Below are 44077 nucleotides of genomic sequence, written 5' to 3'. Positions count from 1 at the left end.
CAGTGTATCTGCTTGTCTTCATTCGAATTCTCCTCGTTCATCTTGCCGAGAAAATTCTACTTTTGAAGCCCCTTAATTTCGGGGGGGATTACCCCCGCAGGTCAAGCTGCCGAAGCGGCTGGACCTCGCACGGGATGCGGACCGGGCATTGGACGGTGTGCCGGGGCTGATCGTGGCGAACTGGGTGGAGGAGCGGTGATGATTCAAGATTGCCGATCAGGATGTTAGTTCCGCATCACCCAAATTCCGCCATGGGTCAATGAACTAGAGCCTCCGATGCATTTCTTAGGAGGCGGCCAAGAATGGTCGCCCGCGAGTCCCCGTTGTTTGGTCGAGCCTTAAGGTAGTGTCCGGCTTGCTGGATGAGATTAACGTTCCGCTTGAGCCCCGTCGGAAAGAGGGCGCCTGCGTCGAACGCAACATTCAGCCTGTCGAGAGAGGATTTACTCCGATGTGCGAGATTGTTTCTCGCTGCTATCGCGGCATTTATGACCGCCCGCTGTTGGGCGTTCAAATTTGCAAATCGCTGTGCATGTGCCGCCGCAAGCCATTGCTGTGCTCGATCTTCGATTGCTGCAAAGTCCGGAAAGGAGGTGTTTCTACCTTCGGGATCAAGGATCTCCTTAAGTTCAGCTTTCGTTAGATGATCTCTATGTTTGAAATCCCCAAACTTATTGAATGCAGCTTCTGCCTTGGGGGCCGCCTGCAAACAGGCCCGAAGGCTATTCTCGAGGTGCTGCATAACCCTTGAGCAGTCTCTGTTGGCATACGCAAAAATCAGATCGTTAACATATCCCTCAAACATCACGCCGATGGTTAGCACATAGTTTTCGGTTGCAATCTTTCTGTCTTCCGCCCCTGCAAGAGCGTTCCACGAGTTCTGATAATACGCGAACTGCTCGTCAAGTTGGGCAGCAAAATCGTTCCATACTCCATTTGGACTAATCTTCCGCATGTGATTCCGGCTCCCGCGACTTCCGCACTTGGCAAGGTAGTCGGAACTAACCCACTGCGCCACATACAGAAGAAGACGGCTGAAGATGCCCACCTCTCGCGAAACCATCCTCGCTGCGCTGCATGCGCGGCTCTCGGCGCTGCCCGCCACCGCCCTGCGCGGTGAGGTGCTGCCTGAGCGTATCCCCACTGAGGGGCTGCTGATCCTGCGGGACGGCGAGCCCGGAGAACCGGATGTCACGCTGTCGCCGCTGGCCTACCACTACCAGCACCGCGCCGAGATCGAGGCGGTCGTCCAGGGCGCGGCGCGTGACGCTGCCTTCGACACGTTGACCGCCAGCATCGGCGCGGCACTCGCCGCCGACCGCACGTTGAGCGGGCTCTGCGACTGGGTCGAGGCGGAAGCGCCGCGCCCTGTGGACCTGCCGGTGGAGGGCGCTGGCAGCCTGAAGGCAGCCATCATCCCGGTTGTGCTGCACTATTCCACGGCCGATCCACTCGGCTGATCCCGACAACCCGAGGAGAACACCATGGCACGAGCCCAGGGGGCGCGGGCGCTGATGGCGCTTGCGTTCGAGACGACCTATGGCACGCCGCCCGCGAGCGGCTTCACCCGCATGCCCTTCGCCAGCACCTCGCTCGGCGCCGAGCAGCCGCTGCTGAACTCGGAGCTTCTCGGCTACGGCCGCGATCCGCTGGCGCCGATCAAGGACGCGGTGACGGCCGATGGCGATGTCGTCGTGCCGATCGATGCGGCCGGTTTCGGGTTCTGGCTGAAGGCGGCGTTCGGCGATCCCGCGACCACCGGTGCTGAGGCACCCTATACCCACGAGTTCCAGTCGGGGTCCTGGACGCTGCCCAGCATGTCGATCGAGACCAGCATGCCGGAGGTCCCGCGCTATGCGATGTATTCCGGCTGCGTGCTCGACCAGATCACCTGGCAGATGCAGCGGTCTGGCCTGCTGACCGCCACGGCGCGGCTGGTGGCGCAGGGCGAGACGGTGGGCACGACCACCAGCGCCGGGACACCCGCAGCGCTGGAGCTGAAGCGCTTCGGCCATTTCAACGGGGCGATCACCCGCAATGGCACCGCCCTCGGCAACGTGGTCTCGGCCGAGATCACCTACGCCAACAACCTCGACCGGATCGAGACTATCCGCTCGGACGGTCGCATCGATGGCGCGGACCCCTCCATCGCCGCACTGACCGGCCGGATCGAGGTGCGCTTCGCCGACCAGACGCTGGTGACGCAGGCGATCAATGGCGAGGCCTGCGAGATGGAGTTCGCCTACGTGCTGCCCTCGGGCGAAAGCTTCACCTTCACCGTGCACGCCGTCTACCTGCCGCGCCCGCGCATCGAGATCTCCGGACCGCAGGGCGTCCAGGCGACATTCGACTGGCAGGCCGCGCGCGGCAGCACCGTCGGGCGGATGTGCACCGCAACCCTCGTGAACGACGTGGAGACCTACTGAGATGCTGACGCTCGACCTGACCAACGCGCCTCGCTGGCACGACCTCGCCCCCGGCGTCCGGGTGCAGCTGCGCCCGCTGACCACCGCGCTGATGGTGGCGACGCGCAACGACCCGGCCGTCGAGGCGGTGCCGAAGGACGCCTCCGACGAGGAGCGCGCTGTCGCCTTCGCCAAGGCGCTGGCGCGACGGGCGATGCTCGCCTGGGAGGGCATCGGCGACGCCGACGGCAACGCCATCGACCCGAGCCCAGAGGCCATCGACGCGCTGCTCGACATCTGGCCGATCTTCGAGGCTTTCCAGCTGACCTACGTCTCCAAGGGTCTGCTGCTGGAACAGGAAAAAAACGCCTCCGCGCTCTCGCCGAATGGTCCTTCGGCGGGGGCGAGCGCTACTGCGAAGCCTGCGGGCAAGCGTGCCCGGACTGCCCGGCGCGGCTGAACCGTCCGGAAACGCCGGAGGGTTGGCAGGTCTGGGACCTCGTCGGCCGCCTCGGAGGCCAGCTGCGCGTACTGCCCGGCGCGGTGATCGGCTGGGACATGTCGGCGGCGCTGGCGCTTGGGAACGCGCTCGGCGTGCCGCCGCTCGCCATGGCCGAACTGCTCCCCGTCATCGAAGCGGTGATGGTCGCCAAACTCAACGAACAGATGGATCATTCCCATGGCGGAAAAACGGGTTAGCGTCCGCCTCGCGGCCGTGGGCGGACGGCAGGTGCGCGCCGAACTGGAAGGCGTTGGCGAGGCCGGGTCGCGCGGTTTCGGGCGGCTCAGCCGCGAGATGGAGGCGGCGAACACCCGGCTGGCGGCCTTCTCGCGGCGTGTTGCTGTGGCTGCTGCAGCTGCAGTGGCCGCCGCAGCCGCCGCCGGTGTGGCCATGGTGCGCTCGGGCCTGCAGACGGTCGATGCGCAGGCCAAGCTCGCGCAATCGCTTGGCACGACCGTCGCCTCGATCCAGACGCTGGAGCGCGCGGGCGAACTGGCTGGCGTTTCCATGTCTGGCATCGAGCAAGCGACGAAGGATCTGACGCGGCGTCTCAGCCAGGCGGCCGCCGGAACCGGCCCTGCCGCTGATGCGCTGGACCGGCTCGGGCTATCGGCCACCGAGCTGATCTCTCTGCCGCTGGACCAGCGCGTCGGCGCGATTAACGCCGCCATCGAAAGCTTCGTGCCTGCCGCCGAGCGCGCGGCCGTCGCGGGGCAGCTCTTCGGCGAGGAAGGCTCGATCGCCATGTCGCGGATCGACACCGCGACGCTGCGCCAGGCGACCGAGGATGTGCTTGCCTTCGGCGTTGTCGTCTCCGAGCAGGATGCCGACCAGATCGAGCGGACGAACGACGCGATCTCCCGGCTGGGGCTGATCTGGCGCGGCCTGTCGAACCAGCTGGCCGTCGCTGCAGCCCCCGCGCTGGAAGCGGTCGCCAACGCGATGGCTGCGGTCGCCAGCCGCACCGGCCCGCTCGGCGTGGCGATCCGCGGTCTCTTCGAGAACATCGGCCGGCTGACCACCTACGCGGCCACTTTCGCCGCCTTCCTCGCGGGACGTTGGGTCACCGGAATGGCCGCTGCGGCGCTCTCCGTGCGCGGCCTCGCCACGGCGCTGGTCGTCCTGCGCGGCGCGCTGATCCGGACCGGCATCGGTGCGCTGATCGTTGGCGCTGGCGAGCTCGTCTATCAGTTCACCCGTCTCGTCTCCGGCGCGGGCGGTTTCGGAGAAGCGATGTCGCTCCTGAAGGACCTCGCGATCGAGGTCTGGGAGCGGATCAGGATGGGCGCGGCGGCTGCGGGTGCTGCGGCCACGGCGATGTTCTTCGACCTGAAGGCCGATGCCGCCTCCGGAATGCAGAGCGCAATCGAGAGCGTCGTCGGTTTCGGCAACACCGCTGCAAACACGTTCGAGGGCGCCTACGAGGCGATCAAGGCGATCTGGGGCTTGCTGCCCGCTGCCATCGGCGATCTGGCGTTTCAGGCGGCCAACAGCCTGGTCGACGGCGTCGAGGCGATGCTGAACGGCGTGGTCTCGCGCATCAACGGCTTCATCGGCGGGATCAACCAGGGGCTGGAAGCGCTCGGGTCGGAGCGCCGCATCTCGCTGGTGCCCGACCTCGACCTCGGCGAGATCGAGAACCGCTTCGAGGGCGCGGCCAGCGCTGCGACCACCGCCGCGCAGGCGGCGTTCGACCGGGCCTTCGAGGACAACCCGCTCACCGCACCCGACCTCGGTCTGACCGAGACGGCAGATCGGGCGCTCGAGTCCGCGAACCTCTATCGCGGCGCGGCACGCGATCTGGCGGAAGGTGCCCGCGCGCCCCTCGAAAGCTGGCAAGCGCTGCGCGATGCCGTGCGCGGCACCGACGGGGCCAGTGCCGATGCGCTGACCGAGGCGACGGGTGCTGCCGAGCGGCTGGAGACGGCGCTTGGTGAAGCCGGGCGCGCCGCTACGGGTGCTGGTGCGGCCGCCGGGGCTGCCGCCGCTGCAGCGGAGCCCGACACCGAGGCCGCCGTCACCGGCTGGCAGGCGGTCACGGCGGCGCTGTCGGACTACGCCAGCAAGGCGCGCGAGATCGGCGGCGATATCGGCCAGAGCCTCGTCGGGGCTTTCCAATCGGCCGAGAACGCGGTGGGCCAGTTCGTGAAGACCGGCAAGCTGAACTTCCGCGACCTCGTCACCTCGCTGCTCGCCGATCTCGCCCAGCTGGCGGCGCGGCGTTTCATCCTTGGGCCGATCGCCAATGCACTCTCGGGTGTCTTCGCTGGTGCGGGCGGCATTTTCGCGAACGTCCTGCATGCGGGCGGGATGGTAGGCTCCGCTGGCCCCTCGCGCATGGTCCCGGCCATGGCCTTCGCTGCCGCGCCGCGCATGCATGGCGGCGGCATGGCCGGCCTCCGCCACGACGAGGTGCCTGCGATCCTGCAGCGGGGCGAGCGCGTGTTGTCGCGGCGCGAGGCACAGAGCTACGGCGCAGGCGGCGGCGTCAACGTCACGATCATGGCCCGCGACGCGGAAAGCTTCCGGCAGTCAAGGACACAGGTGGCTGCCGACATCGCCCGCGCCGTGTCGCTCGGGCGGAGGGGCATGTGATGGCGTTCCACGAGGTGCGGTTTCCCGACAACATCAGCCGAGGCGCGCGGGGTGGGCCGGAGCGGCGCACGCAGATCGTCGAGCTCGCCTCGGGCGACGAGGAGCGCAATGCGAGCTGGGCCAATTCGCGCCGCCGCTACGATGTCGCTTACGGCATCCGCCGCGCGGACGATCTGGCGGCGGTCGTCGCCTTCTTCGAGGCGCGCAACGGGCGGCTCCACGGCTTCCGCTTCAAGGACTGGGGCGACCACAAGTCTTGCCTGCCCTCGGGCACGCCATCGCCTACCGACCAGGCGATCGGCACTGGCGACGGCGCGACGACCGCCTTCCAGCTGGTGAAGCACTACGCCTCGGGCGCGCAATCCTGGACGCGCGCCATCGCCAAGCCGGTGGCGGGCAGCGTTCGCATCGCGCTGTCGGGCGTCGAGCAGGCCTCCGGCTGGTCGGTCGACCCCACGACCGGTGTCGTCACCTTGAGCGCCGCGCCGGGCGCCGGCGTCGAGATCACCGGGGGCTTCGAGTTCGACGTGCCCGTCCGCTTCGACACCGATGTGCTCGACGTGACGCTCGACCTCGAACGGCTCGGCTCGATCACCTCCATTCCGCTCCTGGAGATCCGGCGATGAAGTCTCTCGATCCCGCCCTACAGGCCCATCTGGACGACGGCACGACAACGCTCGCCTTTTGCTGGCGGATCACGCGTGCCGATGGCGAGACACTCGGCTTCACCGACCACGACCGGACGCTGAGCCTCATTGGCACCGACTTCGAGCCCGAGAGCGGTCTGACCGCCTCCGAGGTGCGCTCGGGTTTGGACCTGTCCGTCGATGCGCAGGATGCCGAAGGGGTGCTGACCTCGGATCGGATCACCGAGACCGACATCCTCGACGGCCGCTGGGACAACGCGGCGGTCGAGGTCTGGCGGGTGAACTGGACCAACACCGGCCAGCGCGTGTTGATGCGACGCGGGGCCATCGGTCAGATCCGGCGCGGACGGCTGGCCTTCGTCGCCGAGGTGCGCTCGCTCGCCCATGTGCTCGGCCAGACGGTCGGTCGGACCTTCCAGGCGACCTGCGACGCGGCGCTTGGGGACGCGCGCTGCGGCGTCGATCTGGAGGACCCCGCCTACAAGGGGACGGGCGCCGTCATTGATCTGCTGCGTGACCGGGCCTTCACGGCCTCGGGGCTCGGCGGTTTCGTCTCCGGCTGGTTCATCTTCGGCACGGTCGAATGGACCAGCGGCGCGAATGCCGGGCGGCGCACCGAAGTGCTGGGCCATGACGTGACGGACGGCGTGGCTATCCTGACCCTGCTCGAAGCGCCGGTGCGGTCCATCGGCGAAGGTGATGCCTTCACCATCCGCGCGGGCTGCGACAAGCGGATCGAGACCTGCGGCGTGAAGTTCGCCAACACCGCCAACTTCCGCGGCTTCCCGCACATCCCCGGCCAGGATGCCGTGCTGCGCTACGCCACGAAGGACGGCGGCCACGCCGGATCAGTCTTGTGACGCATCTTCTCCAGTAATGTACCAAAAACGTGCGAGCAATGAGCCGCGACCCGCAACATGCCAGCTCATTGAGCTGTCACATAGGGCGCCCAAACGTTCTCGAAACTTTTCAAATGCAACTTGATTGGAGATCAACTCCCAATCAGTATATGCATTTGCGCAAATCGAACGAATATCTCGGTGATCATCTCCAATGTTTCTAAACTGAGAGCCTGCCGTGTAAGAAATTATCAGAGCGAGAGAAAGTGCTGCCGCGCCAAAGGAGGCGATCAATCCCTTTGTGCGGTCAATGCCGAAAAGATATATTGAAAGTCCGCCTAGTAGTCCCAAGAATGCAGGGATAATGCTGCCGACAGCACCAACGCGACTCATTCCCCCTGCAAGGCCAGTGCATGCGCCGACAATGGACAAGACGACCAGGATTACGCCGATCTCAAAGCTGCGATCTCTTTGCACGAAGAGCGACAGGATGAACGGTACAATGGAGCCGACAGCCACGGAGGCGGTAAAGATCAGTAGGATGTCAACAACATGGTTCATTCAATGCGCACGCCGTTAAAAATGATGTAGTCGCCTTCAATATCGACGCTTGATGAACCGCTAGGAAGTACGTAAAGTCTATCAGGATCCATGGATATTCCATAACTTTCAACTAGTTCTCTTAGGCCATCTGGAGGCGTGCCTTCATGAATTTCGAGGTGCGTTCCTCGTCCGTTGCCAATAAATCCGTTGAATCTTTCTGGTTGGATAAATCTCGGCTCAACCTCGAAGAACGGTGGAGGTGGAGGCGCGGGGTTTCCACCGCCGCCACGCGGGTTCCACGGAACGCAATCAAATGGTCCGGGCGGGCACTCGAGAACAGGTTGAGCGCCCGCCACCGTGCCCCAAAGGGTCAGCAAAGCTATGAATGTAGTTCGCACGGCTTACTCCTTCAAAACTGATGGAGGAACGCTACCAGCACCGCACATATTTGAGAATACTCGATTGTTGACGCATGACCAAGTCGCTAGCCGAGTAGTCACCGTCGCACGCTCCTGGCTCGGCACGCCCTATCACGACCAAGCGAGCCTTCGGGGCGTCGGATGCGACTGCCTCGGGCTCGCCCGAGGCGTCTGGCGCGAGGTCGTCGGCCCCGAGCCGTTCCCGATCCCGCCCTACAGCCGCGACTGGGGCGAGACCGGCCCGCGCGAGGTGCTGGCCGAGGGCGCGCGACGCATGATGATCGAGGTGTCGCCCGCCGACGCCGGACCCGGTGCGCTGGTCCTTTTCCGCATGAAGCCCCACGCGATCGCCAAACATGTCGCGATCCTGACGGGCCCCGACTCCTTCCTCCACGCCTACGAGCGGCTCGGCGTGATCGAGGAATCGCTCACCCAATCCTGGCGGCGGCGCATCGCCTTCGCCTTTCGAATACCTGGACAACGAACGTGTCGCCATCACGCCTTTACGGGCCCGGCCAACAGGAGTTCAGGCAGCCTGCCGAATTGTGAATCGAGCGCGGATGATGCCGTGGTCGCTGGCGCCTTCGATTTCTCGCAATTCCTCGCGATTAAGATGATCGTTGAAGACGTCTAGCCCGTCGAACTTCCACACGCGCTTGCGGCTTTGATCGTAGAGTTCCTGGCTAACCAGAATGTGGTCGAGCGATCCGTGCTGCTTCTTGAAAATGTAGGTGTAGTAGACATCGCGGAGCGAGCGCAGCTGTTGTAGCGCCTGCCCGGAGTAAAGCGCCGTATCGCTGCCTCCAGTTGAAAGAGGCTGTAGAAAATTTGGTTGCTCCGACAGGATGTCGAGGGTGTTGGACTCCTGCCCGTCGTTCAGATCGCCCAGAACAACGACTGGCGTATCGCTTCCCTTTGTAAGATCCGTCACGATCTGACGAACTGCCAGCGCCTCAGCGGTGCGGCGAACTGTAGAAATGGCGGCGCCGATCGCATTTCGATGCGCGCTGTAGAGCGCCCGCTCAGCGCGATACCAGGGCTCCGCGTCGATCCTCGTCGGACCCTTGGATTTGAAATGGCAAACCAGAATGTCGATCGCCGGACGCTGGGCATGCGGGCGTATGGTGAAGCGCAGTACCGGACGCGAGAAGCTGCTGATCGCCACGGATATTGACGGTGTCTGTGGGTCCCCACCACGACTTTCAAGCCGAAACGACGGTGGAAAGGCAGTTATCCATTCTGGCTCTCCTTCCAGCATCCCCTTGCGCACGGCTCCTGCACAGGTGATCCGCTGGCCCGAATGTCCTTGCGGCACAATGAGATCGTACTCGTCTTCAAGCCCCGCTTCGGCGAACATCCGCTCGAGCGGCCCTGTGTGCCAGAGTTCCTGAAACCCAAAGGCATCCGCCCGCGCTCGCCTCAGCATGGCCGCCGACCAACTGACCTTCCGCGCCACCAACTCCTCTGAATGTCCGGCCGCATTTGAATATATCGGCAGACCGGGTTCGTTCAGATTGTAAAGATTGAACGTTGTAAATGAAACAGTTCTGGCTTCCATCAAACGCGCGCCCCTTACAGCCGTGAGTCAATGGTGCAGGAGCGAGCGATTCTGATCAAGAAGTTCGCGGCTGCCTAAACCCAATCCTGTTCTTCTGGCCCTGAGAGCACGCGAGCCGCAGCCCCTCGTCTGAACGTCAACGCATGCCTCAACCTCTCACTTTCGGAAAATAAAGCATGGCCACCCTCGTTCTCGGCGCGGCCGGCGCCGCCATTGGCGGCAGCATCGGCGGCGCGATCCTCGGCGTGAGCGCCGCCACCATCGGCGGCTTCATCGGCTCCAGCATCGGCTCCGTCGTCGACAGCTGGATCATCTCGTCGCTGGCGCCCACCCAGCGCATCGAGGGCGCGCGGCTCGACAGTCTCCGTATCACGTCGTCCACCGAGGGCGCGGTCATCCCGCGGCTCTACGGCCGGATGCGGATGGGCGGCAACATCATCTGGGCGACGGATTTCCGCGAGGAGACGAAGACCACCACGCAGGGCGGCGGCAAGGGCGGCGGGGGCGGCAAGGTCAAGACCACCGAGTATCTCTACTACGCCTCCTTCGCCGTGGCGCTCTGCGAAGGCCCGATCACCGGCATCGGTCGCATCTGGGCCGACGGCAAGCCGATGGACCTCTCCGGCGTCACCTGGCGCTGGTATCCGGGCGACGAGGCGCAAGCCGCCGATCCGTTCATTGCCGCGAGGATGGGCGGCGCCAACACCCCCGCCTATCGCGGCACGGCCTATGTGGTTTTCGAGGAACTGGCGCTCTCCACCTATGGCAACCGGCTGCCGCAGCTCTCCTTCGAAGTCTTCCGACCGCTCGCCGATCCCGACACCGCCGAGGGGCTGGTGCAGGCGGTCACGATGATCCCGGCCTCGGGCGAGTTCACTTACGCCACGCAGGCCATCCGCAAGACCGATGGCGGCGCGACGGTGCCGGAGAACCTGAACGCGCTGGCCGACTCCACCGACATGGTCGAAGCGCTCGACCGGCTGCAGGCCATGGCCCCGGCGGTCGAGAGCGTCAGCCTCGTCGTGGCGTGGTTCGGCGACGACCTGCGCGCGGGGTCCTGCAAGGTGCGGCCGGGCGTCGAGGTGTCGGCCAAGTCGACCACGCCCACCAGCTGGTCAGTCAACGGCGTCAGCCGCGCCAGCGCCTTCCTCGTCAGCCGCGACGATCAGGATCGCCCCGTCTATGGCGGCACCCCGGCCGACTTCGCGGTGGTGCAGGCCATCCAGGAGATGAAGGCGCGCGGACTGCGGGTGACCTTCTATCCCTTCATCCTGATGGACGTGCCGCCCGGCAACACCCTGCCGAACCCGTATTCCGACAACGCCGCCGGGACGGGCCAGCCCGCTTTCCCCTGGCGGGGGCGGATCACTTGTTCCCCGGCTGCGGGGTTCGCCGGAACGGTGGACAAGACCGCCACGGCGGCAAGCCAGGTCGCGGCGCTGTTCGGCTCGGCCACACCGGCCAACTTCAGCGTCTCGGGTCAGTCGGTTTCCTGGACCGGGCCATCCGGCGACTGGGGCCTGCGGCGCATGGTGCTGCACTATGCCCATCTCTGCGCGGCGGCGGGCGGCGTGGACGCCTTCCTGATCGGTACCGAGATGCCGGGGCTGACGACGATCCGCTCGGGGGCCAGCAGCTATCCGGCGGTGCAGGCCTATCGGGACCTGCTCGCGGATGTGCGCTCGATCCTCGGCTCCGGGACCAAGATCGGCTATGCGGCCGACTGGTCGGAGTATTTCGGGCATCAGCCGGGCGATGGCAGCGGTGACGTGTTCTTTCACCTCGATCCGCTCTGGGCCGATCCGGAGATCGATTTTGTCGGGATCGACAACTACATGCCGCTGTCGGACTGGCGGGACGGGTTCGAGCATGCCGATGCGGCCGAGGGCTGGCCCGCGATCTACGACCGCGCCTACCTGCAGGTGAACATCGCGGGCGGCGAAGGCTTCGACTGGTTCTATGCCTCGGCCGCGGATCGGTCGGCACAGGTCCGCACCCCGATCACTGACGGCGCCGCCAGCAAGCCTTGGGTCTTCCGTTACAAGGATCTGCGCGCCTGGTGGTCGAACGCGCATTACGACCGCCCGAGCGGGGTGGAGAGCGGGACGCCGACGGCATGGGCGCCGCAGTCGAAGCCGATCTGGTTCACCGAGCTCGGCTGTCCCGCCATCGACCGGGGCACCAACCAGCCGAACGTCTTCTTCGACCCGAAGTCGTCGGAAAGCTTCACGCCGCATTTCTCGCGCGGCTGGCGCGACGACGCCATCCAGCGGGCCTATCTCGAGGCGACCTGGCTCTGGTGGGGCGCCCCGGCGAACAACCCGCTGTCCTCGGTCTACGGCGGGCCGATGGTGCATGTGCCGGAATGCGCCGCCTGGACCTGGGACGCGCGGCCCTATCCCTTCTTTCCGGCGCTGACCGACGTCTGGACGGATGGGGCGAACTGGCGGCTCGGCCACTGGCTGACGGGGCGGCTGGGCGCGGTGTCGCTCGCGGCGCTCGTCCGGCACCTCTGCCTGCGCGCAGGGCTGCCCGAAGATCGCATCGACGTCACCGGCCTCTGGGGCGCGGTCGAAGGCTACGCCATCACCGCGCTTGAAAGCCCGCGCGCCTCGATCACCACGCTGTCGCGCCACTTCGGCTTCGACGCGGTCGAGACCGAAGGAGTGATCCGCTTCATCATGCGCGGCCGGGCCTCCGTCGCCACCCTCACGCCCGACGATCTGGTGGCCCCGAACGCGGGGAGCGGCCCCCGCGAGGGCGACGTGCTGGAACTGACCCGCGGCCAGGAGACAGAACTGCCCCAGGCGCTGAAGTGGCAGGTCGCCCGCGCCGACGAGGATTACGACGCGGCCCTCGTCGAGGCGCGACGCATCACCGTGGACACGACGCGCATCGCCTCGGAGTCCTTCCCGATGGCGGTGCCGCCCGAAGAAGCCGAGAGGCGCTGCCGCCGCGCGCTGATGGAGGCGTGGGTGGGGCGCGAGACGGCGGCGTTCCGTCTGCCGCCCTCGCGCCTCGCGTTCGATCCGGCCGACGCGATCCGGCTCGCCCATGACGGGCGGCTGGTCGATCTTCGGCTCGTCTCCATCGCCGACGCGGAGGCGCGCGGCATCGAGGCGGTGCGCCAGGATCGGGCGACCTACGACCTGCCGCCCGGCGATCCGCGCGCGGCGTCGCTGACGCGGGCCGTCGTGTTCGGCGCGCCGGATGCGGTGCTGATGGACCTGCCGCAGCTGACTGAGGACCAGCCTGCGCACCGGCCGCTGGTCGCGGCGCATGCCGTGCCGTGGCCCGGCGAGATGGCGGTCTTCCGCAGCCCGTCGACGGACGGGTTTGAGTTGCTGACCACGTTCGGCAGCCGCGCCCGGATCGGGGTGCTGGTCTCCAACCTCTACGCCGGTCCCACCTCGCGCTTCGATCTCGGCAATGCGCTGGTGGTCGATCTGCTGACCGGGACGCTCGAGAGCGTAACAGACCTGACGCTCTTCGGCGGGGCGAACGCGCTGGCGATCGAGAGCGCGCCCGGCGCCTGGGAGATCGTGCAGGCGGGCGCGGCCGACCTGCTGGCGCCGGGCCGGTATCGGCTGACCCGGCTGCTGCGCGGCCAGCGCGGCACCGAGGGCGCGATGGGGAACCCTGCGCCCGCAGGCGCCCGCGTGGTGGTGCTCGACGACAGCCTCGCCTCGCTGCCCATCTCCGAGGCCGATCTCGGCATCCCTTGGAACTGGCGCATCGGGCCGGCCAGCCGCCCGGTCGGCGACGAGACCTATGTCGCGCAGATTTTCACGCCCGCAGGCGTGGGGCTGCGACCCTTCTCTGTCGCCCATGTCGAGCAGCCATGGCGCAGGCCGCGCACACCGGGCGATCTGACGATCCGCTGGACTCGGCGATCCCGCGCGCTCGCGGCCGACAGCTGGGGCGGGCTTGAGGTGCCGCTCGGAGAAGAGCTCGAAGCCTACGAGATCGAGATCCTCGACGGCGCCACCGTGAAGCGGGTGCTGAGCACCGCCACCACCAGCGCGCTCTACACCGCCGCCGCCCAGCAAACCGCCGACTGGGGCGCGCCGCTCGGCCTTGGCGACACCCTCACCGTCCGCATTTTCCAGCTCTCCGCTCTTGTCGGGCGGGGCGCGCCCAAGACCGTCACGCTCTTGTTCTGAAGGCTTCTCCCATGTCCGACGCCACGACCCATCTCCTGCTGCCCTACATCCTGGTGGCGCAGGCCCAGAAGCATGTCACCCACAACGAGGCGCTGCGGATCCTCGACGGGCTCGTCCAGCTCTCCGTCCTCGACCGGGACCTGACCGCGCCGCCTGGCAGCCCTACGGATGGCGACCGCTACATCGTCGCCTCGGGCGCGACGGGCGACTGGGCGGGCTGGGATCTGAACGTGGCGCTCTGGACCGATGGCGCCTGGCTCCGGCTGCCACCCCGGACCGGCTGGCGCGCGTGGGTCGAGGATGAGGGCCTGCTGCTGGTCTATGACGGCGCGGGCTGGGTCGGGACCACGCCCGCCGCGCTGCAGAACCTCGCGCTTCTGGGTCTGGGCACGACGGCGGACGCCTCGAACCCGTTCTCGGCCAAGCTGAACGCTGCGCTCTGGACGGCAAAGACCGTGGCCGAGGGCGGCACGGGCGATCTGTTCTACACCATGAACAAGGAGACCGCGGCCGACGACCTCGGGCTGACCCTGCAGACCGGCTTTGTGACCAAGGCGCTGGTCGGGCTCTTTGGCTCCGACCGCTTCCGGCTGGCGGTCTCGGCCGACGGCGGCACCTTCTTCGACGGGCTCAGCGTCGACAACGCCAACGGCATCGTCGACCAGCCCCGGCTCCCGCGGTTCAAGGCATGGACCAACTACGACAACTATGTCGGCGTCGGCACCTGGACGAAAATCGGCCTGAACAACACCGACTACAACGACCAGGGCGCCTTCGATGCCGCGAACAATCACTTCGTGGCCCCGGTCGACGGCACCTACCTTTTCGGCGCGACGCTGCTCTACAAGATCAACGCCAGCACGACCGCGCGCATGCGGGGGCGGCTGGTGCTGAACGGCACGACCGAAATCCGGGGCTCCTTCGGCGAAATCTCTGCCACCCATGTTTCGCTCGCCACCGCGATCTGGCTGCAGACCATGGTGCCGCTGACCGCGGGCGATACCGTCGAGCTGCAGGGGTATTTCCGGGTCGCGGACGGCTACTTCGCCGCCGATCACACGTCCTTCTGGGGCTGCAAGGTCGGCTGAGCAGCGGAAGGAGGACCCGATGACACCACCCAGATCCGAGGGCTTCGTGCGCATGCCCGACGCCGAGTTCGAGGCGATCCTGACGCGAGCGGCCGAGGAAGGCGCGAAGCGCGCACTCGCCGATGTCGGGCTCGACGGCGACGAGGCCGCGCTCGACATCCGCGATCTGCGCTCGCTCGTCGACTGCATCCGGCTGGTGCGGCGCACCGCGATGCAGACGGCCGTCCGCATGATCACCACCGGCATCATGCTGGCGCTGCTCGCGGGCATCGCCATCAAGCTCAAGATCTTCGGCGGCAGTCCTTAGCCGCGCCCCATCCCCATTCATCGGCCCGCAATGACCCGCCCTTGAGGCGGGTTTTTCGTTTTCGGAGGACCCCCATGACGACGACCTTCTACAGCCATTGGCGCGACGTGCCTGAGAGCGCCTGGCGCTGGCCGAATTTCAGCCCGGCCGAAATCGCCTGCCGGGGCACCGGCAAGCTGCTGGTCAACGAACCCGCCCTCGACAAGCTGCAGGCGCTGCGCGATCGGCTGGGCAAACCGCTGATCGTCCGCTCGGCCTATCGCAGCCCCGAGCACAATCGAGCGGTCGGCGGGGCCATGGCGTCGAAGCACATGGACGGCACGGCGTTCGATATCGCCATGTCGAACCACGACCCAGTGGCCTTCGAGGCGGCGGCGCGGGAGGTCGGGTTTCTCGGCTTCGGCTTCTACCCGCGCTCCGGCTTCATGCACGTTGACCTCGGCCCCGCGCGCCAGTGGGGCGAGCGGTTCCCGATTCGGGCGACGGCATTTGCAGCGGAGACGCCGCCCGCGCGCGAGGTGCTGGCCGACAGCCGCACCATGAAGGGTGGTGGCGCGGCCGGTGTCGCCACGCTGGGCGCGGCCGGGGTCGATGTCGCGCAGAGCGTCCTCGCCGAGACCCAGACCGCGATCCTGCCGCTGGTGCCGTATCTCGATACGCTTCGATGGGTGTTCATCGCCGTGGCACTCGGGGGGATCGCGGTCACCATCTATGCCCGCCTCGACGACTGGAAGCGGGGGCGGCGGTGATCGCCGCACTTCTCACCGGGATCGCCGCCAGCCCTTGGGGGCGGGCGGCGCTGCGCTGCGGAGCCATCGCGCTGGCAGTGCTCCTGTTCCTGTTTTCGCTTCGGCGCTCCGGGGAGCGAGCAGGACGCCTCGCCGAACGCCTTGAAACCACGGAGAAGGCCAATGATGTCCAACGCCAGATGCTGGAGGCCGCGGCGCGTCGCCCTCGCAATCGCAGCGATCTCGCTGACCGGCTGCGCAAAGGTCGTTTCTGACCCCCGCGTCGCGACCGTCTGCCGACCGGTGGTCGAGTATAGCCGCGAGTTCCAGGCACAGGCGGCCGAGGAACTGGCTCTGCTGCCGGAGCGATCGGTGATCGCGGAAATGCTGGCCGACTACGCCGTGATGCGCGAGCAGGCGCGAAGCTGCTGATGTTCCATCATTTGTCATGTCCTGCGCATCGTGTCTCGTGCGATGGTGTTCGCAGGTTCTGTCGGCAACCTGAGGGAAGCCTGAAAACCGGAAGACGACCCCGGACGCGGCGACTCCAGAATGAGTTGGCTTCCGATCCGGTCCGCGATGGCAACGACGATGGCAAGGCCGAGTCCGCTGCCATCGGTGCCTGGGTTTGCCCGCTCAAAACGGACCGTCAGGCGGTCGAGGGTGTCGCGCGGCAGGACGGGACCGTCGTTCGACACGATCAATTGCGCATCTCCCGTCAGGGTCACATCGACTGGCGCAGTCTCCGCCCCATGACGAAGCGCATTCTCCACGAGATTCCGGCAGAGGATGCCGAAGGCGTCAGGGTCGATATCCGACATGACGGCCGTGTCCGGTAGGGTCAGCGCGATGCGGCCCGGCGCGCTCGCGCGCGCCAGATCGTCCACCACAACACGCGCAACGGCTCTCAGGTCTGCGCTTCGGTCCATCCGCAGGCGCCCACCTTCCGCCCGCGCAAGCTGCATCAGGCGTTCGGAAAGCCGCGTCAGGCGCTTCAGCGTCGCCTCGATCTCTGCAGCGCGCGCGTCGGTGGCCGGGTCACTCGTCTCCGACCGAAGCCGCTGCGCCTGAGCGATGGCCCCTGCTAGCGGGGTTCGCAGTTCGTGCGCTGCATTGGCGGCAAAGCTGCGCTCCGCCTCGAACGCTGCGCGCAACCTGGCCAAAAGGCTGTTCAGGGTCGCGGCCAGCGGGCCGATCTCTGTCGGCAGATCGTGGGCGGTAACCTCCGAGAGGTCGCGGGCGCCGCGCGCCTCGAGCTGCGCGCGGAACCGGCGCAGGGGGGCAAGGCTGAAGCGAACGGCCATCACGATCGCCGCAAGCGCGAGGGGCAGCACAATCAGGAGCGGCAGGCCGAGGCCCATCTGGATTTCCCGCGCGACGGACGCGCGATGCGCCAACGGTTCGGCAACCGTGATGCGGATCGTCCCCCGGAGCGCCGCGTCGCTGTAGAGCCGGTGAGTTGCGGTCTGGCGGAACCCCGGCCCATCGTAGGGCGGGAAAACTGCGGGGTCTGCCGCATGGGACTGCAGCAGGATCAGACCCTCGGCGTCCCGCACGAGATAGGTGAACAACTCGTCGTGCTCGCGAATGGGCGCGAGCCGTTGGGTCACTCCCTGGTCCTCGCGTCCGACGATGTCGGTCACCGCCAGCGGCAGGATGCGTTCCGCAGTTTCGCGCAAGGCGCTGTCGAAGACCTCGTCCATCTCGCCCCGCACGATCACGGCCGTCACCGAAGCGGCCAGCAGCCACAGGACCGTCAGCACGAGGCCCAGCGACAGGCCGAGCCGCGCCTGAAGGCTGGCGGGCCACTTCATGCTTTGCCCAGTCTGTAGCCCATTCCGCGCTCGGTCTCGATAACCGCGCTCCCCAGCTTCTTGCGAAGACGGCTGACATGAACCTCGATGGTGTTGCTCTCCACCTCCACGTCGAAGGCATAGAGCTTCTCCTCCAACTGCGCCTTCGACAGAAGCTGACCCGGGCGGGACAGAAACGCCTCGAAGAGCGCCCATTCCCGCGCCGTCAGCTGGACGGACTTGCCGTCGCGATAGATGCTGTGCGCGGCCAGGTCGATCTCAAGCGGCCCGTGCGTGATGATCGGGTTCGGGTTGCCGCTGTAGCGCCGGGCGACGGAGCCGATGCGCGCTGACAGTTCGGCGAGATCGAAAGGCTTCACGAGATAGTCGTCGGCCCCCGCGTTCAGCCCCTCGATCCGGTCCGACACCTGGTCCATCGCCGTCAGGATGATGACCGGCGTCGCTTCGCCCCGCGCGCGCAAGCCCTTGAGGAACCCGATGCCACGGCCGTCCGGCAACATGAGATCGAGCAGGATCAGATCAAAGGACGTGGCGCGCACGGCGTCGCCGGCAACGTCGAGCCGCGTGACCCAGTCCACCGACTGGCCATCCGCGGCTATCTGGTCGCGCACCGCGGCGCCCAGCACCGTATCGTCCTCGATCAGCAGGATGCGCATGTTGGTCCCGTTCCTTTCCCGATGACCCTCCATGACTTGTCTGGCTGACGCAAAGCTGACGCCGCCGGGCTCCGAACTTCAGGCTCCCGTCAGCTTCGCCGCGCATGTGTTGCATCAAGAGGCGTGCCACGAGGAGTTTGCCCCATGAAGAAGACATTGACAATTCTCGGCTTTCTCGCGGTCTTCCCGGCTGGGGTTGCGCTTGCCGATGACGACTGCTTCGTGCCCATGGCGGACTGGCAGCCGAGGGATGCCGTTCAGCGCCTCGCCGAAGACAACGGGTGGACTGTGCGCCGCATCAAGATCGACGACGGCTGCTACGAGATCGACGGCCGGGATGCCGAGGGGCGCCGGATCGAGGTGACAGTTCATCCCGCCACGCTGGAAGTTATCGAGTTCGAATACGAAGACGATGAGGACGAAGACGATCGCTCTCGCAGGGATCGGGAGCAGCGAAGCGATGACTGATCTGGCGCAGCCCGCAAAGAACGTCAACTTGGGGCCGGTCTGGTCGTCCATTTCCTGGACGACAGCTGTTGGCAATGTTCTGAATCTGTCCGGCCCCTTGCTGGTCGCCCTGCTGTGCGTTCTGGCGGGGCTGCTCGGCTTCACCACGTATGCGTCCTACGGTTCGGAGGCAGCCATCGGTATTGCCGTCGGGGCCGCGGCGGTGGTCGCCATGAGCCAGACCCTGATCCTTGCCGCACGACCGCGTCTGCTGGAGCCGTTGTTCGGTGGGCTCGACCGCATGTACCGGGTCCATAAGTGGCTGGGTATCTCCGCGATGGTCCTGATGATCCTGCACCAGCAAATCGAACCGGATTTCGAGCGGACTGTGCGCGAGACCGGTTTGGGGGAGCTGGCCGAGGAGGCAGGGGAATTCGCCTTCAATTCGCTGCTCGTGCTGATCGCGATCAGCTGGTTCCGGCGCCTGCCGTTTATCGGGCTGGAGATTCCCTATCAGTTATGGCGTTTCAGCCATCGGTTCATGGGCGTTCTTTTCGCCGTCATCGTGTTCCACCAGGTCTTCGTCGACATGCCGACCGGGGTCGATCCGTCGCTGTCGGTGATGCTGAACACGTTCGGGCTCGGTGGCGTGATCGCCTGGGTGCATACCGAATTCGTCGCGCCGCGCCTGCGGCGGCGGGAGTACACGGTCAGCGACATCAGCCGACATGGCGACACCACCGCGTTGACGCTCAGCCCCAAAGGGCGGGCCTTGCGCTGGCGGCCTGGGCAGTTCGCCTTCTTCCGCGCGCCGGAAGCGGGTTTTTCCGAACCGCACCCGTTCACGATCGCCAGCGCACCACGCCCTGACGGCGCGCTGTCCCTGTCAATCAAGGGGTTGGGTGGCTGGACCCGGCGCTTGCCTGACGCCCTTCGAACCGGGATGAACGTGCAGGTCGAGGGGCCCTATGGCCGGTTCGACTTCCGCAAGGGTGGCGCGCGCCAGATCTGGCTTGCGGGCGGCATCGGCATCACGCCGTTCCTTGCGTGGGCGGAAAGCCTGACCGAGGCGGAGCGGCGAAACATTCACCTCGTTCATTGTGTCAGCACACCCGAAGAGGCGATCGGGTTGGAGATCCTTGAAGCGGCGGCGGCGCGCAACCCGCGGTTCAGCTTTCATGTGGTCGCAACCGCGCGTGATGGGCGCCTGACGGCCGAACGTCTGATCGGTATGGCGCCATTCGCGGTCCGGGATGCCGATCTGTGGTTCTGTGGCCCGAAGGGCCTGAAAGACGGAATCCTGAAGGGTTTGAAGGCGCTGGACCAGACGCCGCGACGCGTCCGCTTCGAGTATTTCGAGTTCGCCTGACAAGCAGAACATCCGTTCGGCGCACTTACCAGGCTCCGCTCGCGCCCCAGCTTCCCGCCCCGCCAGATCGGCGGGGCGTTTTTTTCCTGACGGCAAGCTGAAGCGGGAATCGCAAGGCCGTCAGGAAGGCCTCAGGTCAGGTCTGCATATCGGTCTCAGAAAACGAAAAGGAGACCCTCCGATGCGAAAGACCCTCACCCTTCTTGTCGCCTCCACAGCGCTGACCGCCGTGATCGGCAGCACCGCCTGGAGTGCGATGAGCACCGCCCCCGATGGGAGCCCTCGGCACTTCGCGGCGATCTGGCAGGACGCGGCGCAGTCCTTGCCCCTCATCCTCGCCAGTGACGACGATGACGACGATGACGACGATGAGGAAAACCGCGGCTCGCTGCGTGATCACGACGACGATGATGACGAAGAAGACTGCGACGACGACGATGATGACGACGACGACTGCGGCACCGGCGCTCCCAATCCTGCGCCCGCCGGCACCGTCGCCCCACCGCAGAACGGGCTTTTCGGGAACGGCGCTCCGCCGCAGGTCCAGGTGAACTGAGCCACTCCGCCGCAACTCTCCGAACAAGGACCGATCCGATGAAACTGAAATCTCTTCTCGCAACGCTCGCGCTCACCACTGCGCTGACGCTTCCCGGCCTCGCCATGGCAAGGCCGGTGACGCTCACCACGACCCTAAACACCTACGGCGGCGACGGCGCCTACCTCGCGCTCTATGTCACCGACGCCTCGGGCGCCTATGTCGGCAGCCTCTGGATGGCCGGCGACAAGTCGAAGTACTACGAGCATCTGAGCGATTGGTACCGCGCCACCGGCGGCGACACTGCTCAGGTCAACGGCATCACCGGCGCCAGCGTCGGCGCGGGCCGCACGCTCGAGATCACGCTCGATCTGGCCGACGCGCTGTTCGATGCGGGCTACACGCTCCACATCGACGCGGCGGTCGAGGACATGCGCGACAGCCCGAACGAGGTGGCCGTCCCGCTGACGACCGCTGGCGCCGGCACGCCGGTGACCGGCAGGCGCTACATCGCCACCTTCGCCTACGACATGTGAGGGGTGATGGCCATGATCCGTGCACTCCATCGCTGGCCGGGTCTCTTGGCCCTCGCTCTCGTCACCGTCCTATCCCTGAGCGGCGCGGCACTGTCGGTCTTCCCTGCTGCCGAGCGCATTGCCGCGCCGCAGGCCGAGGCGGGCATGACGGTGGCCACCCTCGCGGATCGTATCCAGGGCACCTATCCGGGCGTCGAGCAGATCCGCCGCGCGCCCTCGGGCCGGATCACGGCCTACTGGTTCGATCAGGGCACGCCCGGCGCCGCTGTGGTCGACCCCGCCACGGGTCAGGGTGCGGCCTCCGCCGACCCCAACCAGACGCAACGCTGGCTTACCAACCTGCACCGCTCGCTGTTCCTCGGCGATGGCGGGCGCATCGCCACGGCCGTGGGTGCCGCAGCCATGTTGGTGCTCGCGCTTTCAGGTGTCCTGCTGGTCACCCGACGTGCGGGCGGCTGGCGGCACTGGTTCGCACGGCTGCGCGGCCCGCTCGCTGGCCGACTGCATGTCGAGATCGCCCGCATCGCGGTGGTCGGCCTTGTCCTGTCGTCGACCACCGCCCTGTGGATGACGGCGTCCACCTTCGATCTGCTTCCCGGTGGCGGCGTGCCAGCCATGCCGGTTGAGGTGAGCGGCGAGACGGGGTTCGCGCCTGGTCAGATGCTCCTCCTGGTGGAGACGCCTGTCGACGAACTGCGGGAATTGAGCTTTCCCTATCCCGGCGATGCGACGGACGTCTTCACGCTGAAGACCGACCAGGGGACCGGGTATCTCGATCAGGGCACCGGTGCGCTGCTGGCCTGGACCGACCTGACCGGGTGGGAACGCCTATCAGAGACCATCTACATGCTGCACACCGGACAGGGCGCGGCGACGCTTGGCCTCGTTCTGGGGCTGATGGCGCTCGGCGTTCCGGCGATGGGCGTGACTGGCGTTGTCGTCTGGCGCGCGGGACGGAGGGGGCGGCCGCGCATCCGGGGCAATCAGCCCGCGGGCGGGGCCCAGACGATCCTGCTCGTCGGCAGCGAGGGCGGCAGCACCTGGGGCTTTGCCGCCACGCTCCACGCCGCACTGACGCAAGCCGGCCAGAGGGTGCACACAGCACCGATGTCGGCCTTCGCGCCAAAACGCTATGCTGCGGCCAACCGGATCATCGTGCTGGCCGCGACATATGGCGACGGCGCGGCGCCTGCCTCGGCCAAGGGCTTTCTCGACCGGCTGGCAGCAGCCGACAACGCACCCGGCGCGCCCCTGGCTGTTCTCGGCTTCGGCGACCGCAGCTTTCCGGCCTACTGCGCCTTCGCCAAGGCTGTCGCGGCTGCCGCCGAGGCGAAGGGCTGGCGGCAGCTCATGGCCATCGACACCATCGACCGTCAGTCGCCGCAGGACTTCGCCCGCTGGGGCCGCGCCGTCGGAGACGCTATGGGGGTCGATCTCGAGCTGTCCCACGAGCCCGTTCGCCCGGCAACCGAGACGCTGACCCTCGTCTCGCGTCGGGACTACGGCGCAGAGGTGCAGGCCCCAACCGCGATCCTTCGCTTCGCCCTGCCGCGCGTCAGCCTGTGGCAGCGGTTCGTCGGGGCGGGCTTCGCCCGGTTCGACGCGGGCGATCTGATCGGCATCATGCCCGAGGGGAGCCCCGTGCCGCGTCTCTACTCGCTCGCCTCTGCGCGCCGCGACGGTTTCATCGAGATTGTGGTCAAGAAGCATCCCGGAGGCCTCGCCTCTGGCCAGTTGACCGCTCTCGAACCCGGCGACACAGTCACCGCCTTCCTCCGCCGCAATCCTGGCTTCCGCACGGGGCGGGGCCGCGCCCCGCTGATCCTGATCGGCGCAGGCACAGGGATCGGACCTCTGGCGGGCTTCGTGCGCGGCAATGCCGGGCAGCGGCCCGTCCACCTGTTCTTCGGCATGCGTCATCCCGCCAGCGACTTCTTCTACGGCGAGGAGCTGCGCGCCTGGCAGAAAGAGGGCCGTCTGACCCGTCTGGTCACGGCCGTCTCGCGCGGGACACGACCGCACTACGTCCAGGACGCGCTTCGCGGGGACGCGGCGCAGGTCGCTCAGCTCATCCGCGACGGGGCCCGTGTGATGGTCTGCGGTGGACGCGATATGGCGGCGGGTGTGGCGGATGCGCTGGCAGAGATCCTTGCACCGACCGGGCTCACCCCAGCGGCTCTGAAGACGGAGGGGCGGTATGTCGAAGATGTCTACTGAAAGTGTGCGCTTTGCCCTGAACGGCCCGACCATGGGCACGCGCTGGTCGGCGCTCTTCTTCGCGCCGGATGGCTTCGATCCGGCGCCGGTCGAGGCAGCGCTCCAGGCGGCCACGGGCGAGGTCGACGCGCAGATGTCCACATGGAACGCGGGCAGCGATCTGATGCGCCTGAACGGAGCGCCTGTTGGCGCTGGGGTCATGGTACCGGATCGGCTGAGCGAGGTTCTCCGACTTGGTCTGGAGATCGGTCTTGCCTCTGGCGGGGCCTTCGACATCGGCATGGGCGACGCGGTGACGGCCTGGGGGTTCGGGTCCGAAGCAGCGGCGCCCGAGCGCATCCGCGGCGCCATGACGGCCAGACGTGTGCCCACCCATCAGGCGCTCGAGATCGACAGGACGACAGGTCTCGTCCGCAAGACTTCGCCGCTGGCGCTGGACCTCAATGGCATCGCCAAGGGGTATGGCGTCGACCGGCTGGCCGAGACGCTGGCGGTGCATGGGATCGGTAACGCGCTTGTCGGCATCGACGGGGAGATGCGTGCGCTCGGGCTCCGGCCTGACGGGGAAGCATGGACCATCGCTGTAGAAGCGCCTGACCCCGCCCGCCGCGCGCCCCATACCATCCTCGCGCTGCAGGACGCCGCCGTGGCGACCTCGGGGGACTACCGGCACTGGGTCGAGGTGCAGGGCCGCCGCCTGTCGCACACCATGGACCCCGCGCGCGGCGCCCCACTGCTCGCGTCGCCCGCCTCGGTGACGGTCGTCGCCCGGACCTGCGCCGAGGCGGATGCGTGGGCGACGGCGCTGATGGTAAAAGGAAGCTTGGAGGGCGCGATGTTGGCGCGTAGATGTAACTTGAACGCTCTCTTCATTGATCGTGAGGGCGATCATCTTCGCGAAACGAGAGTGGGACGGCTGTTCGAGACCCGTCCGGATCCCGAGCGCGTGAACTGACGCCGGGACATGCACCAGATGACACCCTTGTTTCATGATCGCCTGAACGTCGCCCTGCTGAGCATGGCATTGCTCGGCTTGGTATCCGGCCTCGTCCTATGGCTGGTGGGGCAGCCGGACCTTGCCGGGATTGCGTGGGCGGCCGGTGTCATCCCGGTTCTCTTGGCGCTCTGCGTCGAGATCGTGCGCAGCCTGGCACAAGGCGAGGTCGGGCTGGACATCGTCGCGGCGCTGTCGATGTCGGCAGCACTGCTGTTCGGGGAAACCCTTGCGGCGGCAGTCGTGGCGCTGATGTATTCGGGCGGCACCTTCCTCGAAAGCTTCGCACAGGGTCGTGCCCGGCGCGAGATGAGTGACCTTCTGTCCCGCGTGCCCCGGACCGCCACCCGTCACCGCAAAGGCGCGCTCGACGAGGTGCCGCTGGACGACATCGCCCCGGGCGATCTTCTGCTGATCCGCCAGGGTGACGTTGCCCCCGTGGACGGGACAGTCGAGAGCGCGGGCGCGATGTTGGACCAGTCCGCGCTGACCGGCGAGTCGATGCCCGTCCGTCTGGCACAGGGGCAGGACGTGATGAGCGGCTCGACCAATGCGGGCGAGGCCTTTGACCTGCGTGTCACACGGCGCGCGGCGGACAGCACCTATGCCGGGATCGTCCGGCTGGTCGAGGCGGCGCAGAAATCCAAGGCGCCAATGGCGCGGTTGGCCGACCGCTACTCGCTGCTGTTCCTCGCCGTGACCGTCGCGTTGGCAACCGCCGCCTGGTGGTTCACGGGCGATCCGATCCGGGCAGTTGCGGTATTGGTGGTGGCGACGCCGTGCCCGCTGATCCTCGCCGTTCCGGTGGCATTGGTAGCCGGGCTTTCGCGCGCGGCCCACTTCGGGGTGCTGATCAAGGGCGCGAAACCGCTCGAGGCGCTGGCCCGGATTACGACGCTGATCCTCGACAAGACCGGCACGCTGACCGACGGACGCCCGCAGATCGTGTCGATCGACAGGCATGGCGATTTGTCCGAGGACGACATTCTCTACTTCGCCGCAGCCCTCGATCAGGCATCGAAACACCCGATCGCACAGGCAATCGTCGGGGCGGCCCAGGCGCGCGGGATCGCCTTGCCGATCCCCGCGAGCGTGGTCGAGACGCCCGGCGAAGGCGTTGCCGGGACAATCGACGGACGCAGGGTCGTGGTGGGTGGCGCGGGTTTCGTCGCAACGCAGCTTGGCGTCGCCGACCCCGAAAGCACGGTGGTCGAGGCGGGATCGGTCGTGGTTTCGCTTGGCGTCGACGGAAAACTGGCCGGCCACATCGTGATGGCCGACGCATTGCGCGCCGGCACGGCCGACCTGCTTTCAGGGCTTCGACGTCTGGGCGTCGGCCGTATCCTGCTTGCGACAGGCGATCGCCGCGCCGTTGCCGAGGCCGTGACGGCGGGCCTTGGCCTCGATGCCGTGCGCGCCGATCTGACCCCCGACCAGAAGGTTCTGCTGGTCCTGACCGAGCGCAAGAACGGTCCGGTCATGATGGTGGGCGACGGTGTCAACGACGCACCCGCGCTGGCGGCCGCCGACATCGGTGTCGCGATGGGCGCGCGTGGGGCGGCGGCTTCGGCCGAAGCGGCCGATGTCGTGCTGCTGGTCGATCACCTGGATCGCCTTCTGCCAGGAATCGAGATCGCGCAACGATCCCGCCGCATCGCCGTTGAGAGCGTCGCGGCAGGGATTGGTCTCTCGGTCGTGGGCATGGTCGCCGCGGCCTTCGGCTACCTGTCCCCGGTGCAGGGCGCGCTCCTGCAGGAGTTGATCGACGTGGCGGTCATCCTCAACGCATTGCGAGCTCTCAGGATCGTGCCGGGTCACGCAGGTCAGATAGAGGGCAGCCCTGGCGATACAGCGGCTCATCGCCCGCCCACGCCGACAATCACCGCAACATGACCCGGAAGGCCCTCTTGAGATGAGCAGACTCTCCCATTCCGAATTCCACATGGTTCATCGCATCGGCTGGTTGCGCGCCGCTGTGCTCGGTGCGAACGACGGCCTCGTTTCCACAGCGAGCCTCGTCGTCGGGGTCGCCGCGGCAGGTTCCGGGCGTCCCGAGATCCTGATTGCGGGTCTTGCCGGGCTCGTCGCCGGGGCGATGTCGATGGCTGCTGGCGAATACGTCTCCGTCAGTTCACAGACCGATGCAGAGCAGGCCGACATCGCGCGCGAAACCCGCGAACTGAGGGAAACACCCGAGGCCGAGCTCGACGAGCTCACACGCATCTACGTTGCGCGCGGGCTTGACGAAGGCCTCGCGCGCCAGGTCGCGATCCAGCTGACCGAGAAGGACGCGCTTGGCGCGCATTCGCGTGACGAGCTTGGCATCTCAGAGACGGTGACCGCGCATCCGATCCAGGCGGCCTTGGTGTCTGCGGCGACCTTTGCGGTCGGCGCTGTCATACCGCTCATCATTGCTGCGCTGGTTCCTGCGGCCCAGATCGCGCTCGTCGTCGCGGTCACCACTCTGATCGCGCTTTCAGTGCTCGGCGGACTTGGGGCATCGGTCGGCGGCGCGGGCATCGTCAAGGGCGCCGTTCGCGTCACGTTCTGGGGCGCGCTTGCCATGGCCGCGACCGCAGCGGTGGGTATGATCTTTGGTGTGGCGGTCGGCTAGGCGAGGTCGCGCGGAGTCAGCGGTGCAGTCGCTCGACGGTATCAACAAAATCAATAGCTTAAAGTGGAGAAGGTTGGATATCAGGCCCATCCCCTCCGCCACTTGCCCCCGCGAAAGCGTTCTCCCGACCCGTCTGCGGCCGGATTTTTCCGTTGTTTTCGAGGGTTATGCAGGGAGAACTGTCAACCGGCCCAAGTGTCAACAGAGCTGAAGGCCGTCTCTCAGGGCAGTTATTCTCTGGACCCGTCAACCAAACCCCTATGGTGCAGAGGGTTAGCGCTATGATTTCATTCACATAATTTTCATCTTGCGCGGCAACCGTTCGCGAATTCCATCCGCATGCAAAAGGGACCGTGATCCAACCCCGCTTCATCCATTCGACCCAGGTTCGCCTTGGGGCAGCGTGCCCTCTGCTTCCCAGTCTGCGTAGCATCGCCCATCGGCTAGCTTCCACAGTATGCGTCCGTTCGCGCTGGCTCCGATGACCGTTGCTGCTGCTGCAGACGCTGATGTGAAACTGTAGTCGCTGGCGAAGACCAACGTGCTGGCGTCTGCGCGAAGGACGCCCGATTTCAGAAGCGTCTCCCGAAGCGCGAGAGTGCCCTTAGGGATAGTGGGCGTAGTGCGTGCGCGGGCCTTTGAACCTGCCTTCACGACAAAGTCGCCCGATTGAGAGATCACCATTTCCGCGGAGAAGCCTTCCCCCCTGAAAAAGAAAACCGGGCTCGGATCGTCAGCGGTAGTAGTCAGTTGCTCCAGCGGTTCAGCGGCCCTGCCGCGCATCTCGCGGAACAGATCCCATCCGAGAGCACCTACAAGCGTCTTGGTCTGGTCGACGAACTCCTCCATGGCCGCCCTGTCGGGCAGCGGGAGCTTGCCAGCATCTTCGGAAGGACGTTTGCTGTTTGGGACGTGCCACCGTGGATTGCCTCCAACCGCACGGATTAGGCAAGCTTCCACATATCGCGCGTGGCTCTTTGTCAGATTTTCATCTTTGCTGATGAGTACAACGGTGTCGGTCCAGTAAGCCTTCGGGTCACGACCTGCGTCATTTGAATTGTGGGTGTAGAGCCGCGAACCAATGCCTTCAGACTCGCCGATATAGGCGATCAGCCTGTCGGGTTCATTTTCGTCTGAGCCAATGAGCAGGTAAACACCAGGACGTTCAATTTCGGGAAACGCCTCCCTTACTGTAAGCGTTTCCTGGACCGCACCTTCCCGATTTTCGCCTGACCTGCGATGCCGCTCCTGTTTAGAGATTGGGTGGGAGTATCGCGATGGCGACTACGGTGGAGTTTCTCAGGGACTACGGGGTGGACATACGGACCAACGGGCAGCGACGCTGGCCGGATGAGATCAAGGCGCGGATTGTGGCCGAGAGCCTGAAGCCGGGGGCGACGGTAAACTCGGTTGCTGCGCGGTATGGGCTTCGGGCGAACCATCTGTCGGAATGGCGCAGTCGGGCGCGTGATGGAAGGTTGGTTTTGCCTGCGGACGCGGATGGGTTTTGTTTCGCACCGATCATGCTGTCGGACGGGGGCGCTGCTGCCCCTGTGCCAGTTCTTTCAGAGCAGCCGGGCAAGTCCAAAGCGCCGCCCTCTGCATCCATCGAGATTGCCCTGGGCCAAGTGACAATCCGGCTGGACGGTGCCACGACAGCCACAAGAATTGCCGAGATCGTGCGGGCGATTGGGTCGTCGTCATGATGTTCCCGTCGAACCGTGTGCGGGTTCTGGTCTCGACGCAGCCTGTCGACTTCAGGAAGGGTCACGATGGCCTGGCGGCAATCGTGTCATCTGTGCTGCGCAAGGATCCGTTCACTGGCACGGTGTTTGTGTTCCGCTCGCGCCGGGCGGATCGGCTGAAGCTTTTGTATTGGGATGGCTCCGGTCTGGTGATGGCCTACAAGCGGCTGGAGGACGCGACATTCACCTGGCCCGCCATCAAGGACGGGGTGATGGCGCTGAACCATGCCCAGTTCGAGGCGCTGTTTGCCGGGCTTGACTGGCGCCGCGTGAAGGCGCTGGAGACACGCCCACCGGCTGCGGCAGAGTGAAACATCTGATTGATTTTGCGTGTTTTTACTGGGGTTTTATAGTAAGCCTTGGGCATGATTACTGTACCCGCCATAGACCTTTCCACCATACCTGCCGCGCAGCGCGCGGTCGTTTCTGCGTTGATGGAAACGATCGCATTGCTTCAGAATATCACGCGGCGGCAAGAGCATCTCATCGCCGAGTTGAACCACGCTTTGCATGGCAAAAAGTCGGAAAAGCTGACCGAGGATGAGCGGCAGCTGGCGTTTGAAGATTTGTCGATCGCACTGGCCGAGGTCGAGGCGCAGAAAGACCAACAGGCCGCCAAAACGGGTGCAAACGCTGCCGCTGATGGACGTGCCGCCCGGGAACACCCTGCCGGATCCGTATTCCGACAACGCCGCCGGGATCGGCCAGCCCGCATTCCCCTGGCGCGGGCGCATCACCGTCGCTCCGGCGGCGGGCTTTGCCGGGACCGTCGACAGGACCGCCACGGCCGCGGCGCAAGTTTCGGCGCTCTTCGGGGAAGCCGCGGTCGGCGATTTTGCGGTTGCGGGAGAAGCGGTGAGCTATACCGGCGCCGCCGACGACTGGGGCCTGCGCCGGATGGTGCTGCACTACGCCCATCTCTGCGCGGCGGCGGGTGGCGTGGATGCCTTCCTGATCGGCTCGGAGATGCGCGGGCTGACCACCGTCCGCTCGGACGGCGACAGCTATCCTGCGGTGCAGGAGTTTCAGATGCTCGCGGCCGATGCGCGTGCGATCCTCGGGCCGTCGACAAAGATCGGCTATGCCGCCGACTGGTCGGAGTATTTCGGCCACCAGCCGGCGGACGGCAGCGGCGACGTATTCTTTCATCTCGATCCGCTCTGGACGGACGCGAACATCGATTTCATCGGCATCGACAACTACATGCCGCTCTCGGACTGGCGCGACGGATTTGAGCATCTCGATGGTGAGGGGGCGAGCGCCATCGGTTCGAGCGAGCCCCCGAACGAGGGCTGGCCCGCGATCCACGACCGGACCTATCTGCAGTCGAACATCGCGGGCGGCGAAGGGTTCGAGTGGTTCTATGCCTCCGACGCCGACCGCGCCGCGCAGGTGAGGACGCCGATCACCAACGGCGCCGCCAGCAAACCGTGGGTGTTTCGTTTCAAGGATCTGCGCGCCTGGTGGTCGAACGCGCATTTCGATCGCCCGGGCGGGGTGGAGAGCGCCGTGCCCACGGCATGGGCGCCGCAATCCAAGCCGATCTGGTTCACCGAACTCGGCTGCCCCGCCATCGACCGGGGCACCAACCAGCCCAACGTCTTCGTCGATCCGAAGTCGGCGGAAAGCGCGGTGCCGCATTTCTCGCGGGGCTGGCGCGACGATGCCATCCAGCGGGCCTATCTCGAGGCGACATATCTGCATTGGGGCGAGGTCGCGAACAACCCGGTCTCCAATGTCTACGGTGGCCCGATGGTCCATCTCCCCGAATGCGCCGCCTGGACCTGGGACGCGCGGCCCTATCCGTTCTTCCCCGAACTCAGTGATGTCTGGACCGACGGGGCGAACTGGCGGCGCGGACACTGGCTGACCGGTCGGCTCGGCGCGGTATCGCTGGCGGCGCTGGTGCGCCATCTCTGCCTGCGCGCCGGTCTGCCCGAGGCGATGGTCGACGTCTCCGGCCTCTGGGGCGCGGTCGAGGGCTACGTGATCACCGCGCTCGAATCCCCGCGCGCCTCGATCGCGCCGCTCGCCCGGCATTTCGGGTTTGATGCCGTCGAAACCGAGGGCGTGATCCGCTTCATGATGCGCGGCCGGGCGGCGGTCGCCACCGTCACGCCCGACGATCTGGTCGCCCCGAACGCAGGCAGCGGGGCCCGCGACGGCGACGTGCTCGAACTGACGCGGGGCCAGGAGACCGAACTGCCGCAGGCCCTGAAATGGCAGATCGCGCGCGCCGACGAGGATTACGACGCCGCCGTCGTCGAGGCGCGGCGCATCACCGTGGACACGGGCCGCGTTGCCTCGGAGACCTTCCCGATGGCGGTGCCGCCCGAGGAGGCCGAGCGCCGCGCCCGCCGGGCGCTGATGGAGGCGTGGGTGGGCCGCGAGGGCGCCGCGTTCCGCCTGCCACCCTCGCGCCTCGCGCTCGACCCGGCCGATGTGGTGGCGCTCGACCATGACGGGCGGCTGGTCGATCTGCGTCTCGTCTCGGTCGCCGACGCCGGGGCGCGCGGCATCGAGGCCGTGCGCCAGGATCGCGAGGCTTACGATCTGCCGCCCGGGCAGGCCCGGACCACGGCGCTCTCGAAGGCCATCGTGTTCGGCCCGCCGGAGGCGGTGCTGATGGACCTGCCGCAGATCGGCGAGGACCAGTCGGCGCACCGGCCGTTCATTGTGGCCCACGCCGTTCCCTGGCCGGGCGAGATGGCTGTCTACCGCAGCCCCGCGACCGATGGCTTCGATCTGCTGACCAGTTTGGGCGGCCGGGCGCGGATCGGGGCGCTGGCGTTCGACTTCTGGTCCGGCTCCGTCTCGCGCTTCGATCTGGGCAACGTCCTGATCGTCGATCTGCTCACCGGCACGCTGGAGAGCGTCACGGATCTGGCGCTGTTCGGCGGCGCCAACGCACTCGCCATCGAGAGCGCGCCGGGAACCTGGGAGATCGTCCAGGCGGGGGCGGCCGAACTGCTGGCGCCGGGCCGCTATCGCCTGACCCGCCTGCTGCGCGGCCTGCGCGGCACCGAGGGCGCCATGGGCAACCCGGCCCCCGCAGGCGCGCGGGTCGTGGTGCTGGAAAGCACGCTCGCCTCGCTGCCGATCGCCGAGGCCGATCTCGGGCTGCCGTGGAACTGGCGCATCGGTCCCGCCAGCCGCCCGGTCAGCGACGAAACCTATGTCGCCACCAGCTTCACGCCCGAGGGCGTGGGGCTACGGCCGTTCTCGGTCGCGCATGTCGAGCAGCCATGGCGCAGGCCGCGCACGCCGGGCGATATGACGATCCGCTGGACGCGGCGGTCTCGCGCGCTTTCGGCCGACAGTTGGGGCACGGTCGACGCGCCGCTTGCCGAAGAAGCCGAGGCCTACGAGGTCGAGATCCTCGACGGCGCGGTCGTGAAACGGACCCTATCCACTGCCAGCACCAGCGCGGTCTACTCTGCCGCCGACCAGACTACCGATTGGGGCGCGCCGCTCGGCCCCGGCGACACGCTCGACATCCGCATCTTCCAGCTCTCCGCCCGCATCGGCCGGGGCGCGCCGAAGACCGTCACGCTGAGTTTCTGAAGGATAGATCATGGCCGATGCCACCACGAACCTGCTCCTGCCCTACATCCTGGCGGCACAGGCGCAGAAGCACGTCACCCACAACGAGGCGCTGCGGATCCTCGACGGGCTCGTCCAGCTCTCCGTCAAGGACCGGGATCTGACCACCCCGCCCGGTAGCTCCGCCGCTGGCGACCGCTACATCGTTGGCAGCGTCGGCACCGGCGACTGGGCTGGCTGGGACCTGAACGTCGCGCTCTGGACCGACGGCGCCTGGCTCCGCCTGCCGCCCCGAGCGGGGTGGCGGGCGTGGGTCGAGGACGAGAATCTGCTTCTGGTCTACGACGGCTCAGGCTGGATCGGCACCACACCCGCAGCGCTGCAAAATCTCTCGCTGCTGGGGCTGGGCACGACAGCCGACGCCGCCAATCCGTTCTCGGCCAAGCTCAACGCTGCGCTCTGGACGGCGAAGACCGGGGCCGAGGGCGGCACCGGCGATCTCTTCTACACCATGAACAAGGAGGCCGAGGGCGACGATCTCGGGCTGACGCTCCAGACCGGCTTTTCTACCCGCGCATTGCTCGGCCTCTTCGGGTCGGACAGGTTCCGGCTCGCTGTCTCCTCCGACGGCAGCACCTTCCTCGACGGGCTGAGCGTCGACAACGCCACCGGCATCGCCGACCAGCCCCGACTGCCACGCTTCAAGGCATACACCAACTTCGACAACTATGTCGGCGTCGACACCTGGACCAAGATCGCCATCAACAACACCGACTACAACGATCAGGGCGCCTTCGACGCCGCCAACAACCGCTTCGTCGCGCCCGCAGACGGCACCTACCTCTTCGGCGCGACGCTGCTCTACAAGGTCAACGCCAGCACCACGGCCCGCATGCGCGGACGGCTGGTGCTGAACGGCACGACGGAAATCCGCGGCTCCTTCGGCGAGACCAGCGGCAGCCACGTCTCGCTCGCCACCGCGCTCTGGCTGCAGACCATGGTGCCGCTCACTGCGGGCGATACCGTCGAGCTGCAAGGGTATTTCCGGGTCGCGGATGGCTTCTTCGCGGCCGAGCAGACGTCCTTCTGGGGCTGCAAGGCCGGGTGATCATGATGAATCGCTGGCTGCCGAACCTTGCCGCCGATATGCTTGCCTCATGAATGAGGAAGATGAAAAGCGGATTGCGGCTTACCTCGCCAAGGCGATGGCGATAATCTGCGTTCGCAATAGTCGGCTCGAAGATCTGCATGCCGGACAGGTGCCCACCAGCCGAACCGGCGACGGGAGCGATGTTACCGTCATTGACGCCGACGGCAACCGGATCCCCTGGAAAGATGTCTCCCGCATCGACGACGACGAAATGCGCGCCTTGATGCGCGACATCGTCAATCGCCTCTACACATTCCACCTCAAGTCCGACGAGCCCGGCCTTCGTGAGGAAATCGAACGATGGTTGACGGTGGCCGGGAAATGGGAAGATCCGCAGATTGATATCCGGATGACAGGCGCTCAGGTGAAACCCGACCGGTGAATCCGTTCGGCGACACGCGCCTCGTGCGCCTCATTCGACGACCGGATAGAAAGGCCGCCCCCAATCCGCCTGCGGATTGACCATCATCAGATCGACAAAGACCGGCATCAGGAAGGCGAGGATCGCGGCGCCGTCGCGCACCTGCGCGCGGTTGACCCCGCTGTTCCAGGTCGACCCGCCATGGACGAGCTGGTTGCGCAGGACATAGAGCCGGTCGAAGACGAAGCTCAGGACGCGGACGCTGTCGCCCGCCTGAAACGCTTGCGCGAAGCTGCGCGACGAGGCCCTGAACTTCTCTTCCCAATCCTCGAACCCGTCGATTCCGTTGTGATGCTGCCAGAACGGATTGAAGACATAGCGGTTTTCCATGAGCATCCGCACCGGCCCCGAGAACCGCTGCCACAGCGCCCTGTAGATGCGTCGCCCCTCGTCGCGCGCCACCAGCCTGCCGAAATAGTCGACGAAGGCGGCACGCTCGCCGGGGACCGCCGACTGGAATTCCCGCTCATCCGCATAGGCGGCATTGAACGCGATCCAGAGGAAGATGAAGCGGGCGTCGTCATCTTCGCCGCATGCCTCTGCGCGACCGATCCAGCTGATCGCGCGATGCGCGCGCAGGCCCATGGTTTCGGGAAAACCCGCGCGAATGGCGCGCTGTTTGGCTTTCAGGCCGGCATGGTCGAGAACATCCGTCATCCTTCAATCCCTTCCAGAAACTCTGTTCACGGCAAGGCGTCGAAATCCGACCGCCGATAGCCGCCAATGAGGGCGCGCAGCCCCTCCGGCGCGATCACCTCGACCTTGTCGCCCCATTGATAGAGATGCCAGGCCATTTCCAGCCATCCCGCCGCGCTGAACCGGACGATCAGGCTTCCGTCATCCTGCGGCTCCAGAACCTGTGTTGGGTGAAAGCGGAATTCGGCGGCGCGCCCGGCGGCCTCGGGGACGAAACGCCAGATCACCTCGCCGTATTGCGCCGGGTCCTGATAGACGCCGAAGGCTTGCGCGGCGTATTGGCCCAGGTCGAACCCCGGCGCGAAGGCAAAGCTTTCGTCCAGCACTTCGGCGGCATGGATCCGGTCCATGCGAAAGTTCAGCATCGTCTCGCCGCGCGCGGGCTGCCGCGCCACAAGGTAGCTGCGGTGCCCGAGCAGCAGCCCGTGCGGCTCGATCATCCGGGGTACCGCGTCCGCCGATCCGTAGGTGACGCGCAGGCGAAACGGTCCGCGCAGCGCCTCGATCACCGCCTCCGTCACCTCGGGTCGCAGGGCGACGGTCGGACCGGGGCGCATGACCTGGCCGAGCCCCGCCAGCACCGCCTCGGCGTCGGCCTCGGACCGGCAGGCATCACGCGGGGTCAGCCGTGCCAAGAGCCCGTCACGCAGATCCTCAAGCGCGCGGGCATGGCGCAGTCTTGCCTCGTCCCGGGCTGTGCGTGCGGCGATTTCCAGCGCCTCGACGGTGGTTTCCTGTCGCGGTTGCAGCCGTTCGGGCGGGGGTGCCGCCAGCCGCCAATAGCGTCGGCGATCCTCGGCATCGGTGATCGTGACATTGGCAAAGGCCCCTTCCAGCGCCTCGGTCATTCGCTGCGCGGTGCGGTGCGAGACGTCGAATTCGGTGCAGATATCCTCAAGGCTGATGCCCCCGCGCCGCGCGGCGGCCATCCGGGCAAGACGGATCAGATCCTGGGCCTTGGCGAAAGACATTTGACCTCCATGCCAGAAATTGACACCATCCTAAGTTATTGATGGACTTGCGGTCTGTCGAGGTGATTCCCTCGGGGATCGGGTGTCGCAAGTATTGGAGCATTAATGAGGACCCTCGACGGCCGCACCTTCCTGTCCGCCTCGGATCTCATGCGCTTCATGGGATGCGCGCACGCGACGACCCTCGATCTGGCGCATATGCGCGGCACCGGCCCCGAGCCGCGCGAGGACAGCGAAGACGCCGCACTTCTGCAAAAGCAGGGCGATGCCCATGAAGCGGCGCATCTGGGGCGGTTGAAAGCATCGGGCAAAGACGTGATGGAGGTGGCGCACGGCGATCTGGCACAGAATGCCGAAGCCACCCGTGCGGCGCTAGCGGCGGGCCCCGATGTCGTGTTCCAGGGCGCTTTCCTGTCAGGCAACTGGGGTGGCTGGTCGGATTTCCTGGAACGAGTCGATCGCCCCTCGGCGCTTGGGGCGTTCAGCTATGAGGTGGCCGACACCAAACTGAAGCGCCGGCCGCACCCCAAACATGTGCTGCAACTTGTGCTTTATTCCGACCTGCTGACCGAGATTCAGGGTGTGGCACCGGAGTTCGCCCATGTCGAATTGGGCGACGGCACCCGTGCGACGCTGCGGCTGGCCGATTATGCCGCCTATGCCCGCATGGCGCGCGCGCGGCTTGAAGGGTTCATCGCCGATCCGCAGCCGACACGCCCCGTGCCCTGCGCCGATTGCAGCCTCTGCCGCTGGGGCGATCATTGCGCCGATGTCTGGCAAGCCGAGGACAGCCTGTTCAATGTCGCCAACGTCAGCCGTGGACAGGTCAAGAAGCTGGAAGCAGCGGGTATCCAGACCATGGAAGCCCTCGCCAGCCTCGATCATCCGATCCGCGGCATGGCGGAAAACACGCGCCTCCGCCTTGTCACGCAGGCCCGCCTGCAACAGGCCCGCAAGCAAGGGCCGCCTGCCCATGAGTTGCGCACGCCGGAGCCGGGCAAAGGGTTCGATCTTCTGCCAGGGCCGCAGCCGGGCGATTTGTTCTACGACATCGAAGGCGATCCGCATTTTGAGGGCGGTCTGGAATATCTGCATGGCGTCTGGTGCGACGGTCAGTTCCGTGCGTTCTGGGCGCACGACCATGCCGCCGAGGCGCGGGCGCTGTCTGAGTTGATGGAGTTCTTCCGCGCCCGCCTCGCGGCATATCCGGGCGCGCGCATCTATCACTATGCCGCCTATGAAATCACCGCGCTCAAGCGGTTGACCACGAAATACGGCATCGGCGAGTCTTTCCTTGACCGGCTTTTGCGCGAACGTCGCTTTGTCGATCTCTTCGCCGTCGTGCGCGGCGGGCTGATCGGGTCGGAGCCGAATTATTCCATCAAGTCGATGGAGGCCTTCTATGACCTCAAGCGCGACGGCGAGGTGAAGACGGCCGGCGGCTCGGTCGTGGCCTATGAACGGTGGCGCGAAACCGGCGATCAGCAGATCCTTGATGAGATCGAGGATTACAATCGCGTTGACTGCATCTCGACCGAGGAATTGCGCAACTGGCTGGTGGGCGTGCGACCAGATGGCCCCTCGCCGGTGCTTGCCCCCGATGCCGCTGACAAGGAGGTGGAGGAGGATGCCGACAGGCAGGCCTTGCGCGCGGGCCTCGCCGCCTCGGGCTTGCCGCAAGACCGGCAGGACATGCTTTTCGACCTCGGCCTCTTCCACAAGCGCGAGGCAAAGCCCGCACAATGGGCGGTGTTCGACAGTGCGGCCAAGGACGAGGATGATCTGATCGACGATCTCGACGCCCTTGCCGGGCTCGAAGCCGTGGGCGCGGCGGAACCCGTGAAACGCTCGATGGCACGCACCTATCGCTTCCCGCCGCAAGAGACGAAACTGCGCAGCGGCAGATCGGCGACAGTGCCGGTGTTCGACGGGCCGCCCGCCACGATCAGCATCGCCGCTCTGGACCGGGCCGCGCGCGAGATTACCCTCAAGGCGGGGACAGCGAAGGGGCATCTTCTGACGGACCGTCTGACGCTCCACCCGGACTGGCCGCTCAAAACCGACGTTATCGCCGCCGCCCTGCGGGATGTGATTGCCGATCAATGCGGGCCGCGCCGATTCACGGCCGTCGACGATCTGTTGTCTCGCGCGGCACCGCGCCTGACGACCGGTGCGAAGCCTGACCTGCTGGAGGGCGCTGAACCGGTTGTTGGCACGATTGCCGTCGTGGCCGCGATGGATGGCACCGTGCTGCCGATCCAGGGGCCACCGGGCACGGGCAAGACCTACGTCACCGCGCGCGCGATCCTGTCGCTGGTGCGCAAGGGTCACCGCGTTGGCGTGGCCTCGAACAGTCACGAGGCCATTCGCAACGTGCTGATGGGCTGCCTTGCTGCGCTGGAAGAGGACGACCCCGACATCACTCTGGAAAACGCCGAACTGGCCCACAAGGTCGGTATGGGTGAGGACGGCTATCCCGACGACTTCACTGGCATCACGCGCGCCACGTCGAACGACGATCCGGCGCTGGACCATGCCCATGTCATCGGCGGCACCGCCTGGTTCTTTGCGCGCCCGGAGTTCGAGCAGGCCTTTGACTGGATTTTCGTGGACGAGGCGGGACAGGTCGGCCTTGCCAACATGGTGGCCATGGGCCGCGCTGCGCGCAACATCGTGCTGGTCGGCGACCCGCGCCAGTTGCCTCAGGTGATTCAAGGGGCGCATCCGGACCCCGCGAACCTATCCTGTCTCGACTGGATGCTGGGCGATCATGCGACGGTGCCGCCGGATCGGGGTATATTCCTGCCCGTCTCGCGCCGGATGCACCCAGACGTCTGCCGGTTCATTTCCGATCAGGTCTATGAGGGGCGACTGACCAGCCACCCCGACACCGCCCGTCAGGCTGTGACCGGCACGTCGTTCCCGGCAGCGGGTGCGTTCTGGGTGCCGGTCCGGCATGAGGGCAATGCCCAGATCGCGCCAGAGGAAGTCGTGGCGATCCAGGCTGCCGCTCATGAACTGCTGACGGGCACATGGACCGAGAAGGACGGCACCACGCGTTCCATGCGGCAATCGGACATCATCGTCGTCGCACCCTACAACGCACAGGTGAACGCCCTGCGTGACGCGCTGCCCGAGGGCATTCGCGTCGGCACCGTGGACAAGTTCCAAGGCCAGGAAGCGCCCGTCTGCCTGGTCTCGATGACCGCCTCATCGGCCGAGGAATCGCCGCGCGGGATGGAGTTTCTGTTCTCCCTCAACCGCATCAACGTGGCGGTCTCGCGCGCCAAGGGGCTGGCGCTGGTCTTCGGCGCGCCGCGCCTGCGCGCGGCGAAATGCGAGACGGTCGAGCAGATGCGACTGGTGAACACGCTCTGTGCTCTGCCAGTATTCAGACAGAACGAAAGAGCAAATGCATGAGCGAGAACGATTGGTTTGTAATGCGTCCGCAGAAGGCTCAGGCCTATGGCCGCCCCGATGCCGGTGGCTTCCTTGTCCGCAAGGGCTCGACGGCGATGCGGGAAGGCTCCCCTCGTGTGAAGCGGGATCGCGAGGAGCGCGACCGTCTGGTTCGGCAAGGGGTCCTCGTCCCGGACAGTGACCCGGACCTGTATCGTTTTTCGCGCGATCACCTCTTCAGCAGCTCCAGTGTGGCCGGGGGCGTCGTCAAGGATGGAAACTGCAGCGGACCCCAAAGCTGGCGCAGGCCCTGTGATGGAAAGACGATCAAGGAAGCAATCGGCTAACCGTCCTGTTCGCGGTGATAGATTCAAACGTTAGGCGAGCAAATGAATAGTGTAAGTTCTGGCAACAGATTAAATGAAAACAGTCTTATGCGGCGCGGCCTGAGATGCACTCAATGTCCGTGAACCAAGAGATCAGCGCCAGAGCGCACGAAACGCACATGACAGGCGAGGCTTGGGCTACGTTTATTGCAGCTGAGCTGAAATCTACGTGCAAGGCGTACCTCGAGAAACCCGCCTTCCTTTTAGGGCATTCACGCACCGAAAAGCAGACCACGGCAGACTATGCTGGTCGCGAGCTTCTGGAGCTTGTTCAAAACGCGGCCGACGCAGCAAGTGAGATGGGTGGATTAGGACGAGTCCTAATCGAGGTGACGCAGGATGCACTATACGTCGCCAACACCGGGCAGCCGTTCCGGAGAGGTGGTGTCGCGTCCCTGATGACGGCACACACCAGCGACAAGCTAACGCGCGCGGCGCGCATGATCGGCGCGAAGGGGCTAGGGTTTCGTGCGATCCTGAATTGGACTGAGGCCCCCATCATCAGCAGTGGTGTGCTTGAGTTGGGGTTCTCGCGGACCCATGCACGCGCCGTGGTTGCTGAACTAGCTCATCAGAACGCTGAGATTGCTGCCAGCTTCAGCGGAGAGAATCCCAACTTACCGCCATTGCTTGTTTTTCCCGCCACCGGTGCGGAACTGGACTCACTAGGTGAATGCGGCACGCAGGCGGTTCTGCAGCATGCCCGTAGACTTCGAGAAGATGGATACGACACAGTTATCGCCGCACCTCTCGGCAGCACCAAGGCACTGAAGAGAGTCATTGAGCAAGCAACTCAGTTCCAGCCTAGCTTTCTCTTGTTCGTCCGAGCGTTGGACGAAATCTGCATTCGACTGCCCAACTACGATGAGAAGAGATGGACAAAGGGTGTGAAAGACGACGGCGATATATCGCTGTTGCTCGAATGTGGTTCGGAGGCCAGCACTCAAGATTGGATTGTCAGGCAACGAGTAGGTACTATTGGAGAGGGAGAAAACGTACGGGAATTTGAACTCGCCATAGCCATAAGGTCTGGTGAAACGAACGCGCCTGGCAAGTTGCACAGCTTCTTCCCAACCTCTCTGCCGCTACCGTTCTCAGGCCTCTTCCACGCCACACTGGAACTCGACTCTAGCCGCAAGACGATCAATGAAGATTCGCAGCACAACATCGAGGTTCTGCGAGCTCTTGGTCGTTTACACGCCGAGATGCTCACCGAACTCCGCAAAACGGGCCGCATTGCCGAACCGTTGGACTGGCTTATTGCGCATCAAGAATTTCCAGACGCGCTGAAACCAGTCGCAGAGGCCGCATGGCTGCGGGCAAAAGATCTACCCATCGTGCGGAGTATGGATCGTGTTTGGCGCAAACCCGACAAAGCACGAATTGGTCCAATAAATTATGCTGGATACCTGCCAGCACGACTTTTCGGCCAACTCGCCAGCGTCAGTTCAACCGCTGCAGAGGTGCTCCTGAGGCACGAACTGGGTGTGCCGATGGTGAGCACGAAAGATATTCTAAATACACTTCGGGACGCAGACCTCAGTTTCTCCGAGCGCGCAAAGGCAATAGTGGGTATCGCGAAAGCCTTTCCGGAAGACCAACATGATCGGCGTTTGTTGGTCGACATCAAAGGCAAGGAAATGTCATCGACGGCCACGGCATTTCCCCCTCCCTCCGACGAAGCCAAACGACACGGGCTTCCCGAATGGGCGAACGCGCGCTTCATCCATCCAGAGCTTTGGACCGAACTTCTGGCTGAGGCATCGGGAAACGTCGTCCGCGACAAAATCCACTCGCTGAAAGGGTTCCGTGTCGTCGAGTACAGCGCAGAAGCCGTCATCGCGGCGCTTCGCAGCAGAGTAACGGATCTTCTGAGGAAGAAGCGAAGCAACCCCGACCATCTGCAAGCGAGTTTTTTGGCCACCGTCTACTCTCTGCATGACCGGGGCCGAAACACGCCTCAAGGGGTTTTTCGGGTACGATGCAAAGAGGGACAATGGCGCGACATAACAACCGTCCATCTCTCTGAGGATTACGGAATAGTTGGACGCACCACGGCGGCTCTGTATCCTGGTCAGCCCGAACTCCTCATCGGCACCCCACTTGAAAATGGCTTCGACGAAGAGCCTGATGATTTGGTCGAGTTCCTTATATGGCTTGGCATTAATCCTTGGCCGCGAAAGATAAACGGGCCTCTGCCTGTCAAATGGCGTCAATCGGTGATTGACGCGGTACCAGAGAACTTTCAGGTCACCGACGGAAAAACCTCAAGAGAGATTAAGAGATCGGATCTCTCTTGGGGCTACACGGTCAATGCAACTCATGACACCGTCGACGGACTTGAACGTATTCTCAGCGATGCACCAGCCGAGGCCATTCTAGCATGGCTCGCTCATGATCCTCGGCTTGATCCACTTGCCCCCATTCCGGCTTTCAGCATCAGGTTGGAAGCTCGAGAAAATGGCTTATCAAAGTTTCGGGCATATCCGGGAACTCTTCCCAACACGGTTCATCTCGATATCCAGACGAGTGCATGGCTCGATTGCCAAGACGGACTGCGCTATGCTCCAAGAGACGCGATGATCGAGCCGGGGGTTCTCTCCGCACTATTCCAGGCACCCCGTGCACGCAGTTCGACTAGCGAGATAGAATTCGGACTCGATAAGGCACATTGGCGAAGAGGCCTTGAGCGTGCAGGCGTGGTGCGAAATCTGGATGACCTCCCCGAATCACAGGTGTATCGGCTTCTTGCTTCACTTCCAGCACGGCAGATCAAGCCAGAGATAGGGAGCAGACTTTTTCTCCAGATCTTGGAACGAGAAACGTTCGACCCGGAGCGTGGGGGAGTGGACGGAATTACATTTCGTGCAGAAGGGAAACTACCTGTCCAGTTTGGAGGACGCCGAGTTTGGGCTGAACGGGAGGGAGTTCTTTACGCCCAGCGTGATGACTTTCCTTCCGTTGCAAAGTCCCACCTGCGACTCCTCGATTTACCGTCTCGTCGGAATGCTAAACAGGTGATGGCGCGTTTCGGCGTCTCCACACTGCAGAAGGATGCGCTCAATCTCAGGATTTACTCCGTGGATGAGGTTGTTGAGGGCGATTCCATCACTTTGCGGTCACGCTTTGATCTATCGAGGCCTTACATAGCGGCCCTGCGCAAAGCGCTATCTCCTGACGGCACTCATCTACGTCGCCTAGAAGCAGTTCAGCTTAAGGTCGCGTCTCATGCCGAGATGGAGCTGTCAATCAACGGCGCGACGATCGTCGAGAAATTGGACCCATGGCGTCACAGCTTCGATGGTGACACATTGATCATTACGGTCGACGGCACCAGAAGCTTTGAAGAGTTGATGGATCTCGGATGCCATGCAGTGGCGGATGGGCTTGCGGAGCTTTTTGAACTACAAAGCGGCGCAGATTTTATGCCTTTCTTGGCGTCTTCTACGGACGCGTTGCGTCGCGCCCATCTTCAACGCGCCCTACCTTCATTTAGCGAGGAAGAACTTGCTTCATTGATCGGAGGCATCGATCACGCATTTGTCTCTCCGTTTGCACCTGACGTGGATGCGGAGACGTTGGCTGCCGGGCCGGCAGCGGCCGCGAGCAAGTCGCGCGGTGGGCTAGCTTCATCCTCTGCGGATAGCGGGAACGACGAGTTGGGGCCAGACCCGGACGAGGTTCAAAGTGGAGCCAAACCGTCCGAGGTCGAGTTGACTGTTCAAGAGCGTCAGCCGCAGAACAATACATCGTTGGAGCGCGCGTCTTTCCCGCGGCGCACGCTACGCGTTTCAGGGCCTACAGGTCACGTCCCAAGTCCAAATGGTACTGACCCACACCGTGCGGCGGATGCGGAGCATTGGACTGCAGCGTTCGAACGCGCCAACGGCCGATGGCCCCAGCTGGTTGCCCACTTGCAGGGCACAAGGGCTTTTGGCTGTGACTATCTGACTTTTGACAGCGAAGGGGATCGTTCGGCATTCTTGAAGAATCCAACAAGAATCGAACTGGTCAGCCGTTTTATCGAGACAAAGTCCGGTAGTGTTCGATTTTCGGACAATGAATGGCTAGCCGCAAACAACCTGGGTGAACGATACTTCATATATCGGATCAGCTTTAGCGAAGGAGGTCGCGATCAAGCCCAACTGACTGTAGTGCGCAACCCTTCTGCTCGGGGAGAAGCGATACGGACCGAAAGAGAATTGTTGGTCGACAAGGTGAACGGACGAGAGGAATTTGACTTGGTCGTCGCCGAGCCCCTAGTAGAAGAGCAGCCCGAAGCGCACGTTGCTGCTGCAAAACAAACTTGAAGGCAGGAGATAGGGTGGATGCCGCTCTTCCATGTCAGCATCGCGATGTGCAAAACTCTCGGTGCAAAACCACAGGCTGAAGTGAGGTGTAATTTACTACAATAAAATCAGTGGTTTGCGGGGTGGAGAAGGTTAGATTTCAGGCCCGTCCCCTCCGCCAAAAAATCCCTTTAGACATTTGAAAATAAACAATAATCATGAGGAAAAACTGATTACAAACCACATTTAAGACCACATTAATGCCGACCCTTGGAGGCAAAAACCCCTCAGGGGTAGTGAACTCCCTTGATTGGAGTCAGCCCTGCCGCATAGCCTCGAAGCATGCTCAATGATGAACCCGATGAGGACGATCAACCGAGCGACGCGGTGATGCGCGAGATCGAGCGGTAATCCCCCCCGAAATTAAGGGGCTTCAAAAGTAGAATTTTCTCGGCAAGATGAACGAGGAGAATTCGAATGAAGACAAGCAGATACACTGAA

The 44077-nt window shown here is 65.1% G+C and carries 38 protein-coding genes and 3 pseudogenes; 31 read left to right on the top strand and 10 right to left on the bottom strand.

The features are described 5' to 3' along the window. Nucleotides 1-88 precede the first annotated feature (88 nt). Nucleotides 89-199: pseudogene (locus ACSSV8_RS16865) on the top strand (DUF6441 family protein); the annotation flags it as partial. 57 nt (nt 200-256) lie between these two features. Here ACSSV8_RS16865 and ACSSV8_RS16860 read toward each other — a convergent pair. Continuing rightward, a complete protein-coding gene (locus ACSSV8_RS16860; RefSeq protein WP_454283236.1) occupies nt 257-955 on the bottom strand; it encodes a hypothetical protein in 699 nt (232 codons plus the stop codon). An 85-nt stretch (nt 956-1040) separates the two neighbouring features. On the opposite strand from ACSSV8_RS16860, the gene ACSSV8_RS16855 reads away from it, so the two are divergent. From ACSSV8_RS16855 to ACSSV8_RS16825, 7 genes are all read left to right on the top strand, one after another. Beyond that, nucleotides 1041-1460: an acyl-CoA transferase gene (locus ACSSV8_RS16855; protein WP_454283235.1), complete on the top strand. Its 420-nt coding sequence runs from the start codon at nt 1041-1043 to the stop codon at nt 1458-1460. 24 nt (nt 1461-1484) lie between these two features. Further along, complete coding sequence (locus ACSSV8_RS16850) at nt 1485-2426, top strand: phage tail tube protein (protein ID WP_454283234.1); 942 nt, start codon at nt 1485-1487, stop codon at nt 2424-2426. Between the two features lies 1 nt (nt 2427). Beyond that, a complete protein-coding gene (locus tag ACSSV8_RS16845; protein ID WP_454283233.1) occupies nt 2428-2865 on the top strand; it encodes a hypothetical protein in 438 nt (145 codons plus the stop codon). 83 nt (nt 2866-2948) lie between these two features. Beyond that, nucleotides 2949-3104, top strand: coding sequence for a DUF7697 family protein (locus tag ACSSV8_RS16840; RefSeq protein WP_155064687.1), 156 nt, complete (start codon nt 2949-2951; stop codon nt 3102-3104). Beyond that, the gene (locus tag ACSSV8_RS16835; RefSeq protein WP_454283232.1) at nt 3085-5502 is read left to right on the top strand and encodes a phage tail tape measure C-terminal domain-containing protein; all 2418 of its coding nucleotides are present in this window, start codon (nt 3085-3087) and stop codon (nt 5500-5502) included. Before ACSSV8_RS16840 ends, ACSSV8_RS16835 begins: the two co-directional genes overlap by 20 nt. After that, entirely contained in the window at nt 5502-6128 is a 627-nt protein-coding gene (locus ACSSV8_RS16830; RefSeq protein ID WP_454283231.1) for a phage distal tail protein, Rcc01695 family, read from the top strand. The genes ACSSV8_RS16835 and ACSSV8_RS16830 overlap by 1 nt, the downstream gene beginning before the upstream one ends. Continuing rightward, nucleotides 6125-7009, top strand: a complete 885-nt coding sequence (locus ACSSV8_RS16825) for a DUF2163 domain-containing protein (protein WP_454283230.1) — start codon at nt 6125-6127, stop codon at nt 7007-7009. Before ACSSV8_RS16830 ends, ACSSV8_RS16825 begins: the two co-directional genes overlap by 4 nt. On the opposite strand, the gene ACSSV8_RS16820 is transcribed toward ACSSV8_RS16825, so the two are convergent. After that, on the bottom strand, nt 6998-7549 hold the full coding sequence (locus tag ACSSV8_RS16820; RefSeq protein WP_454283229.1) for a hypothetical protein: 552 nt from the start codon (nt 7547-7549) through the stop codon (nt 6998-7000). The two genes, ACSSV8_RS16825 and ACSSV8_RS16820, sit on opposite strands and share 12 nt — an antisense overlap. Next, nucleotides 7546-7929 (bottom strand): hypothetical protein, encoded by a 384-nt coding sequence (locus ACSSV8_RS16815; protein WP_454283228.1) that lies wholly within the window; start codon nt 7927-7929, stop codon nt 7546-7548. The genes ACSSV8_RS16820 and ACSSV8_RS16815 overlap by 4 nt, the downstream gene beginning before the upstream one ends. A gap of 67 nt (nt 7930-7996) precedes the next feature. Between ACSSV8_RS16815 and ACSSV8_RS16810 the strand changes: the two are divergent. Beyond that, nucleotides 7997-8425 (top strand): annotated as a pseudogene (locus ACSSV8_RS16810) (NlpC/P60 family protein); the annotation flags it as partial. A gap of 51 nt (nt 8426-8476) precedes the next feature. Here ACSSV8_RS16810 and ACSSV8_RS16805 read toward each other — a convergent pair. Further along, the gene (locus ACSSV8_RS16805; protein ID WP_454283227.1) at nt 8477-9508 is read right to left on the bottom strand and encodes an endonuclease/exonuclease/phosphatase family protein; all 1032 of its coding nucleotides are present in this window, start codon (nt 9506-9508) and stop codon (nt 8477-8479) included. Nucleotides 9509-9684: 176 nt separating this feature from the next. On the opposite strand from ACSSV8_RS16805, the gene ACSSV8_RS16800 reads away from it, so the two are divergent. The 6 genes from ACSSV8_RS16800 to ACSSV8_RS16775 all read left to right on the top strand — a co-directional run bounded on the left by ACSSV8_RS16800 (nt 9685) and on the right by ACSSV8_RS16775 (nt 16226). Further along, nucleotides 9685-13671: a baseplate multidomain protein megatron gene (locus tag ACSSV8_RS16800; RefSeq protein ID WP_454283226.1), complete on the top strand. Its 3987-nt coding sequence runs from the start codon at nt 9685-9687 to the stop codon at nt 13669-13671. 11 nt (nt 13672-13682) lie between these two features. Then, the gene (locus ACSSV8_RS16795) at nt 13683-14759 is read left to right on the top strand and encodes a DUF2793 domain-containing protein (RefSeq protein WP_454283225.1); all 1077 of its coding nucleotides are present in this window, start codon (nt 13683-13685) and stop codon (nt 14757-14759) included. Nucleotides 14760-14778: 19 nt separating this feature from the next. Then, nucleotides 14779-15066 (top strand): DUF6127 family protein, encoded by a 288-nt coding sequence (locus tag ACSSV8_RS16790; RefSeq protein WP_454283224.1) that lies wholly within the window; start codon nt 14779-14781, stop codon nt 15064-15066. A gap of 74 nt (nt 15067-15140) precedes the next feature. Further along, nucleotides 15141-15815, top strand: coding sequence for a D-Ala-D-Ala carboxypeptidase family metallohydrolase (locus ACSSV8_RS16785; protein ID WP_454283223.1), 675 nt, complete (start codon nt 15141-15143; stop codon nt 15813-15815). Continuing rightward, nucleotides 15812-16069 carry a hypothetical protein gene (locus tag ACSSV8_RS16780; RefSeq protein ID WP_454283222.1) on the top strand — a complete coding sequence of 86 codons (258 nt, stop codon included), beginning with the start codon at nt 15812-15814 and terminating at the stop codon, nt 16067-16069. The genes ACSSV8_RS16785 and ACSSV8_RS16780 overlap by 4 nt, the downstream gene beginning before the upstream one ends. A 28-nt stretch (nt 16070-16097) precedes the next feature. Then, entirely contained in the window at nt 16098-16226 is a 129-nt protein-coding gene (locus ACSSV8_RS16775) for a hypothetical protein (RefSeq protein WP_454283221.1), read from the top strand. Nucleotides 16227-16240: 14 nt separating this feature from the next. On the opposite strand, the gene ACSSV8_RS16770 is transcribed toward ACSSV8_RS16775, so the two are convergent. Both ACSSV8_RS16770 and ACSSV8_RS16765 read right to left on the bottom strand, forming a co-directional pair. Then, nucleotides 16241-17608, bottom strand: a complete 1368-nt coding sequence (locus tag ACSSV8_RS16770) for an ATP-binding protein (protein WP_454283220.1) — start codon at nt 17606-17608, stop codon at nt 16241-16243. Continuing rightward, nucleotides 17605-18264, bottom strand: a complete 660-nt coding sequence (locus ACSSV8_RS16765; RefSeq protein WP_454283219.1) for a response regulator transcription factor — start codon at nt 18262-18264, stop codon at nt 17605-17607. The genes ACSSV8_RS16770 and ACSSV8_RS16765 overlap by 4 nt, the downstream gene beginning before the upstream one ends. Before the next feature lie 144 nt (nt 18265-18408). Between ACSSV8_RS16765 and ACSSV8_RS16760 the strand changes: the two genes are divergently transcribed. From ACSSV8_RS16760 to ACSSV8_RS16725, 8 genes are all read left to right on the top strand, one after another. Further along, a complete protein-coding gene (locus ACSSV8_RS16760) occupies nt 18409-18732 on the top strand; it encodes a PepSY domain-containing protein (protein WP_454283218.1) in 324 nt (107 codons plus the stop codon). Next, entirely contained in the window at nt 18725-20080 is a 1356-nt protein-coding gene (locus tag ACSSV8_RS16755) for a ferredoxin reductase family protein (RefSeq protein WP_454283217.1), read from the top strand. Before ACSSV8_RS16760 ends, ACSSV8_RS16755 begins: the two co-directional genes overlap by 8 nt. A 181-nt stretch (nt 20081-20261) precedes the next feature. Further along, the gene (locus tag ACSSV8_RS16750) at nt 20262-20636 is read left to right on the top strand and encodes a hypothetical protein (protein ID WP_454283216.1); all 375 of its coding nucleotides are present in this window, start codon (nt 20262-20264) and stop codon (nt 20634-20636) included. A 44-nt stretch (nt 20637-20680) separates the two neighbouring features. Then, nucleotides 20681-21151 (top strand): DUF2271 domain-containing protein, encoded by a 471-nt coding sequence (locus tag ACSSV8_RS16745; RefSeq protein WP_296641917.1) that lies wholly within the window; start codon nt 20681-20683, stop codon nt 21149-21151. A gap of 12 nt (nt 21152-21163) precedes the next feature. Further along, nucleotides 21164-23368 carry a PepSY domain-containing protein gene (locus tag ACSSV8_RS16740; protein WP_454283215.1) on the top strand — a complete coding sequence of 735 codons (2205 nt, stop codon included), beginning with the start codon at nt 21164-21166 and terminating at the stop codon, nt 23366-23368. Continuing rightward, complete coding sequence (locus ACSSV8_RS16735) at nt 23349-24323, top strand: FAD:protein FMN transferase (protein ID WP_454283214.1); 975 nt, start codon at nt 23349-23351, stop codon at nt 24321-24323. Before ACSSV8_RS16740 ends, ACSSV8_RS16735 begins: the two co-directional genes overlap by 20 nt. 18 nt (nt 24324-24341) lie before the next feature. Next, entirely contained in the window at nt 24342-26255 is a 1914-nt protein-coding gene (locus ACSSV8_RS16730) for a heavy metal translocating P-type ATPase (RefSeq protein ID WP_454283213.1), read from the top strand. A 19-nt stretch (nt 26256-26274) separates the two neighbouring features. Continuing rightward, the gene (locus tag ACSSV8_RS16725; RefSeq protein WP_454283212.1) at nt 26275-26976 is read left to right on the top strand and encodes a VIT1/CCC1 transporter family protein; all 702 of its coding nucleotides are present in this window, start codon (nt 26275-26277) and stop codon (nt 26974-26976) included. 369 nt (nt 26977-27345) lie between these two features. Here the strand turns inward: ACSSV8_RS16725 and ACSSV8_RS16720 are convergent, their stop codons facing one another. Next, a complete protein-coding gene (locus ACSSV8_RS16720) occupies nt 27346-27825 on the bottom strand; it encodes a DUF4357 domain-containing protein (protein ID WP_454283211.1) in 480 nt (159 codons plus the stop codon). A 428-nt stretch (nt 27826-28253) separates the two neighbouring features. On the opposite strand from ACSSV8_RS16720, the gene tnpA reads away from it, so the two are divergent. Both tnpA and tnpB read left to right on the top strand, forming a co-directional pair. Then, nucleotides 28254-28682, top strand: a complete 429-nt coding sequence (gene tnpA / locus ACSSV8_RS16715; protein ID WP_454283210.1) for an IS66-like element accessory protein TnpA — start codon at nt 28254-28256, stop codon at nt 28680-28682. Continuing rightward, nucleotides 28679-29032 (top strand): IS66 family insertion sequence element accessory protein TnpB, encoded by a 354-nt coding sequence (gene tnpB, locus ACSSV8_RS16710; RefSeq protein WP_454283209.1) that lies wholly within the window; start codon nt 28679-28681, stop codon nt 29030-29032. The genes tnpA and tnpB overlap by 4 nt, the downstream gene beginning before the upstream one ends. A gap of 36 nt (nt 29033-29068) precedes the next feature. Here tnpB and ACSSV8_RS16705 read toward each other — a convergent pair whose 3' ends face one another. Next, complete coding sequence (locus ACSSV8_RS16705; protein WP_454283237.1) at nt 29069-29455, bottom strand: hypothetical protein; 387 nt, start codon at nt 29453-29455, stop codon at nt 29069-29071. Here ACSSV8_RS16705 and ACSSV8_RS16700 point away from each other — a divergent pair. The 3 genes and pseudogenes from ACSSV8_RS16700 to ACSSV8_RS16690 all read left to right on the top strand — a co-directional run. Further along, nucleotides 29361-32285, top strand: a pseudogene (locus ACSSV8_RS16700) (baseplate multidomain protein megatron); the annotation flags it as partial. The gene ACSSV8_RS16705 and the pseudogene ACSSV8_RS16700 sit on opposite strands and share 95 nt — an antisense overlap. Before the next feature lie 10 nt (nt 32286-32295). Next, on the top strand, nt 32296-33372 hold the full coding sequence (locus ACSSV8_RS16695) for a DUF2793 domain-containing protein (protein ID WP_454283208.1): 1077 nt from the start codon (nt 32296-32298) through the stop codon (nt 33370-33372). A gap of 49 nt (nt 33373-33421) precedes the next feature. Beyond that, on the top strand, nt 33422-33796 hold the full coding sequence (locus ACSSV8_RS16690) for a hypothetical protein (protein ID WP_454283207.1): 375 nt from the start codon (nt 33422-33424) through the stop codon (nt 33794-33796). A 30-nt stretch (nt 33797-33826) separates the two neighbouring features. Here the strand turns inward: ACSSV8_RS16690 and ACSSV8_RS16685 are convergent, their stop codons facing one another. Both ACSSV8_RS16685 and ACSSV8_RS16680 read right to left on the bottom strand, forming a co-directional pair. Further along, nucleotides 33827-34492 (bottom strand): hypothetical protein, encoded by a 666-nt coding sequence (locus tag ACSSV8_RS16685; protein WP_454283206.1) that lies wholly within the window; start codon nt 34490-34492, stop codon nt 33827-33829. 26 nt (nt 34493-34518) lie between these two features. Further along, nucleotides 34519-35502 (bottom strand): helix-turn-helix transcriptional regulator, encoded by a 984-nt coding sequence (locus ACSSV8_RS16680; protein WP_454283205.1) that lies wholly within the window; start codon nt 35500-35502, stop codon nt 34519-34521. A gap of 105 nt (nt 35503-35607) precedes the next feature. Between ACSSV8_RS16680 and ACSSV8_RS16675 the strand changes: the two genes are divergently transcribed. The 3 genes from ACSSV8_RS16675 (at nt 35608) to ACSSV8_RS16665 (ending at nt 43597) form a co-directional block, all read left to right on the top strand. Beyond that, a complete protein-coding gene (locus tag ACSSV8_RS16675; protein WP_454283204.1) occupies nt 35608-38922 on the top strand; it encodes a TM0106 family RecB-like putative nuclease in 3315 nt (1104 codons plus the stop codon). Next, nucleotides 38919-39248 carry a DUF4357 domain-containing protein gene (locus ACSSV8_RS16670; RefSeq protein WP_454283203.1) on the top strand — a complete coding sequence of 110 codons (330 nt, stop codon included), beginning with the start codon at nt 38919-38921 and terminating at the stop codon, nt 39246-39248. The genes ACSSV8_RS16675 and ACSSV8_RS16670 overlap by 4 nt, the downstream gene beginning before the upstream one ends. 119 nt (nt 39249-39367) lie before the next feature. After that, the gene (locus tag ACSSV8_RS16665) at nt 39368-43597 is read left to right on the top strand and encodes a sacsin N-terminal ATP-binding-like domain-containing protein (protein ID WP_454283202.1); all 4230 of its coding nucleotides are present in this window, start codon (nt 39368-39370) and stop codon (nt 43595-43597) included. Nucleotides 43598-44077: the final 480 nt, after the last annotated feature.

The sequence above is a fragment of the Roseovarius sp. MBR-79 genome (genome assembly GCF_053628555.1).
This window is presented reverse-complemented; position numbering and strand designations above follow the sequence as displayed.

Excerpts from the sequence above, each read along its gene's own strand:
- ACSSV8_RS16860 (WP_454283236.1), bottom strand. The coding sequence starts at position 955 with ATGCGGAAGATTAGTCCAAATGGAGTATGGAACGATTTTGCTGCCCAA.
- ACSSV8_RS16855 (WP_454283235.1), top strand. The coding sequence starts at position 1,041 with ATGCCCACCTCTCGCGAAACCATCCTCGCTGCGCTGCATGCGCGGCTC.
- ACSSV8_RS16850 (WP_454283234.1), top strand. The coding sequence starts at position 1,485 with ATGGCACGAGCCCAGGGGGCGCGGGCGCTGATGGCGCTTGCGTTCGAG.
- ACSSV8_RS16845 (WP_454283233.1), top strand. The coding sequence starts at position 2,428 with ATGCTGACGCTCGACCTGACCAACGCGCCTCGCTGGCACGACCTCGCC.
- ACSSV8_RS16835 (WP_454283232.1), top strand. The coding sequence starts at position 3,085 with ATGGCGGAAAAACGGGTTAGCGTCCGCCTCGCGGCCGTGGGCGGACGG.
- ACSSV8_RS16830 (WP_454283231.1), top strand. The coding sequence starts at position 5,502 with ATGGCGTTCCACGAGGTGCGGTTTCCCGACAACATCAGCCGAGGCGCG.
- ACSSV8_RS16825 (WP_454283230.1), top strand. The coding sequence starts at position 6,125 with ATGAAGTCTCTCGATCCCGCCCTACAGGCCCATCTGGACGACGGCACG.
- ACSSV8_RS16820 (WP_454283229.1), bottom strand. The coding sequence starts at position 7,549 with ATGAACCATGTTGTTGACATCCTACTGATCTTTACCGCCTCCGTGGCT.
- ACSSV8_RS16805 (WP_454283227.1), bottom strand. The coding sequence starts at position 9,508 with ATGGAAGCCAGAACTGTTTCATTTACAACGTTCAATCTTTACAATCTG.
- ACSSV8_RS16800 (WP_454283226.1), top strand. The coding sequence starts at position 9,685 with ATGGCCACCCTCGTTCTCGGCGCGGCCGGCGCCGCCATTGGCGGCAGC.
- ACSSV8_RS16795 (WP_454283225.1), top strand. The coding sequence starts at position 13,683 with ATGTCCGACGCCACGACCCATCTCCTGCTGCCCTACATCCTGGTGGCG.
- ACSSV8_RS16790 (WP_454283224.1), top strand. The coding sequence starts at position 14,779 with ATGACACCACCCAGATCCGAGGGCTTCGTGCGCATGCCCGACGCCGAG.
- ACSSV8_RS16785 (WP_454283223.1), top strand. The coding sequence starts at position 15,141 with ATGACGACGACCTTCTACAGCCATTGGCGCGACGTGCCTGAGAGCGCC.
- ACSSV8_RS16770 (WP_454283220.1), bottom strand. The coding sequence starts at position 17,608 with ATGAAGTGGCCCGCCAGCCTTCAGGCGCGGCTCGGCCTGTCGCTGGGC.
- ACSSV8_RS16765 (WP_454283219.1), bottom strand. The coding sequence starts at position 18,264 with ATGCGCATCCTGCTGATCGAGGACGATACGGTGCTGGGCGCCGCGGTG.
- ACSSV8_RS16760 (WP_454283218.1), top strand. The coding sequence starts at position 18,409 with ATGAAGAAGACATTGACAATTCTCGGCTTTCTCGCGGTCTTCCCGGCT.
- ACSSV8_RS16755 (WP_454283217.1), top strand. The coding sequence starts at position 18,725 with ATGACTGATCTGGCGCAGCCCGCAAAGAACGTCAACTTGGGGCCGGTC.
- ACSSV8_RS16750 (WP_454283216.1), top strand. The coding sequence starts at position 20,262 with ATGCGAAAGACCCTCACCCTTCTTGTCGCCTCCACAGCGCTGACCGCC.
- ACSSV8_RS16740 (WP_454283215.1), top strand. The coding sequence starts at position 21,164 with ATGATCCGTGCACTCCATCGCTGGCCGGGTCTCTTGGCCCTCGCTCTC.
- ACSSV8_RS16735 (WP_454283214.1), top strand. The coding sequence starts at position 23,349 with ATGTCGAAGATGTCTACTGAAAGTGTGCGCTTTGCCCTGAACGGCCCG.
- ACSSV8_RS16730 (WP_454283213.1), top strand. The coding sequence starts at position 24,342 with ATGACACCCTTGTTTCATGATCGCCTGAACGTCGCCCTGCTGAGCATG.
- ACSSV8_RS16725 (WP_454283212.1), top strand. The coding sequence starts at position 26,275 with ATGAGCAGACTCTCCCATTCCGAATTCCACATGGTTCATCGCATCGGC.
- ACSSV8_RS16720 (WP_454283211.1), bottom strand. The coding sequence starts at position 27,825 with ATGGAGGAGTTCGTCGACCAGACCAAGACGCTTGTAGGTGCTCTCGGA.
- tnpA (WP_454283210.1), top strand. The coding sequence starts at position 28,254 with ATGGCGACTACGGTGGAGTTTCTCAGGGACTACGGGGTGGACATACGG.
- tnpB (WP_454283209.1), top strand. The coding sequence starts at position 28,679 with ATGATGTTCCCGTCGAACCGTGTGCGGGTTCTGGTCTCGACGCAGCCT.
- ACSSV8_RS16705 (WP_454283237.1), bottom strand. The coding sequence starts at position 29,455 with ATGCGCCCGCGCCAGGGGAATGCGGGCTGGCCGATCCCGGCGGCGTTG.
- ACSSV8_RS16695 (WP_454283208.1), top strand. The coding sequence starts at position 32,296 with ATGGCCGATGCCACCACGAACCTGCTCCTGCCCTACATCCTGGCGGCA.
- ACSSV8_RS16690 (WP_454283207.1), top strand. The coding sequence starts at position 33,422 with ATGAATGAGGAAGATGAAAAGCGGATTGCGGCTTACCTCGCCAAGGCG.
- ACSSV8_RS16685 (WP_454283206.1), bottom strand. The coding sequence starts at position 34,492 with ATGACGGATGTTCTCGACCATGCCGGCCTGAAAGCCAAACAGCGCGCC.
- ACSSV8_RS16680 (WP_454283205.1), bottom strand. The coding sequence starts at position 35,502 with ATGTCTTTCGCCAAGGCCCAGGATCTGATCCGTCTTGCCCGGATGGCC.
- ACSSV8_RS16675 (WP_454283204.1), top strand. The coding sequence starts at position 35,608 with ATGAGGACCCTCGACGGCCGCACCTTCCTGTCCGCCTCGGATCTCATG.
- ACSSV8_RS16670 (WP_454283203.1), top strand. The coding sequence starts at position 38,919 with ATGAGCGAGAACGATTGGTTTGTAATGCGTCCGCAGAAGGCTCAGGCC.